The following is a 56749-nucleotide window of genomic DNA, read 5'->3' as shown; positions in this document are numbered from 1 at the left end:
CTTTTTGGAAGGGCCATTGGCGCAAGCCGCAACGTCGCAAACATTCATGCTGCCAGACAAAACTCGGTGATAAAGGGTCAAAAGTTTGGGGATTATCTAGAGGATGTGTTGGGTGTAAGGGAGTTTGAAAAATATTTCCAGGCCGGCATATTGATCATTGACATGAAAAGCCGCAAAGTAAGAGACCTCGTCTCGCTTGGGTTAGCTAAATTACAAGAAATAAAGCAACCGATTTTCTTTGATCAGTGCGTATTCAATAGCGTATTTTACGATGACGTATTTTATTTCTCGTCGGAGTGGAATCACGTATGGTATCTGCAAAATTATTCCTATTTGCGCCACACTCTCGCAGATCATACGTTCTTTGATTATGCGAAGAGCCGGCTTGATCCAAAAATTGTCCATTACGCTAGCAAAGACAAACCAACGAACAAGCTCGACTGGCGATTGAAGTGTCATTTTTGGAGCTATGCGGCGCGGTCACCTTATTTTTCAGAGTTGGTCGAACAAGTCGGCGATAGCTTTGGTTCGATTCCTACTCTCGTGGAACTTTTAAGTGAACCTAAACCACGAACCTTGGTTCATCTTCATGTTTATTATATTGACCAAATTTCTTATATGGTCGAAAAACTAAAAAATATTTCGGGAACAGAATGGGATTTAGTAATCACATCGAACTTCAAAGAGGAAGACTTCAAGAAGGCCTTTCACGGTCTGACGCCATCTGTGCAATTCATGGCCACAGAAAACAAAGGCTTCGACGCATTGCCGTTTTTGAAGGTATTGGAATCAAGAAACTTGTCTCAATATGACTTTGTCATGAAACTTCATACTAAAAACTTTCGCCCTGAGTCGGAGGCTAGTCTAGTTTACGGTCGCCCCGTGCCTGGATACAAGTGGAGAGACGACTTGGTCGATGCCTTGCTAATAAGTAGCTCAAAGTTTGAAGACAGCCTTTTGAGATTTGAGGCTGAGCCGGGACTGGGCATGTTAGCTTGCTCTGATTACGTTTTTACGACAGAAGAAAATCGAGAACAGAAAACTTATAATCTTAGACACTGGCTGAACATGTACGGGATTGAAGGCGGAACGCGCTACGTTGGGGGGACTATGTTTATCGCCCGAGCTTATCCCTTTGAAAGATTCAAGCGATTTCCTTCAAAGGACCTTGATTTCGCTGCTGGAGATAGCTCATCCGGCTCACACAAGAATCTCGCCCATGTTTTCGAGCGACTTTTTGGCATGGCAGTTGAGAATGAGCGCTTAGCAATAGGGGGAACTTGAGCAAGCAGTATCGAAGTGCGGTCTATTTTTGCGATGCTCAGTGCGCAGACAGAAATCAATCGGTGGATGGTCGACAAGGTTGGGCAGTCGCTTACTGGCAATACTCTCGTGCCTACGATGGGGCGGAGGATGCGGCGCGGTAGCCCGTTGTATTCGTCATTGACCGTATATTGCTTGTGGGTGAGCCATCCGATGCTGCCGAAAATCAGCACGGCAAGACCCACATCTCGTCCGTTAGGTTATCCCCTGCTGCTCGATGAGACCGACACTATTCGATGAGTGACGTCAACTTATGCGTTACGGCATGCACGGTCCAAAGGGTGTCTTCCCTATTGCTAAAGAGAGTTTCAATTTCGTTGCGCATCTTGACGAAGACCGTGACGCCACAACCGCCTTCATTTCTGAACACAATTTATAAGCGCCTCCTGATTGGTCGGTTATGTCATACCGAAATAATAACGAAAAATGCATAGTAAACTATTAACTGATTTGCATATATGCCAATTTTCGATTAATGTTGGATTAATTCCGAGCATCATCACGAAAGCTAGCATTTCCGCGTGTTGGATGCCAAATCATTTATCGCAAAGGAAATATTAATTCGATGGATCCCGAGGCACTCGCAATTATCCGCGCCGAAATACCCTCAACTGACATGAGTGAAGAATTAATAATAAAGCTGTTGTACACCACGCCCGGAATGTTGTCTGTGGAAGATCAACGATCGCGCGCTAGAATAGTTTCGGCACTCAAATACGACCCAGAAGCAAAGTGGAAATAGCGGTACAAGAGGGATTTGTTATTGTTGGAAAATACATGAATTTAAGTGAAAAAATTCAAGCCCGCCTTGATATTTTAGAGTGTGATTTGGGGGCAGGTAAGCATCTTGTAAGTGACGAAAACAAAACTGAAATGAACTATCTGGTAGGAAGCATTTCTAAGTTTTCCAGCATCTTATCGGATACCGAACGAGATTTTTTGAACGCTGCAAAATCTGCCATCGCTGATGATCTGCCATGGAAGTAATTCACACTTAACTTTTGCGGATTTTCTTATCGTGGTGCCTTGCAGGTGCGATGCAGTTACCGGAACAATTTCCATAAAGTGGCTGGAAATGTGCCACTACAGTGCCGGTTCGACTTGTGGCGTTAGTTTATCGCTTATGAATTGCGGCATGACGTGTTGCCTGATCAAAGCCCCCATTTTCGAAGCGAAGTATCAGCATTTAAAGGATTTTTGCGGATTCGCATGACGGTTTGCCGTGTCAGGTCGTTATCGCGGGCAATGATGCTTATGTTTGGCGCGTCGGCAGCAAGTGAAGTCAGCACTGCTTCAAGGGTTTTGCGGTCAAAGCCCGGTTTCTTACCGCGATATTTGTCGGCTTTGTTCGCCGAGTCCATAACGTGATCAATCCCTGCGCGACGGGCTTCACGCGCTGCAGTGGCTTCGGCAGCAGCGATACCAACCATGAACGCGAGGACGGCATCACGGGCGGCGATCTGCATGGGGTCTTTCAACACATGGTCGGGATGGAACACCATATTGTTAATTACTGTCTTTACGGTAACACCGCGTCGCAGAAAGGACTCTATGTTGGTCTTTACGTCCATGTAGTCCCGCCCGATCCGATTGACCCAACGTACTAGAAGCGTGTCACCGGGCTGGAGTAGATCAAACAGACGTTTTCCTTGGTCGCGATCTTTTAACTTGGTCGAGACGCCTGACACGCCATGATCTGTAATGACATGGGAGTCGTCGAATACAAATCCAGCATCGCGGGCTTGGGTGATCTGGTGCGCACTCGTTTGCTCAGATGTCGAGCAACGTACATACAGGACTGTTTTGGGCGTCGGTGTCACTGGCTTTCACGTCCGTTAGGTTACTGTACGATTAATACACTGTACGATTGGTAAAAGCTACCCTAAAGTACACCCGAACACGTCTATTTTCAGATGTATGCAGAATTATACTCTTGCGGACAGTTCGTGGTGCGATGCACGCATGCCGTGCCCACCATGAACACCATATTTGTTGACGTAAGCGCGGGCCTCGCACTAATTGAGTGATGCAATTAACAAGGTGAAACCATGCGATGTTTTTTGGCTCCTATTGTTCTGATCTTTTGGACTACAGCGGCTCACGCCGAGGCGCAGGTCTTGGGGCAAACTGCCGGGGCACTGATGGGAATGTCAGTGGCGTGTGGAGTTTCGCCAAGCGAAAATTGGACTCGATCAATAGTAAGCCTAATGAAAAGCAAGTCTACGTCAGATGCGGATTTTCAATCTGCTATGGCCGTCTTCGAAGATTATGGCAATCGCGCGATGCTCACACAAAGCACTGACCCCTCTATGACATGTGAGCAGGTAATCGCGATGATGAGGCAGTCCGAAGCGGCATTCTAAAAAATACTCACCATCTCACTATCAGCCACGCGTTAGCGGGCAGGGTCTTTCGGCTGGGGAAGTGAGCGACAGGGCATTTCCGGGCGTCAGCCGGAAGGCGATTGAGGTAGCCCTGACTAGAACAGGCGAGATAGTGAACTTTCGCGGGTCGCTGACGCGCGGTGGGACTTAAGGGGTCTGCATCGTGGCGCAGTGATCGGGACTAGGGCGCAGAATGAAGTGTCGAATGTCGCCAGTGCAGATGCCCCGCGCCCTCGTGGCTTGTTATCTTGCTTAGAGTCGGGCGGGAGGCACCCCCCGCCCAACATTTATATGGTTAACCTTTTCCTAGGTCCGATAGCACGTTGTGCCCTCTTCCTACCAAACATCGGTCGATGATGCGCGCCGGGCCATTGGCGGCAAGGTCGGTATCGGTCGCGGCGACACCTGCTGCTGCACCATACGCTGCCCCATAGCCACCATTGTGTCCGTACGAATTGCCAATTATCGCGCCACCAATGATTCCTACCAAAATGTTTGCCGCCATCTTGTCATTCTGTTCTTTGGTGTATTTTGCTTGGGCTGACGTGGCCAGGGTTCGGCATTCCGCAAGATCAGAAGAAAAGTGCTTATTGGGCCGATCAACTATCGGTTGGTAGGTTTGTAGGGGTTGTGCCGGGACGCAACCTGAAACTGCCGCAAAGAAAATAATCGCTATTACTTTATGGTTCACTGCATTTGGCCTTATATTGGGATCTGAGTAAGTTAGCATCGCCCCCGCCTAAATTACCGTTGTGGCGCAAATAGGTTGCTAGTGGTGACGTCACAGTGATTCAGGCCATAAACTCGTCAAACTGCCGCCATATTCGATTGGCCGCAACACGCGTCAAATGGATCAATCGGTAATCCCCCCCGAAAGTAGGGGGCCGGATAAGTAAAATTTTTCGGGCAAGATGCCTGAGAGGATTCGTCCGCGATCAGCTGGATAAAGATCGTCGAGGATGAGAAACGGCGGCTACCTTTCTCGGTAGATTTCTCGATAAGTCGATTGTTTCGTATTGCTGATTGTGTTTGGATTGATCTTATTGAATCCAGCCATGACCTTCTTTGCAATTCCCATATCTTATGAAATTGCTTTGGCGATGGCTTTGGCATTGTCGGCGGAAATCATGTTTTCGAAATTTTTAGTAATGGTTCGCACTATTGGTCTGGCGAAGTATTTGAAAAACCTATTGAAGTAATGATATAACCAAACACTTGATCGGAAATTGATCGGCTGCTATGATGGTTCCGGTGTATCCCAAAATGGAGTTATCCAAATGGCCGATAATGCAGGTTCGATATTACAAGAATGGTTGCAAGCTAATATTATTCTTCAACCTTTTTCTGGCGATGAAACTATTGATCAAGAGATTGAAAAGTTTCTTGCACATGCCCGTTCGATTCATGGTTTGAGTAAAATGGATTTTGACGATCTGTATATTGATTTGAATCAAAAGTTTGAAGCGTATTATCGCCATGTATTGAATGCGGGTCTGCATGATGGGCCGTGACTGTGTGGTGCTGAAATATGTCTGTGGATGAAAAGTTAAAATTTATTGATGATGCACTTAGAACATTGGGCTTCGCTATGGTTCGAGTGCAACAAATGGAGTTCGTTTTAGCGGGAATACTACTGTTCGCGGTGCCGAGTAAAGATGCACTAAAGTCCAGTCAGGTTGATAGAAAAATGGATAGTCTTAGGAATGACAATAGCCTTGGAAATCTGATGGCCATGCTGAAAGATAGGTCAGACATTGACTATAGCGTGCTTGTTATTATCGAGCGTATAGTTAAAAGCAGAAATATTTTGTGCCATAAAATCACTGACCTTGCTGACAGTTTAGATGATGCACTTATTGCATCTGTGGCAGTCTCGCAAAGTTTGATCAACGACTGTGATAACTTGGGCCGATTGCTAGCAGACTTACTGATCAACGTAGAACTTGAAAATCTATCGCAAACGCCGGATGCGAAGATTCGTGAATTTATTGGCGATGGTTTGATTGGGCAGGGGGTTAACTTCATTCGCGCAAGATATCCATTGAATTTAAAAAGAGGGAGATAGCATTGTCAAGATGGCGATTTCTGTCTAGCTGCCTTGGTAGGGTAGGTGACTACTACGGGATGGTGATCCTCTGCCATAACTGAATATGGCAGGCAGGTTTGATTTATGGTTGGGGATTCAAGTTATGGGAAGTTGGGTCTGTTGCCACCTTTATCCATTTCCAATTTTCGTATTTGTCGCCAGCCGTGATAATGTGAGTATATCGTTGAAGACTCGACCATGATCTATGGCCGGATACAGATGCGGCTTCGGGCAATGTTTTCCCCATTTCGAATAATCTCGAAACGCCTTCATGCCTCAAATCGTGAAAATGTAAATCCTTAATGTTGTGGAATTGACAAGCCCTAGTCCAGTTGGCGCTCATGGCGTAGGTTGAATGCGGAAAAATTCTTGGTGAAATTTTTGGCATACTGTCGATGATATCGCAGCATGGATCAGGCAACAGAACAGGCACATCATTGCCTATCTTATCGCCGGGATGTTTCATATCTCGTACCCAAATCCGTTTGTTTATTCTGTCATAATCGGCCCATTCGATACGTTCTATTTCTGCTTGTCGTCGGGTTGAAAATAACGCGAATATGGAAAGTAGGTGCATTGGGCAACCGTTTGCACGTGCGTTATATGCCAACTGGAAATGAGTTAGCAGGATATCCAATTCATCTAGAGTAGGCCGACGAGTCCGCTTTATGGCCTTTTTGGTAATACCCAATCTTGAACAAACTCGTTGGGCTGATTGCATTTCAGTTATGTCTAACGGAAAATCCCATGCATCCTTAGCAATGGCAAATACGGCCTGCAAATGGCTAACGTAATTCATTACAGTCGCGGCGCTGTTAAGTTTGGGCCGAAAATGCAATTCTTTAGCAAACGCTACGATGTCTTGGCTGGTTATTTGGTCGCATCGCATTTTCGATATGTCGTACTCGTTGCGGATTGTCTGCAAAACTTGGGTCTTGGTTCGCCCTATTTCCTTCATTTGTTCGGTGATGTATTTGTCAATCGCGTCGCCTAGAGTCTTGCCTTCGTTGCGTTGTTTGGTAAGTGGCTTACCTAGGGCTACAGTCGCATCAAGTTCGGCTTCCCGCTTTTTTTCCCAAGCCCGTGCTGCTGTTTCGGTACGGAAAGATCGGGTTTCTCGGTGTTTTTGCTTAGTCCTTGTTATCGTTAGCTTAAAAATAGGATTTCCCGCTTTGTCAGCTTCTTCCCGTAAACTTCCCATACCCGTGCAACTCCATGTGATTCCGTGCAACTTGGGTTGCACCATAGGCGGGAATGTAGGCAAATCAACCGAAATCGTGCAACTTTGCCAACGTTTCAAAGGTGATTGAATGAACGATAATGTAGTAAAGACAATGTCTTATGGTGCGCATCGGCTTTCGGTTGCGCCAATGATGGATTGGTCTGATCGACATTGCCGCGTGTTCCACCGCCAAATGACCAAGCGTGCGATGGTTTATACCGAGATGGTGACAGCGGCCGCCATCCTGCATGGACCGAAAAGCCGCCTGCTGGATTACAGTGCCGAGGAGCACCCGATTGCGCTGCAAATCGGCGGCTCTGATCCGCATGAGTTGGGCGCTGCCACAAGGATCGCCCGCGATTGGGGCTATGATGAGATCAACCTGAACGTCGGTTGCCCGTCAGATCGGGTGCAGTCGGGTTGTTTTGGTGCGGTGCTGATGGAGCGTCCCACACTGGTCGCGGATTGCGTGGCGGCGATGATGGCCGAGGCGAATGTGCCGGTGACGGTTAAGTGTCGCATTGGGGTGGACGAGCAAGACCCGGAAATCGTGCTGCCGGATTTCATTGAAAAAGTCTCAGCGGCGGGGGTGACGCATTTTATTGTGCACGCCCGCAAGGCTTGGTTGAAGGGGCTTTCACCGAAAGAAAATCGTGAAGTGCCGCCGCTGAATTACGATCTGGTTTTGCGGATGAAAGCGGCGTTTCCGCATTTGATGATTTGTATCAACGGCGGCATTACCTCGCTGGATCAGGCGAAAACCTTGCTGCAGCAGGGGCTTGATGGTGTGATGTTGGGGCGTGCCGCTTACCATGACCCGGCTTCGGTGCTGGTCGGGGCGGATGCGTTGTGGGGAGCGGACACCGGCGCTGATGCCTTCGGCGCGGTTGAGGCGATGCGGCCTTATATGCTCAATCACATCGCGCAAGGCGGGCGGTTGCATCAGATCACCCGGCATATGCTCGGGCTGTTCACCGGGCGGCCCGGCGCGCGGGGTTGGCGCCGGGTGCTGTCAGAACGCGCAAATAAACCCGGCGCGGGGCTGGATGTGCTCGACGCCGCTTTGGCCGAACTTCAGACCGCAGCCACCGCAGCCTGACGCGGGATCAGCCGCGACAACAGCAGCGCGATCACGCCGCACAAAGCAATCGCGCCCAGCATCGGTACCACGGTGCCATCCATGAACGGGCCGGTTAAAGCCACCAGCACTCCAGCCGCGACCATCTGCATCGTGCCGCCGAGGGATGCCGCCAGACCGGCATGCTCGCCTTGTTCCTCGAGCGCCAAAACCTGCGCGGTTGGCAGCACCAGCCCGAGGAACATATTGGCGATAAACAAGCCTGCCATGGTGACGTGAAGGTTGGCAAAACCGGCCAAGGCGAAGCAGAAAAGCGCGATGGTGGCGGTGCCAAATCCTGTAGTTGCCAGCACGATCATGCGTTTTGATCCGAGACGCTGGCTGATCGGCGCGGCGAACTGCGAGGCCGCGAAGAAGCCACAGGCATTTAGCGCGAAGGCCAGCGAGAATTGCGTTGGGCTGAGGCCGAATTGGCCGGTGTAGACGAAGGATGCCGAGGCGATGAACACGAAGAAGCTGGCGAAAGCAAAGCCTGCAAGGAAGGTCATGGCGAGAAAGCTGCGATCGGTGAACAGCACGGCGAGACCTTTGCGCATGGTGGCGAGGTCGAATGGCTGGCGGTTTTCCGGCGGCAAAGTCTCATCCACCATGAAATAGATCAGGAAGAAGCTGAGCGTCGCCGCCAGCAGCAGCGCCCAGAATACCAGCCGCCATGAGCCAAACGCCAGCAACGCCGAGCCTGACAGCGGTGCCAGCAGCGGCGAGATCGCGATGACGATCATGATGGTGGACATCATCCGGGTGGCGCTGGCTCCGGTAGCGAGATCGCGGATCATCGCGCGCAGAACCACCATGTTGGCAGCGCCGCCAATGCCTTGGATGAAGCGCCCGAAGATCAGCACCTCTACTGTAGGGGCAAGCGCGCAAATCACCGTGCCTACCATGAACAGGGCGAGGCCCGCATACATCGGCGGCTTGCGTCCGGCTTGATCGGCCCACGGACCGTAGATCAGTTGCGCGATACCGAAGGCGAGGAAATATGCCACAATCGTCCACTGCACCGCCTGCATCGAGGTGCCAAGATCGCTTTGGATCTTCGGCATCGCGGGCAGATACATATCAATCGCGAACGGACCGACAGCGGCAACGAGGCCCAGCACCAGCGAATAGCGCAGCAGGGATACGGATTTTGTCATGGCAACCTCGGTGATATGCAAGGCGCGATGGTTAGCGCGAATGTGGGCGAAGGGAAAGCTCTGAACGGCTGGTATGTGGCGGGGGGGCGGGCTATGTCTGATCTCGAGTTTCTGCTGCCAAGATAAGGAGCCGCCATGCCCGAAATTTCCGCGCTTTTGCCGATGGTGGCGTTACTGGTGGTAATCGGGGCGTTTGCCGGGGTGGTGGCGGGGTTGCTGGGGGTTGGCGGCGGTATCGTGTTGGTGCCTGCGTTCTTTTACGCCTTCAATCATCTCGGCTATGGCGGGCCGCAACTGATGCAGATTTGTGTGGCGACCTCGCTTGCGACGATTGTGGTGACTTCGCCGCGGTCGGTTGCTTCGCATCACAAGAAGGGTGCGGTGGATTGGCAGATGCTGCGCGATTGGGCGCCGTTTATCGTTGGCGGCGCTTTGGCGGGAACGTTGGTGGCCGCCTTGGTGAAATCGGTGGTGTTGCAGGTGGTGTTTGGAGTGTTGGCGGGTCTCGCTGGGCTTTACATGGCGTTTGGGAAACCGGGTTGGCGGCTGGGCGAGACATTGCAGGGGCAGCCTGCGCGCGCGATGATGGCTTCGGTGCTGGCGTTTTGCTCGGCGATGATGGGGATCGGGGGTGGCACGTTTGGGGTGCCGCTGATGAGCCTTTATGGCGTGCCGATCCACCGGGCAGTGGCTACGGCTGCGGGGTTGGGGGTGCTGATTGCGGTGCCTTCGGTGCTCGGGTTCCTGTTCGTGCCGATTGAGAATGCGCCGCCTTATACGTTAGGGGCGGTCAATCTGCCGGCGTTTCTGGTGGTGATTGGGTCCACCATGCTGACGACCCCTTGGGGGGTGAAACTGGCCCACGCGATGAATCCGAAGCCTTTGAAACGGGCATTTGCGGTGTTTATCATTCTGGTGGCGCTGAATATGTTGCGCAAGGTTTCGGGCTGGTAGAATTGGTGCCACGCGTGGCGCGAAGTTCGTTTATATGAAATCAATGGGTTGTGGGGTAGACTTAAGGGATTTTTAAGGTTTGGCCCTAAACCCGACGGCAAGCTTAGCGAGCGTAAAGCGCGCGCGGTTATTTGCGTCGCTTTGGCGGCACTGGCATTGCCAAGGTCATTTTGGTGGCGGTGGCGGGCAGGGTGTTGTTGATGGTGCCGGTCATTTTGGTGGGATCAGAGCCCGCGTAATAGGTTTCGGTCAGTTCGCCGTCGGCAGAAGGTTCCCATTGGATTGAGAGGCCGGGGCGGCCTTCGGTGAGGGCGACGGTGCCTTGCATCATGGCTCCGCGCACCGGTTGGGTCAGGATGTTGGCGGGGCGGGTGGTGGTGTAGAACACGACGTATTGATCTGAGACGTAATAGAAGTACGGCTCGCCGATGGTTTCGATCTGCCACCAGCCGACGGCCCAACTGGGCAGCGGATCACGCGCATCGTCGCCGCTGCATTGCCAGAAAATGATGCGGGGGACGCCGAAAATGCCGCGCTCTGACATGCCAGCGCCGTTCGAGCCGGGGGCACCGTTCTGGATGATATGCTCGCCATTCCAAAGCTCGGTGTGCAGCCCGTAGCCGTTGTCGCGGAAGGTAATGATGCCGGAACGCCCCGCGAGTTTGGCTTTGATCGCTTGAATATCGCCGTGCGCAGGGCCGCTGTAAACCGTGTCGCCGCGACCGTAGCGGTTGGTCAGATAGGTTTCCAATTCATCGACCGCGCCGAGATAATAGTTCTGCCCCAACTTTGCGCAGGGACGGCGGTAGCTGCGGGCTGGAACTTTATGCTCACCCCCCGCAAGGTTCAGCGTTTCAGAAATCTGAAAGCAGCAAGGAGTGTTGCGCGGGCCCGTGTTGCCCTTGTTCAGCGCATCCATATAGTCCGCGATGTGCTTGGGCAGCTTGTTGTAGGTGGGATAACCTGCGCGCAGGGTGGCAAAATCCAACGGAATCTGGCCGAGGGTAGGAATGGGCATACTAACCTCATATCGCTAAAACGGCTTTAAAAATTGAGGAAATGCTGCGCCATCGGCTGAGTCGTGTCAATCGCAGGGTTGGGAGTGCGCCCTGAGGGGGAGTGCGGGGTGCGGCGGTTGAACGCTCCGCGGGGCATATTTTTGCAAAGATGATGACCTAACGGCGGGGAGAGTGGGATAGAAAGTCCACGGCTGGCCCGAGATCCTTAACTTTCAGAGCTTGAGCCGTTCAGTCTTGCCATGCGGCCGCCGCGGCGTTTGGTTAGGGTCGAGGCGCGGGCGGGGAGTGCGGCGATGATCTCGCGGCGCTCGGCGGGGGTGAGACGGCCCCAGCTGGCGATTTCGTCGATGCTGCGGAAGCAGCCGACGCAGAGGCGGGCTTCGCGGTGGATGACGCAAAGTTTGACGCAGGGGCTTTCGATTTCCGCGCGTTTCCAGACTTCGTCCATTAGGCTTCATCCTGTTGCGAAACTTGCGCTTTAACCATGTAGGACAGCCGATCCAGCGCGCCTTGTAAGATATAACCTGCGGCGACTTGGTCAATGACTTCGCGGCGGCGTTTGCGCGAAGTATCGCCTTCAATCAGCGCGCGTTCGGCGGCGACGGTAGAGAGGCGTTCATCCCAAAAGGTGATCGGCAGGTCGGTCAGCTTGATCAGGTTGCGGGCAAAAGCGCGGGTGGATTGCACACGCGGGCCTTCGGAGCCGTCCATATTCAAGGGCAGGCCGAGGATGATGCCTGCGATATTGCGCTCGGATAAAACGGCCAACAGGGCGGTGGCGTCTTCGGTGAATTTTATGCGCCGGACGGTGTGGATTGGGGTGGCAACGCTTCGGCGCAGGTCGGAGACCGCGATGCCGATGGTTTTGTCGCCCAAGTCGAGGCCGCAGATGGCGCGGTTGGCGGGCAGGGCTGCGAGGAAGTCGGCGATTTCGGGCAGGATCATGGCGTTACTCCGGCATCGCTTGCGGCGGCTTCGATCTGGCCTAAGGCGGCAGTGTCGGATTTGAACACCTGAACCGCTTGCTCATATGCGGCCTTTGCGTCCTCTTTTTCGCCTAATTTCGCGAGGGAGGTCATCAGTTTGACCCAATCTTCGACTGGGCCGCCTTCGGTGGTCAGGCGGGCTTCAAGTTGATCGACCATGCCTTTGATCATGGCTTGACGGTCGGCGGCGGAGAGTGCGCCCGCGTTGGCTACATCTTCGGAGGTCGGGCCTTTCAGGGCGGGGAGTTGGTATTTGATGCCTGCCGCGTCCGCGGTGTCTTGTAGCATACCGCGGATCGGCGCGATCCAGGGCGCATCTGCCGGGCCTTCGCGCAGCAGCGGCTCCCATAAAGCAAAGGCGCGGTCGGGGCGGCCGATTTCGGCAAACATCAGGCCCGAGAAATAGCGGGCGAGCGGGTTGGTGGGGTCAAGCTTTAGCGCGCGGATCTGGTGTTGTTCAGCCTCGGGCGTGACAACGCCGTTCGCGGCAAAGATCATGGTTTGAGCAAGGCCCGCGTGATCCTCGGCGCTGGCTTTGTCACCGAGCAGGGTCAGCAAGTGTTGTTGCGCCATGCGGGCAGCGACATAGTTGCCGAGTTGCGCTTCATTTTTTGCCAGCAATGCAAGACCTTGCAGGTCGTCGGGCCGGGCTTGCACGGCGGCGCGGAGTTTGACCATCAGCTCGGTGAACTCGGCATCAGGCTGCGGTGCGGTGAGCGGTGGCGAGGCTGCGGCCTCGGCCTCAGCTTGGCTGGGGCGGGCAGCGTAGGCTTGATCGGCGAGGGCTAGACGGTCTGTTAGTGGCAGGTCGGCGTAGCCGGGGGTGCCTACGCGGTCATAGGTATAAAGGGCTGCGCAGGCTGCAAGCAGGATGGCTGCGGCGGCGGGCCAGATTTTGCCTTTGCCGCCAGAGATGGGTGCGGCTTGTTGGGCGCGGTCGGCATCGAGCAGGCGGCGCGAGACTTCGGTGCGCAGGCGTTCCGCTTCGGGGGCAGAGATGACCGCGCGGGCGAGGTCGCGGTCAACTTCGGACAGTTGATCGCGGTAGACTTTCAGGGCGGAGTCGTCGGTATGGGCATCGTTGCTGCGCAAGGATTGCAGCAGGATTGCCGCCACTCCTATAGAGAGCGCCACGACTGCCGCCCAAAAGATCCAATCTTGCATTATCCGCCCCTTGCCAGTCGCCCCGATGTAAGCGGTTTGCGCCTGCCACAAAAGGGGGCAATCGGTCGCAAAGCGCGTGACTGGTTCAAAACCGCCGCCCGTGTCGTAATTTTCCCGATTGTGCCGCTGCCGTCGCGGGATAAAAGCAGGGATCACGCGATAAGCGGGGTCAAGTTATGAGGGCCAGCCCATGAAACGCTATTCGGTTTTTGCCATCGCCAAAGAGGCGCTGAATTATCACCTGGGTTGGGAGAAGGCTTGGGCAGCGCCCGCGCCGAAAAAGCACTATGATGTGGTGATCGTTGGCGCTGGCGGGCATGGCTTGGCGACGGCTTACTACTTGGGCATGAACTTCGGCATCACCAATGTGGCGATCATCGAAAAGGGTTGGCTCGGCGGCGGCAATACCGGGCGGAATACTACGATTATTCGGTCAAACTACCTGCAAGACCCCTCGGCTGCGATCTACGAAAAGGCGCGCAGCCTTTATGAGACGATGTCGCAGGATTTGAACTACAACGTGATGTTCAGTCCGCGTGGGTTGCTGATGCTGGGGCAGACCCATCACGAGGTGCGCGGCTATCTGCGCACAGTTCATGCCAATAACATGCAGGGTGTCTCGACCGAGTGGATTTCGCCGCAGCGCGTTAAGGAACTGGTGCCGATCATCAATATCGACGGTCCGCGTTATCCGATCCTTGGCGCTTTGTATCAAGCGCGTGGTGGCACGGCGCGGCATGATGCAGTGGCGTGGGGCTATGCGCGGGCCTGTTCGGCGATGGGCATGGATATTATCCAGCAGTGCGAAGTTAAGGGCGTGACCTCTCAAGCCGGGGTTGTGACCGGGGTTGAAACGACCAAGGGTTATATAGGCTGTAATAAGCTCGGCGTGGTGGTGGCAGGTCATTCCGGTCAAGTTGCTGAAATGGCTGGGTTCCGGCTGCCGATTGAGGCTGTGGCTTTGCAGGCAATGGTGTCAGAGCCGATCAAGCCCTGCATGGATGTGGTGGTGATGGCCAACACCGTGCACGGCTATATGTCGCAATCTGATAAGGGTGAGATGGTGATCGGTGGCGGCACCGACGGGTTTAACAACTTCACCCAGCGCGGGAGTTTCCACCATATCGAGGAAACTCTGCGGGCGCTGATTGAGACGTTCCCGATGATCAGCCGCCTGAAGATGCTGCGGCAATGGGGCGGGATTGTTGACATGACCGGGGATCGCTCGCCGATCATTTCCAAGACGCCGCTGGGGAATTGCTTCATCAACTGCGGTTGGGGGACGGGCGGCTTCAAGGCCATTCCGGGCTCGGGTTGGGCAATGGCAGAGCTGATGGCGAAGGGCGAGCCGGGGGCTTTGGCGGAAGCCTTCAACATGTGGCGGTTCAAGGAAGGCCAGTTCATTGACGAGTCAGTGGCGGCCGGGGTCGCGCACTAATGCAGGTTTTTAAGGTGCAACTTTTTACCGCTTTTGGGAACCAAATCGTCTCTAGCCGCGTTGGGCCTGCATATTTGTTATGTAAGGAGACAGCGACATGGCTGACGAATATCGCACGCCGCCCCAACGCGACGTTAACATCAACAACTCCAAGCCTGCCAACAACCTGCCGCTTATCATCGGTGGGATCGTGGTGGTTATCGCTCTGGTCTTGTGGTTTGTTTTTGGCAACAGCACGCCGATGGGAACGGCCACTACCGACGGCTCGACTGAAAACGGCTCGACAAATTCGGGGTCCGTTGACACCTCGCCAGACGCTGGCGCTCCGGCTACGGTTGACACGGCACCGACTGCAACTGCTCCGGCAGACACCGGCTCGGCAACTGCGCCAACCGAAACTGCACCAACAGCGCCTGCTGATACTGCTCCGGCAACCACAACACCTGCCGCTCCCGCAACCAACCCGTAACTTTTCGGGCCTGCGGGCTATATCTCAGATCACACTTTTGGGCGGGCATCTTAGGGTGCCCGCCCTTTTGTCGTTTTCGCGGACTGTCGGGCCTGCGCTTTTTACGAAAAATTCGCCAAAAGGGATGACGCTATGCTGATTCTGGAATGTCCGTATTGCGGCGTCAAAGCCGAGGAAACTGAGCTTACGCCGGGATACGAGGCGCATTTGAAGCGGTTCGGGCCGGGGGCGTCGGACACCGAGTTCGAAGATTACATGTTCGCGCGGAAGAACCCCAAAGGCGTGCATTTTGAGCGTTGGCGGCATGTTTACGGCTGTGGCAAATGGTTTTTGGCGGCGCGGGATACGGCGACGCTAGAGGTGTTCGGCACCTATGCGGCGCAATCTTCGACGCCTCCTGCTGATCTGCAAGACAAGATTAAGGCCAAGCGGCCGGACTGGAATGGTTACAAATGAGCACCCGGTTATCCAAAGGCGGCCGTCTGATCGACCGCTCGGCTCCGCAAGAGTTTTCGTTTAACGGCAAGAGGTTGCGCGGGCTTTCGGGGGATACTCTGGCGGCGGCGCTGCTGGCGAATGACCAGATGTTGCTGGGCCGCAGTTTCAAATATCACCGCCCGCGTGGGCTGGTGGCGGCGGGGCCGGAAGAACCCAACGCAATCGTCGGTTTGGGTCGTGATGGTCGGTTTGAGCCGAACCAGCGCGTGACTACGACCGAGTTGTTCGACGGGCTGGAGGCGGCGAGCCAGAACCACTGGCCTTCGCTGGAGTTCGACGTGGGGGTGATTAACAACACCCTCGCAAGGTTTTTGCCGGGTGGGTTTTACTACAAAACCTTCATGTGGCCGCGGGCTGCGTGGAAGCATGTGTTTGAGCCGATCATTCGGCGCTCGGCTGGGCTTGGGAAAGCGCCGACCGCGCGGGATGCGGATCGTTATGAGTACACCTACAGCTTTTGCGATGTGCTGGTGATCGGTGGCGGCATTGCGGGTCTGCAAGCGGCGCTGGTGGCGGGGGCTTCGGGCGCTCGGGTGATGTTGCTGGAGCAGTCGGCGCATTGGGGCGGTCGCGCGCCTGTCGATGGCGAGGTGATTGAGGGTCAGCCTGCGGATGTTTGGATTAACTCCACCGTGCAAGCCCTTGCAGCGATGGACAATGTGACGATGCGGCTCCGCACGATGGGTGCCGGGGTTTATGACCACGGCTATGTGCTGGCGGAGGAAAAGATCTCCGATACGACGCCGGGTGATGGGCGGCCGAAGCATCGGTTGTGGCGTATTCGCGCTAGCCAGATCATCACGGCGACGGGGGCTATTGAGCGGCCATTGTCGTTTGCGGGCAATGATATTCCGGGCGTGATGCTGGCGGGGTCGGTGCGCGATTATGTGGTGAATTACGCGGTAAGCCCGGGTGATCGCACGGTTGTTGTCACCAACAATGATGATGCGTACCGGACGGCGATTGCGCTGAAGCAGGCGGGGCTGGCGGTGCCTTGTATTGTTGATGCTCGGGCTTCGGTGACGGGCGATCTGCCTGCGAAAGCGCGCGCGATGGGGATACGCATTGAGGCTGGTCGCGCGATTGCCAAGGTTAAGGGCGGCAAGCGAGTCTCGGGTGTGTCGCTTTGTGTGCAAGCTGGCGAAGGCGCTGTTTTGGAGGAAATTTCCTGCGATGCAGTGGCGATGTCGGGGGGGTGGTCTCCGGTGGTTCACTTGTGGAGCCATTGCGGCGGCAAGCTGATCTGGGACAAGACCCACGCGCATTTCCGGCCTGATGCGGCTCGTCCGCCGACTGGCGCGGATGGTTTGGCGATGGTGGTGCCGGTGGGTAATGCCAATGGTGCGATGACGGCGGCTGACGTGTTGGTCGATGCGGCCAAGGGTGGCCAAGCGGCGGCGATGGCTGCCGGGTTCACGGTGGAAGCTGTGGCTGCGGTGGCCGATGCGGTGTCTGAGGCGGATATGGAGGCCGTCTGGATCATGCCGCAGGGGGCTGGGCCTGCGTTGAAGGCTAAGATGTGGCTGGATTATCAGAACGATGTGAAGGTTTCTGACGTGCAACTGGCTGCGCGTGAGGGGTATTCCTCGGTTGAGCATACCAAGCGGTATACGACTTTGGGCATGGCTACAGATCAGGGTAAGTTGAGCAATATCAACGGGCTGGCGGTGTTAGCTGATGCGTTGCATGAAGAAATACCGCAGGTTGGCACCACGACGTTCCGGCCGCCTTACGCTCCGGTGACTTTGGGGGCTTTGGCTGGCGAGTCGCGGGGGGATATATTCCAACCTTTGCGCAAGACGCCGATGCACGCGTGGCATGAGAAAAACCACGCGTATTTTGAGCCGGTTGGGCTGTGGCGCAGGCCGTATACTTTCCCGCGTCCGGGTGAAAATCACGAGCAATCGGTGCATCGTGAGGTGTTGAATACGCGGAGTAATTTGGGGCTGCTCGATGCCTCTACCCTCGGTAAGATCATCGTCAAAGGTCCGGATGCGGGGAAGTTCCTGGACATGCTTTACACTGGCGTGATGAGCACTTTGCCGGTCGGCAAGTGCCGTTATGGGCTGATGTGTACCGAGCAGGGCTTTCTGTCGGACGACGGTGTTGTGGCGCGGATTGATGCGGATACCTGGCTTTGCCATACGACCTCGGGCGGCGCGGACCGTATTCATGCTTGGATGGAGGATTGGCTGCAATGTGAGTGGTGGGATTGGCAGGTATATACCGCCAATGTGACGGAACAACTGGCGCAGATCGCGGTTGTCGGGCCAAACGCTCGGAAATTGCTGGAGAAAATGGGCGGTATGGATGTGTCGAAAGAGACACTGCCGTTCATGCAATGGGCTGATGGCACGTTGGGTGGTTTCCCGGTGCGGATTTACCGGATCAGTTTCTCGGGCGAATTGTCTTACGAAGTAGCAGTTCCGGCGAGCATGGGGCTGGCGTTTTGGGAAGCCCTGCATACGGCTGGCGCTGAGTTTGGCGCGATGGGTTATGGCACCGAAGCACTGCATATCATGCGGGCCGAAAAGGGCTTTATCATGATCGGCGACGAGACGGACGGCACGATTATTCCGCAGGATTTGAACCTCGGCTGGGCGATCTCGAAGAAGAAGGCGGATTTCCTCGGCAAACGTGGGCAGGAGCGCAATTTCTTGGCAAGCCCTGACCGTTGGAAGCTGGCCGGGTTTGAGACTTTGGACGGCTCGGTTATTCAGGACGGCGCTTATATTCCGTCGGCTGGGAAGAATGCGAACGGGCAGGGCAACACGCAAGGCCGGGTGACCTCGACCTATCATTCGCCGACGTTAAAGCGCGGTATTGCGATGGGATTGATCAAGGGTGGCATGGATCGGCTGGGCGATGTGGTGGAGTTTACCACGATCACCGGCGGGGTTGTGAAGGCCAAAGTGGTCGATCCGGTATTTTATGACAAAGACGGGGAGAAGCAAAATGTCTAATGTGGTCAGTGCGTTGGGACAGGTTGCTTTCGACGGCTTTGCGAAGGTGCGTGAGATTGGCCCGGTTGGGATGATCTCATTGCGGGCGAAGTCTGATCTGCCGGGGTTGGCTGCGGCTATCCTGGCGGCGGTGGGTCTGGGCGTTCCGGGTCAGCGCCAGATTGAGATTGCGGGCGATAAGGCGGCTGGCTGGATGAGCCCGGACGAATATCTGCTGCTGCTGCCGTATGCGGAAACCAATGCGGCGCTGGCGGCGATTGCCGAGGCGCTGGCCGGTCAGCATCATCTTGCGGTGACTTTGTCGGATGCCCGCGCGGTGTTTCGTGTCGAAGGCGCAAAGGCCGATCAGGTTTTGGCCAAGCTTTCGCCAGTGGATTTCGCGACTTTGGGGCCGAAAGAGCTGCGCCGGACAAGGGCGGCTCAGGTGGCTGCGGCGTTCTGGAAAGACGGCGACGGTTATACGGTTGTCTGCTTCCGCTCGGTCGCGGGGTATATGATGGGTCTGCTGAGCCATTCCGCGACGAAGGGCAGTGAAGTTTATTGAGGAAAATCAGTAAATTAATGCCTTGACGTCGATACACCCGCTGCGCTCTGGTAGGCGCATGTATTATAGGGATCGGCCAGATGGCATTTCGTGGAATGGGTTTTGCTGTTGCGACAGCGATGGTAATGAGTGCGACGGCGGTTTTCGCCAAGCCGGTGGTATATGATTGCAAACCGGAGAAAGGTCGCAGGGATTCCGTTATTCAGCCCGAATATGTGATCTCGTACGATAAAGCCTCGGGTGAGGTGTTGGTCAATGATCCGATCATCATGGACACGGTAGGCAAACCAATTCAGGGCAAGTTGCAGTCGGAAAGCGACGTGCGCACGGTGTTCGACTGGCGGCTTAAATCGCTGAAAGGCCCAACCGACACGACTTCTTGGCAATTTCGCGCTCGGATCAAGGCAGATGGCAAGCTTTCGCTGTCGGTGACGCCCGTGGGCTATGATAACCAATTCTCCAGCGAGGGGCATTGCACTGTTCAAAAGTGAGGCTCGGCAATAAGGCGTGCAAGAAGTAGCAAATGCCAAGGCTTGCTCTTGACCTTCGCGGCGCAAAGCCACTTATAGAGCGTAACGCACATCTGAACAGGAGTTACTCCGATGGCATTTACCCTTCCCGATCTTCCCTATGCGCATGACGCGCTGGCGTCGCTTGGCATGTCTAAAGAGACGCTGGAATTCCACCACGACATTCACCACAAAGCCTATGTCGATAACGGCAACAAGCTGATTGCTGGCACCGAATGGGAATCCAAGTCTCTGGAAGATATCGTTAAAGGCACTTATGTGGCCGGTTCGGTGGCGCAGAGCGGCATCTTCAACAATGCGAGCCAGCATTGGAATCACACCCATTTCTGGGAGGTGATGGGGCCGGGCGAGTCGAAGGCTATGCCGGGAGCTTTGGAGACTGCGTTGAAGGAAAGCTTCTTCTCGATCGACAAGTTCAAAGAAGATTTCGCAGCGGCGGGCGCGGGTCAGTTTGGTTCGGGCTGGGCTTGGCTGGTGAAGGATACAGACGGCAGCTTGAAGATCACCAAGACCGAAAATGGCGTCAATCCGCTGTGCTTTGGTCAGACTGCATTGCTCGGCTGCGATGTTTGGGAACACTCCTACTACATCGACTTCCGCAACAAACGTCCGGCTTATCTGTCGAACTTCCTTGAGAAGTTGGTGAACTGGGAAGCGGTTGCGGCCAAGCTGTAACTGCCGACCGGCGATGCTCTCGCGTCGAGGATTTTTGAAGGGCCTGCTGGGGGGAACTCTGGCAGGCTTTTTCGTGGGCGGCTATGCAGTGGCTGAGGCGGCTTGGCAGTTGCGGGTGCAAAATTGGGCTGTGCAGCCGCCGGGGTGGCGGCGCGGTCAGCGCTTGCGGATTGCGATGGTCGCGGATTTGCACGCCTGCGGCTTTGGCATGGATGAGGGCCGCGTGGCGCAAGTGGTCGAGGTTGCCAATGCGCAAGGCGCTGACTTGATTGCACTGATGGGCGACTACCGCGCAACGCATAAGTTTCAGCGGCGCATTGTGCCGATTGATGTGGTGGCTCCGATCTTGGCGGGATTGCGGGCGCCGCTTGGGGTTTATGCAGTGACGGGCAACCATGATTGGTGGGACGATCCGCAAGCTTTGGCGCGCAAGGTTGGGCCTTGTCATACACAGCTGGCGTTGGAGGCTGCAGGGATTAAGGTTCTCGCCAATCGCGCGGTGAAGCTGGGGCAGGGTGACACGGCGTTTTGGCTGGGTGGCACCGAGAGCCAATCGTGTTTTCAGCGCAAAAATCGCCGCGATATCATCGGCATGTCAGATGTGCCGGGCGTGGTCGCGCAGATGAGTGGCTACGATCCGGCGATCTTGTTGGCGCATGAGCCTGATCAATTTGTCACCGTGCCGGACCGGGTGGCGCTGACGCTTTCGGGGCATACCCATGGCGGACAGGTACGGTTTGGGCCGTGGGCTCCGGTGGTGCCGTCGCGGTTCGGGCAGCGGTTTGATTATGGGCATTTCCGCGAGGGGATGCGCGATCTGGTGGTGTCGGGCGGCATTGGCTGCTCGGGTCTGCCAATTCGGTTTGGTGTGCCGCCAGAGATTACCGTGGTGGATTTGTCGTAGGCGAGAGGTTGCGAGCTAGGATAGTGCGGTGCGCAAGGCGTTTGTCAGCGCAGGCACGTCGGGAACTGCGGTAAAAAAGCCTTTCACCGATGGATCGGCAAAGCCCTCGGCCACGATGTGATCGAGCAGGGCGATCAGCGGGTTCCAGTAGCCCTCGGAGTTTAAAAGGTAGATCGGCTTGCGGTGAAGCCCGATTTGCGCCCAAGTCAGCACCTCAAAAAACTCATCCAAGCTACCCGCACCGCCGGGCAGCACCACGATGGCGTCAGAGTTGATGAACATCACCTTTTTGCGCTCGTGCATGTCTTCGGTAATCACCAGTTGCGACAGATCGTGTTTGCCACGCTCTGCTCCCATCAGATGCGTTGGGATCACGCCGAAGGTCGGTGCTCCGGCGGTCTGGGCGGCGCGGGCGACTTCGCCCATCAAACCGACATCTCCTGCGCCAAACACCAACCGCCATCCCTCGGCGGCGATGGCTGTGCCGAGCGCGCGGGCGACCGTCACATGGGCAGGATTGAGGCCGGGTCGCGCGCCACAGAAGACACAGATCGAACGAAGCGCACGGGCCATGGGCATATCTATCCGAAAAATGTTGCGTTGACGCCTGATATAGAGGTTCCATAGTAAATAATGAAGGGCCGCAAAACAGGCTTTGAACTTGCGGGGGGAAGCGATGGCTGGCGGGAATGCGTTGAGCGCGGGCGCGCGGATCGGGATTATGACGGCGGGGGCGGCTGTGGTGGCCGTGGCTGGATACTTCGGTTTCGCGCGGGGTCCGGAAGATGCTGTTCCAAAGGCCGTGCAGCCGGTTGCGGTGGTTGCGCCTGCTGCGAAGGTCGCAGGGGTTGAAAGTGCGCCTCTAAAAGCGATTGAGGGCGATGCACCTGTGGCGGCTGTAAAAGATGCAGCGCCCATCGACGCGGGAGCGGCCGATGCAACTGAAATGGCTGCACCGCTGGCGGAGGCTGCGCTTGCGGAAACGAATGCAGCCGATGCGTCTGCGCCAGATGCAGCCCCTGTTGAAGCGGTTGCAAGCGATGCGCCGACTGCGGCACCGTCTGATGCGGTATCGGCTGAAAATGCAGCACCGAATGCGGTTACTGACGCAGCCGCGCCGCCGAGCTTTGACGTGGTGCGGGTGGCACCTGACGGGGCTGCGACCGTGGCGGGGGCGGCTGCTCCGGGGGCTGCGGTGTCGTTGCAGGTAGACGGAGTTGAGATCGCCAAGGCTGTCGCGAACGGGCAGGGCAAATTTGCCGCGTTGTTTGAGGTGAGCCCCAGCCCGGTGGCACGCATGTTGTCGTTGCAGGCCGTTGGCCTAGACGGCGTTGCGCTAAACGGGGTTGAGACTGTGGCGCTGGCCCCGACGGACGTGCCGGAGCTTGGTTCTGCGACTGGATCTGCGGATATGTTGCAGGCTCCGGCGGCGGTGCTGATTGCGCCTGACGGGGTGAAGGTTTTGCAGCCTGCGGGCGATGTGCCTGCCGAGGTTGCAGCAAATGTCGCGGTTGAGACGATCAGCTATGCGCCCGATGGTGCGGTGATGTTGGGCGGACGTGCGCAAGGGTTGGCAGCGCTACGGGTGTATTTGGATGGCACGGCGGTGGCTGATGTTGCGGCGGGCTCGGATGGGGCTTGGGCTGCGACGTTGCAGGATGTGGCGGCGGGCATTTATACGTTGCGGGTCGATCAACTGGCACCGGACGGCAGCGTGACCTCACGGTTTGAAACTCCGTTCAAACGCGAAACGTTGGAGGCTTTGGCTGCGGCCTCGGGTGCGGCTGCCGAGCCTGCGGAGATGATCGCTGTGGCTCCGGCTGTTGGAGATGCGCCTGCGGAGGCTGAGGCTTCGGGGGCAGACGCTATGGATTTGGCCGATATTGCTGCGACAGATGTGGTGCCGATGATCGGACCAGCCGCTGATGTAAGCGAAGCTGCACCAAAGGCGGCTGACGCGGATGTGGCGAAGGCTGCGTTGGTGACGGTCACGGTGCAGCCGGGTTACACTCTGTGGGGGATCGCGCAGCAAAACTTTGGTAACGGCGTGATGTATGTTCAGGTGTTCGAGGCCAACCGCGACAAGATAAAGGATGCCGATCTGATCTATCCGGGCCAAGTCTTTACGATACCTAAGGCGGAGTAGTTAGGGCAGAATCCGCAGGGCGCACGTGGTTTTTCGCGTGCGGGCGCGGGCGATTAAACGCCACATCTGGAGTGACTTATCTTGGAGTTCGGTCTGATCGCGAAATCGCATCAGCCAATTTTCCAATGATCAGCATCGGCCCAGGTGGTACGCGCGAGAGCGACGCCGGTTGGATTGGTCTTGTTGGCCGTCGCTCGCTGACGTTTCCCTGCCCCATGTCATTGAACAACCCGAGCGTAGGGAATAAGTGGCTTTCGACAATGCGGGTTGGCGATCTGGCTGATCTGGGGACAAGGGACGCGAAGATGCGTAAGGCGACGATCAAGGCCACAAAGACCGCAGACAACGACGGCCACGCCGGGGGTTGGGCGACGATGAAGCGGGTGGCACCTTATCTTTGGCCAGCGGGTGAGACTGCGGTGAAGGTGCGGGTCGTGCTGGCTTTGCTGTTCCTGCTGGGGGCAAAGCTGATCTCTATCACCATGCCGTTCATGTATAAGCAGGCGGTGGATGCTTTGGTTGGGCGCACGCCGGATGCGGCGACTGTGCTCGGGCTTGGCGCGATTGGGCTGACGGTGGCTTACGGGCTGGCGCGGTTCGGCTCGGTGGCGTTTGGCGAGTTTCGCGATTGGGTGTTCGTGCGGGTCGGTCAACGGGCGTTGCGCAAGCTGGCGCTGGAGACGTTCACGCATATTCACCGGTTGTCGATGCGCTACCACATCACGCGCAAAACCGGGGGTCTGAGCCGGGTGATTGAGCGCGGGGTGAAGGGCGTCGATTTCCTGTTGCGCTTCATGTTGCTGTCTATCGGGCCGCTGATTTTGGAATTGTCGTTGGTGTCCATCATCTTCGCGCTGTATTTCGGCTGGCAGTATGCTGTGGTCGTGATGGTGACGATTGCGATCTATATCACCTACACGTTCATGGTCACCGAATGGCGGGTCGAGATTCGCCGTAAGATGAACGAGCAGGATACCGACGCCAATCAGAAGGCGATTGACAGCCTGCTCAACTTTGAAACCGTGAAATATTTCAACGCCGAGGCTTTGGAAGCGGCGCGTTATGATGCGGCGATGGCGGGTTATGAAGGCTTCGCGGTGCGCACCGGGCAAAGTCTGTCGGTGCTGAATATGGGGCAAAGCTTTATCATCACCACCGGGCTCATTTTGGTAATGGTGATGAGCGCTTATGGCGTGGAAGCCGGGCAGTTTACCGTCGGGGATTTTGTGATGGTCAACGCCTATATGGTGCAGATCACCATGCCTTTGGGGTTTCTCGGCACGGTTTACCGCGAGATCAGGCAGGCTTTGGTTGATATGGCGGCGATGTTTCATCTGCTCGGCCAGCCAGAGGAAGTTACTGATAAGGCGGGGGCTGCGGCGTTGCGCGTGACGGGCGGCGAGGTGGTGTTTGACGATGTGCGGTTTGCCTATGATCCGTCGCGGCCTATCCTGAAGGGGATCAGTTTTACGCTGAAACCGGGGCAAAGGTATGCGTTGGTCGGGCCTTCGGGCTCGGGGAAATCTACCATCGGGCGGCTGTTGTTCCGGTTTTATGATGTGACAGGCGGCAGTATTCGGATTGACGGGCAGGACTTGCGCGACATCACGCAGACGAGCCTGCACGGGCTGATCGGTGTGGTGCCGCAGGACACGGTTTTGTTCAATGATACCGTGCATTACAATATCGCTTATGGCCGCGCGGGTGCGACTGAGGCCGAGATTGTTGCAGCTGCGAAGGCGGCGAAGATCCACGATTTCATCATGTCACTGCCGGATGGCTATGCGACCACGGTGGGCGAGCGTGGCTTGAAACTGTCGGGTGGCGAGAAGCAGCGGGTCGGGATTGCGCGGACGTTGTTGAAAAACCCGCCGATCTTGGTGCTGGACGAGGCGACTTCGGCTTTGGACACACAGACCGAGATGAGCATTCAGGAAAGCCTGCGTGAGATGGGGCAGGGCCGCTCGGTCATTACCATTGCGCACAGGCTTTCGACCATTGCCGATGCTGACTGCATTCTGGTGCTGGAGGACGGCGTCGTGACGGAACGCGGCACCCATGACGAGCTGCTGGCGCGTGACGGTAAATATAGCGCGATGTGGGCGCGGCAATCGGCGGATGAAGAAGCGGCAGAGGCGGCTTGAGTATGGCTCTGCCCGTTTCTCGGGTAGGCTTTGGAGAGGTGTCGAGTGCCTCGGCTTCGATTTGGCCGGTCAGTGCTTGGGTTAAGCGGTCGCGGGGCTTGGCAAGTTGCGGGCTTTGCCTGTAAGACAGGCGGCAGCAACCTTGCGCGCGGGCGTGGGGCACGAAAGAGAGGCCAGCGTGAGCAATCCGGACAGCTTTATCAGTGAGGTCACCGACGAGGTGCGCCGCGACCGTCTGTTTGCGATGTTCCGCAAATATGGCTGGATCGGCGGGCTGCTGGTGATCGGCGTGGTGGGCGGTGCGGCCTATACCGAGTGGAGCAAGGCACGTGAAGCGGCGCGCGCGCAAAGCTTCGGCGATGCGATGCTGGATGCGGTTGACCTCGGCGCGCCGGAAGATCGCGCCGAAGCGATCGCAAGCGTGCCTGCGGATGAAGGTCAGGTGGCGCTGAAGCAGTTGATGCTGGCGACTGATGCGGGCAGCGACAAGGCGGCGGCGTTGAAGGCTTTGGATGTGCTGATCGCTGATCAGGCGCAGCCGCAGATTTACCGCGATCTCGCGACCTTGCGCCGGGTGATGCTGGTCGGCAAAGATCAACCCATTGCAGACCGTCGCGCGGCGCTCGAGTCGATTGCGGTGCCGGGGCGGGCGTTTCGGACTTTGGCCGCCGAGCAGTTGGCGTATCTGCTGGTTGAAGACGGCAAGACTGACGAGGCGATTGCAGCACTGGCCGCGCTGATGCAGGATCAGGATGCACCGCAAGGTATGCGGCAGCGCGCTGGACAGATGATTACGGCTTTGGGCGGCACTCCGCCCGAAACCGTGCCTGCGGCGGGTGCTGCGGCTGACCTCGGCGTGGATGCGGGTTAAGGCGGCCTGATGGGGTGCGCAAGCACCTGCGGCAAGACTGTGAAGAATGTGGGAGCCTCGGGCGTGATGAACAGCGGCAAGATCGGGATGGCGGGGCTGATGCTGTGCATCGGGCTGGCGGGATGCGAAAAAGACGTGATCCTGCAAGGGGAACGCTTCCCGGTGCGCACGCCGCTTGAGGATTCAATTGCGGTTGAAGGGCAGGCTGCGCCGGTAGCGCCCTCGGATCGGCCTGCGAATTTCTCGGTGCCGATCTCGCTGCCCGCGGCTTCGGCCAACGCGGAATGGAGCCATCGCGGTGGCAATGCCCGTCATGCGTCCGGCAACGGCGCGTTGTCGGCCAATCCGGCACGGGTGTTCAGCGTCAACATTGGCGCAGGCGACAGCAAACGCGCGCGTATCGCAGCCTCGCCAGTGGTGTCTGGCGGTCGGGTCTTCACAATGGACGCGGCAGAGCGGGTGTCGGCTGTCTCGACGGGCGGTGCGCCGCTGTGGACCGCCAGTATCGCGCCCGAGTCGGGTGAGGGCAGTTCCGTGGTTGGCGGCGGTTTGGCCGCACAGGGCAACCGGGTTTATGCGACCTCGGGCTACGGCGAGTTGGTGGCACTGGATGCCAGCACTGGCGGCATTGCGTGGCGGCAACGCTTTGACAGCCCGCTGACCGGCGCACCCACCGTTTCAGGCAATGTGGTTTATGCGATCGGCCGCGATGGCTCGGCTTTAGCGGTATCCGCCGATACCGGGCGTCAGGTCTGGCAACAGCCGGGTGCGCCGAATGCCAGCGGTATGGTCGGCTCGGCCTCGGTTGGCTTGGGCGACAATGAAGCGGTGTTGCCATTTGCCAGCGGCCAAATCTCGGCAGTGCAGGCGGCTTCGGGCGATCCGGTGTGGAACGCAGGCGTCTCTGGGCAACGGTTGGGGCGCAGTTATGCCGCTATGGGCGATGTGACGGGTGATCCGGTCATCGTCGGCAACACGGTTTATCTTGGTACGGCGGCTGGCCGCACGGTGGCGATTGATATGACCACGGGCGCGCGGATTTGGACGGCTAACGAGGGCGCGTTGAATCCGCCGCTGGTGGCTGGTGGTTCGGTGTTTGTGGTCAATGATGAGGCGCGTTTGGTGCGGCTTGATGCCGCCACCGGTCAGGTGATCTGGTCGGTTGAGATGCCATATTACGTCAAGGCCAAGCCGAAGAAGCGCCAAGCGATCTACGCGCATTACGGGCCAGTGCTGGCGGGTGGGCGGATTGTGGTGGCATCGTCCGATGGCAGCTTGCGCGGCTTTGATCCGACCAATGGCAACATGGTTTACAGCGTCGAGATACCCGGCGGTGCCGCCTCTGCCCCGGCTTTGGCGCAAGGATTGCTGTTCGTGGTGGGTGGAAACGGCCAACTTCACGCTTTCCGTTAAGCGCGCTCCCGTGTATGGGAGCAGCTTAGTTATAGCCGGACGCCTGAAATGAGCTTTACCCTTGCCATCGTCGGTCGCCCCAATGTGGGCAAATCGACACTTTTTAACCGCCTTGTCGGGCGCAAACTGGCGTTGGTCGATGACCAACCCGGTGTGACGCGCGATTTGCGTGAGGGTGACGCCAAGCTTTTAGACCTGCGCTTTACCGTGATCGACACGGCGGGCTTGGAAGAAATCACCGACGATTCTTTGCAAGGGCGGATGCGGCGGTTAACCGAGCGTGCGGTGGATATGGCCGATGTCAGCTTGTTCGTGATTGATGGCCGTATGGGCGTGACGCCTTCGGATGAAATTTTCGCCGACATCCTGCGCAAAAAAGGCGCGCGGGTGATCTTGGCGGTGAACAAGTCGGAAGGTAGCGCCGGCGATGCTGGGGCTATTGAGGGCTGGGCTTTGGGTCTGGGCGAGCCTTTGCGGATTTCTGCTGAGCACGGCGAGGGTATGGACGATCTTTACCGTATGCTGCTGCCGCTTCAGGGTGAATTCGCTGAACGTGAGGCCGAGAATACGCCTGACACCGAAGTTGATGTGTCAGAAGAAGAAGCTGAGCTGGAAGAAGACATCGAGGCTTTCCGCCCGACTGCGAAGAAACCGTTGCAGATCGCGGTGATCGGTCGCCCGAATGCTGGCAAATCAACGCTGATCAACAAGATTTTGGGCTATGATCGCCTGCTGACCGGGCCGGAGCCGGGGATCACCCGCGATGCGATCTCGGTCAAGGCCGACTGGATGGGCACTCCGATCAAGATATTCGACACCGCGGGGATGCGCAAACGCGCGCGGATTAACGAGAAGCTGGAAAAGCTGTCGGTGTCGGATGGTATCCGCGCGGTGCGCTTTGCCGAGGTCGTCGTGGTGTTGCTCGACGTTGATATTCCGTTTGAAGTGCAAGACTTGCGCATCGCCGACTTCGCCGAGACCGAAGGCCGTGCTGTAGTGATTGCGGTGAACAAATGGGATCTTGAGGACGAAAAGCAGGAGAAGCTGGCCGAACTGAAAGAGATGTTTGAGCGTCTGCTGCCGCAGTTGCGCGGCGCGCCGATGATTACCGTTTCGGGCAAAACCGGCCGGGGTCTGGACCGTTTGCACGACGCTATTCTCGCCGCTCATGCGGTATGGAACAAACGTATTCCGACCAACCGTTTGAACACTTGGCTCGGCGCGATGGTCGAATCCCATCCGCCACCCGCGCCGCAAGGCCGCCGCATCAAGCTGCGCTATATGACGCAAGTGAAGCAGCGCCCACCGGGATTCATCGTGATGTGCAGCCACCCGGATGATCTGGCCGACAGCTATCGCCGTTATTTGGTCAACGGCTTGCGCGAGCATTTCGCGATGCCGGGAACGCCGATCAGGATCACCTTTCGGTCGCAGGCGGATAAAAACCCGTTCCGCAATCCGAAGTTCCACACGCCAAGTCGCTTGCGGAAGCACAAGGACAAGAACACCGGGCAGTAGTTTTGCTGCGAAGATCAGAAAAGCCGCTGCTCCGATAAGGGCCAGCGGCTTTGGTGTTTTTGGTGGTCTTACGCTAGGTAGTGGAAAACCTCTCCAGTTCGCTCAAAAACACAAGTCTATCCCCGCGGGGAATATGATTGCGTCATTTGGCCATTGGCCGACGCAGTTGAGCGAGTGTAACCAGCGCCATGATCGTTGCTCCGGCAAGCGCTGCGTAGGCGACAGTTGGGTTCACGCCCCAGTTTTCTACGACAATCCCGATGATCGCCCAGACAATCGTCGCGCCGTAGATCGGCAGGTTTGGGCGCATATTCTGGATGGTAACGGCGATGATCAGCACAGTCGCCAACATTGTCAGCGCCGCGGTGGCGTCTGGCAAAATGCCATAGCCTGCCAAGATAACGCCAGTTGACACAGCCGAGGCCGCCGTCAGCCAGCCCGCGTAAATCGCCAGTGGTGCGGACAACAGCCAGCGGTCTTGTACGGGGTCGGCGATGACATAGGCATAGATCGCCAAGCCTGCCATTGCGATGATCGCCACAGCCGCCGGGATCGGCGAGGCGGCAGCGATTGCCAGCCAGACCGTGCCCAACACCACCGAAAGTGTCAGCGGCACTGCGGGATTTAGGAACGCGCGAACACCCCTGCGCTTGATCAGACCGAACGCGGCATGAGCGATCAGCCACAGGTAAATCAGCCCCCAGATCGCAAAGGCGTAGCCCGCAGGTTGCACGCTCGGATTTTCAATCTGAACCGGAAACTTCGCCGGATCATAGCCTTGGAATGACGGCGTGAAGGTAGGTGCCACCGCAAAAGCAAGCGTGGCGAGAAGCAGGGCGGGCTGGATGACGCGTTTCATAGTAGGGATACGCCTCGCCCCGATTTTCAGTTCATTCTAAAACGCCCGATGCTGCTATTTTTGTCTTCCCGCCAAGATAGTGGTGCAAAACTGCTGGTAACTCCACTGATCCATCCGCCTGCTGACCGTTCTCCAACACCGCGATCAGGCAGCGGCCCACGGCGAGGCCGGACCCGTTTAGGGTGGCGACAAACTCCGGCTTGCCACCGGGCACCTTGAAGCGGGCGTTCATCCGGCGGCCTTGGAATTGGCCGCAGGTGGAAACCGAACTGATTTCGCGGTATTTGTTTTGGCCGGGCAGCCAGGCTTCTAAGTCGTGGGTTTTTTGGCTGCCAAAGCCCATATCGCCGGTGCAGAGCACGATGGTGCGGTAGGGGATTTCAAGTTTCTCAAGGATGGCTTGGGCGCAGTTGGTCATGCGTTCATGCTCGGCGAGGGCTGCGTCTGGGGTGCAGATGGTGACCATCTCAACCTTCTCAAACTGGTGCTGGCGTAGCATCCCGCTGGTATCCTTGCCGGCAGAACCTGCTTCGGAGCGGAAACATTGGGTATGGGCGGTCATGCGGATCGGCAGGGCGGATTCATCCAGCAGATCGCCCGCGACGGTGTTGGTCAGGGTGACTTCCGAGGTTGGGATCAGCCACCAGCCGTTTGTGGTCTGGTAGCTGTCTTCAGCGAATTTTGGCAGCTGGTTGGTGCCGTACATCGCGTCTTCTTTGACGAGAACGGGCGTCCAAGTTTCAAGCAGGCCGTGTTCCTCGATATGGGTGTCGAGCATGAACTGGGCCAGGGCGCGGTGGACTCGTATCACGGCGCCTTTCAGGACGACGAAGCGAGCGCCGGAGAGTTTGGCAGCGGTCTCGAAATCCATGCCGGGTTTGACGCCTGCGATCTCGAAGTGTTCGCGTGGGATGAAGTCGAAATTGCGCGGGCTGCCCCAGCGGCGGATTTCTACGTTGCCGGATTCGTCGGGGCCATCGGGGACTTCATCTAGGGGCAGGTTCGGGATGGTCAGCAGAAGGTCGCGGAGTTGGCGGTCGAGTTGATCGGCCTCCAGCGTCATCGCGGCGGTTTCGGATTTCTTCTCGGCGACGAGGCCGCGCAGGCGGTTAAACTCGGCATCATCGCCGCGGGCTTTGGCAGCGCCTGCTTCTTTCGAGGCAGCGTTTTGCGCGGCGGTGGCGGTTTCGGACGCGAGGATTTTGGCGCGCCGCGCGCTGTCGAGGGTGAGGATTTCTGTTGAGATGCCGGTAAGGCCACGGCGTGCGAGGGCCGCTTCAAAGGCGCTTGGGTTCTCGCGGATGGCGCGGATATCGTGCATGGCTGGCCTCTTGCTATCAGAATGGCCGAGTTATGCCCGATTTGGTCGCGAAGGGGAAGGGAGGCTTGTCCGCGTGTGGACGGGGGTTGGAGACGTGTAATCTCAAAGGCTTGCGGACGGTGTTGAGGACTTGTTAACGAATTTGCGCCGCTCGGACCCAGATAAATCGCCTTGTTTCGTGCCGGTGTGGTTAGGCTTGGTTCGTGAACGCATAGTTGCCACAACAAGCCCTAGGCGCTACCGGCGGAATGCACTAAGCCCAACCGGCAAGGATGAGGGATCAGGTGGCTGCGAGTGAAGTGAAGGCGGGCTACAGGCGATCGGTGGACCTTGCGCGGTTTGTCGCGGCTTTTGGCATTGTGTGGGACCATGCGCGCGCGCCCTATGCCGATGTTGGCTATACGGCACTGGCGCTGTTTTTGGTGCTGACATCGTATCTGGCGATTGGCTCGTTTGAGCGCTCTGATGGCAAGCGGTTTTGGTTGTCGCGGGCGCAGCGGATTGCGTTGCCGTGGCTGTTTTGGTGCGCGTTTTACTGGGTGGTCTATCAAGTGGTGTCGGATGAGCCGTTCCATCTGCTAACGGACCCGTGGACGCTGCTGATCGGGCCGTCGATCCATCTGTGGTTTTTGCCGTTCGTGATGGTTTTTCTGGTCACAATTCCGTGGGTGTCGCGCTTTATTGACCGGCCTGCACGGATGTATGTCGCGGCGGTGCTGCTGGTGCTGGTCTCGGTGCCGCTTGGGCTGTTGCACGCAAAATTGGCCCCTGCGGCATGGTTCATCAATCCTTACACCTTTCCGCAGCCGTTGCCGCAATGGTTTTTCTCGCTGCCTTTGTTCTGGTTTGGCGCAGTGTTGGCGGTGGCCAAAAGGATGCAGCTGGTCTGGCCGGTAATCGCTGCGGCGGCGGTGGTCAGCGCCGTTCTGTATTCGCAAGCGCCGGATTTCGCCTCGCTGCAAATGCTGCTGGTGGCGGTGATTTTTGAGTTGATCTGGCGGGTGAATATCAAGGCAAGCTGGCCCACTTGGCTGGCTGGCTATGCGTTCGGGATTTATCTCTTGCACCCCGCCACGATGCTGGTGGCGTTCAAGCTGTTCTCTGAGACGGTTGATCGCAGTTTTGCCGCGCTGTTTGCGTTTGGGTTGGCTTGGCTGCTGACGGCTGCGTTGCAGCGGGTGCCGGGGGTCAATCGGTTTTTGTGATGTAGCGCGGGTGACGCTGGCGGATTGAGGGTTTCACACCCTCAAACTCCCGTGGGATATTTAGGAGTAGATGAAAAATTTTAGGTAAAGTTTAGAGAATATTCAAGACGGGGGCTGCAAGTAGGCTGTGCTGCGCTTAGGTCGGCGTTGGCTTGCCTATCCGCAGCAGCGGCGATAGGGTGCCCGCCGACAAATCAGGGGAAATCCCCTAAAGAGAGGACTTCCATGTTCGTGACCCCCGTTTTCGCCCAAACCACTGGTGCTGCTGGTGCAGGCTCGGCTTTTGCCTCGTTCCTGCCTTTGGTGCTGATTTTTGCCATCATGTATTTTCTGCTGATCCGTCCGCAGCAAAAGAAGATGAAAGACCTTAAAGGCATGGTTGAAAGCTTGCGACGTGGCGATCAGGTGCTGACGCAAGGCGGCATCATCGGCAAAGTGGTCAAGGTCGGCGAAGATGGCATTCTTGAGGTCGAGATTGCCGAGGGCGTCAAAGTGAAAATGCCGCGTCACACCATTGCGCAGGTGATGAACAAGACCGAACCCGCGAAAGCTGTTTGAGGTTCGCTTCGACTGCTAACGCGTGGCCCGCTTTTAACTCGAGACAAATATCATGCTCTATTCGCCGCTGTGGAAGCGCCTATTGATCCTCGCGCTTTGCGCTTGGGGCATTGCCGCCTCGCTTCCCAATCTGTTCTACTCTGATGTTGAGGCGCATAACGATGCGGTCAAGGCGATTGACGCCGCAGCGGGGATGGCCACACCCGAGCAAACCGCGGAACTCGCGCGCTGGCCGGAGTTTCTGCCCAATGCGGTGGTGAACCTAGGGCTTGATTTGCGCGGTGGTGCGCATTTGTTGGCCGAGGTTCAGGTCGCGGATGTTTACGCCCAACGCATCGACAGCCTGTGGCCGGAAGTCCGCGACGCGTTGCGCGATGTGCGCGATCAGGTGGGTTCGGTGCGCCGGATGCCTTCGGTGCCGGGCGTGCTGCGGGTCTCGGTTGGCAATGCGGACGGGCTGGCGGTGGCGGTGGCCAAGGTGCAGGCACTCGCGTCTCCAGTGGTCAGTTTGACCGGGGTGGGCCAGAAAGATCTGGAAGTCACCACCGAAGGCCAAGAGATTGTGGTGCAACTGTCAGAACCCGAGCGGGTGGCGACGGATACCCGCACCATGCAGCAAAGCCTTGAGATCATTCGCCGCAGGGTGGATGCGGTCGGCACGCGCGAGCCCACCATTCAGCGGCAGGGCTCGGATCGGATTTTGATTCAGGTGCCGGGTTTGGGCTCGGCTGCGGAATTGAAGGCTATTATCGGCACCACGGCGAAGCTGACGTTTAACACTGTGGTGGGGCGGACGACCAATCCTGCCGCCGATCCGGGGCCACGCAATTCGCTGCTGGCCTCGTCGGATGAGAAGGACGTGTATTACATTGTCGCCGATGAGCCGGTGGTTTCGGGCGAGGAATTGACCGATGCGCAGCCGTCGTTCGACCAAAACTCGCGACCAGCGGTGAGCTTCAAGTTCAACGTCTCGGGTGCGCGGAAGTTTGGCGAATATACCTCGGCCAATATCGGTCAGCCGTTTGCGATTGTGCTGGATGACAAGGTGATCTCGGCGCCGACAATCCAAAGCGCCATTCAGGGCGGTTCGGGGATTATCACCGGCAATTTCACGCTGGAAGAATCGACCAATTTGGCGGTGCTTTTGCGGGCAGGGGCGTTGCCTGCTAAGATGAACTTCCTGGAAGAGCGCACCATCGGGCCAGAATTGGGCCAAGACAGCATTGATGCGGGTAAAGTGGCGGTGATTATCGGCATGGTGGCGGTGTCGCTGTTTATGCTCGCGTCTTATGGGTTGTTCGGATTGTTCGCCAATATCGCGCTGGTGATCAACATTGTGATGATTTTCGCGGTGCTATCGACGATTGGCGGCACGCTGACGCTGCCGGGGATCGCCGGGATCGTGCTGACCATCGGTATGGCGGTGGATGCCAACGTGCTGGTGTTTGAGCGTATCCGCGAGGAATTGCGCATCCACAAAACCACGGCGCGGGCGATTGAGATCGGATATGAGCGGGCGATGTCGGCGATTGTCGATGCCAACCTGACGGCGATGATTACCGCCGCCGTGCTGTTTTTCCTCGGTGCCGGGCCGGTGCGTGGCTTTGCGGTGACGATGGGGATCGGGATTGTCACCTCGGTGTTCACCGCTTTGTGGGTGACGCGGTTTATCATCGAATTGTGGTTCAACTGGCGCAAGCCAACCGAAATCGTGGTGTAAGGAGATACCTCATGGCTTGGCGTTTGCGACTTGCACCCGAGAAGACCAACTTCGACTTTTTCCGGCATCAATGGCTGACCTTTGGCGGCTCTGTGCTGCTGATGCTGCTGGCGTTCGTGTTTTGGGGCACCGAGGGGCTGAATTACGGCATCGACTTTAAGGGGGGCACCACGTTGCGCACCGATTCGTCGCAGCCGATTGATGTGGGGGCTTACCGCGCGGCGGTGGAGAGCCAGCCGGTCGGCGATGTGGTGATTACCGAAGTGTTCGATCCGTCGTTCCGCGCCGATCAGCATGTGGCGATGATTCGGATATCTTCGGCGGAGGCGGATCAGGCGGTGAGCGAGGACGCGCTGACGGCGGTGAAGACGGCGCTGGTAAAGCTGGACCCGGCGATCAAGTTTGTCTCGGAAGAAACCGTCGGGCCGAAGGTTTCGGGCGAGTTGGTTTATACCTCGATTTTGGCGATGACGGTGACTTCCATTGGCATCATGCTCTATATCTGGATGCGGTTTGAGTGGCAGTTTGCCTTGGGTGGCGTGTTGGCACTGCTGCATGACGTGTTCATCACGGTGGGGATTTTCGCGCTGTTTCAGATCAAGTTCGATCTGACCATCGTGGCGGCACTGCTGACCATCTTGGGCTATTCGATCAACGATACCGTGGTGGTGTTTGACCGATTGCGCGAGAACTTGGTTAAATACAAGACGATGCCGCTGAAGGACGTGATGAACCTGTCGGTGAATGAAACCTTAAGCCGGACGCTGATGACCTCGATCACCACGCTGATTGCGGTGGGGTCGATGATGGTGTTTGGCGGCGATGTGATAAGGGGCTTCTCGTTTGCGATCTTCATGGGGGTTTTGCTGGGGACGTATTCCTCGGTTTATGTCGCCAAGAACATCGTGCTGATGATTGGTCTCGACCGCAGCGAAAAGCCGAAGAATGGCAAGCCGTCGGACCATGAGTTCGCGAATATCGACGCTTGAATGTTGCGTGTCGCCTTAGGGCGGCACGTTTGGCCACCTTGTTGAAAGGCTGTTGCGATGCGCCTGACCGAGATCACTTACGGATCAGCTTTGGCGATTGAAAGCTACGGGCCGGGGTTTTTCCGGGTCGGCACCCATGTGTTGCGTGGCACCTATTTGGTGACGCCGTGGGATGCCGGGGCTTGGGGCGGCTTTGAGGATTTGGCGGCACCACTGTCACTGGTCGGCAAAATCGACGTTTTGTTGCTGGGGCTGGGGGCGGAGGTTTCCGTTGTTCCGAAAGCTTTTCGGCTAGCACTGGAGGAGCAGGGCATTGGGGTGGAGCCGATGAACACGCCCGCCGCCTGCCGGACTTATAACGTGCTGTTGGGCGAGGGTCGCCGGATCGCAGCGGCCCTGTTTCCGGTTTAGATCACCACAAAGCGTGAACCTGTGGGGCAATGAGGCGCGTGTAAATCTCACGGGCTTTTTCCATTGTGGCGGGCGGCAGCGGCGGCAAAGCATCGGCTTTCGCATTGGCTTGCGCCTGCGCCGGAGATTTAGCGCCGGGGATTACGACGGTTACGGCGTCTTCCATCAAAATCCAGCGCAGCGCAAACTCGGCCATCGCCGCACCTTGCGGCACCAACGGGCGGAGTTCTTCGACAGCTTGCAGCGCGATGTCGTAGGGCACGCCCGAGAAGGTTTCACCCTTGTCGAACGCAGCGCCTTCGCGGTTAAAGCTGCGGTGATCGTCGGCGGCAAATTGGCTTTGCGCGTTCATTTTGCCGGTAAGCAAGCCAGAAGCCAGCGGCACCCGCACGATCACTGCGACGTTTTGCGCTTTGGCGGCTTTGAAGAATTGCTCGGCGGGGCGTTGGCGGAACAGGTTGTAGATGATCTGCACGGACACCACGCCGGGGTTTTTGATCGCCGTCATAGCCTCGTCAATGGTTTCGACCGAGACACCATAGGCCGCGATTTTGCCTTTGGCTTTGATCGCATCAAGGGCTTCGAACATCGCCGGGTTGGAATAAACCGCGGTCGGTGGGCAGTGCAGTTGCACGAGGTCGAGGCAATCCAGCCCTAGGTTTTGCAAGCTGCGGTCGATGAAAGCCTCAATCGCCGGACCGGTGTAGGCTTCGGCGGTGTGCGGGTCTAAGCGGCGTCCGGCTTTGGTGGCGACGAAGGGGCGCTCGCCTGTGCGTTCGGCTAAAACTTCGCGGATGATGCGCTCGGAGCGGCCATCGCCGTAAACATCGGCGGTGTCGATGAAAGTGACGCCCGCATCAAGGCTGGCGTGCAGGGCGGCTTTGGCGTCGGTGAGCGAAACCTCGCCCCAAGTGCCGCCGATGGCCCAAGCGCCGAAGCCGAGCCGTGTGGTGGTTTTGCCGGTGCGGCCAAATGTGGTGGTGGTTAGGGTCATGGGAGCCTCCTGTTCGGTGGGGACTATAGCGTTGAGGCGGCGAAAGACCATGCTGTCACAGGGCCTTTTCGCAACGTGCACGATGCGTTAGGGGTTGGGCATGGCTTTGCATGTAAGCGATCTTGCGGTGGCCCGGAGTGGGTTGGCTGTGCTGGAAGGCGTGTCGTTTCGGCTGTTGCCGGGGCGCGCTTTGGTGCTGCGCGGGCCAAATGGCGTGGGTAAAACCACGTTGCTGCGCTGCTTGGCGGGGTTGCAGCCCGCGTTGGCGGGGTCTGTGACGGTAGCGCCGGAGGCAGTGGCCTATGCCGCCCATGCTGATGGGATAAAAGCGGTGCTGACGGTAGCCGAGAATCTCGCATTTTGGGCGGCGGCGCATGGCACTGGATCGGTGGCGGCGGCACTGGAAGCGATGGATTTGCTGGCGCTGGCGGATAGGCGGGCGGCGCATCTGTCGGCGGGGCAAAAGCGGCGGTTGGGGTTGGCGCGGTTGCTGGTGACGGGGCGGAGGATTTGGTTGATGGACGAGCCGACGGTATCGCTGGATGCGGGCTCGGTGGCGTTGTTCGCAAGAGTGGTGGCGCGGCATCTGGAGGGTGGCGGCTCGGCGCTGATTGCCAGCCACATTGATCTCGGGATAGAGGCCGAGGTGCTGGATTTGACACCGTTCAAAGCCCGTAGCCCTGCGGCTGGCGGGCGTATGGGTGCGTTTGACGAGGCGTTTGAATGATCGCTTTGTTGATCCGGGATTTGCGGCTGGCGGTGCGGGCGGGCGGCGGCTTTGGCCTCGGGCTGGCATTTTTCCTGCTGGTGGCGGTGATCGTGCCGCTGGGGGTGGGGCCGGAGCCTGTGGTTTTAGCGCGGATTGCGCCGGGGATTTTGTGGGTCGGCGCGCTGCTGGCATGTTTGCTGTCGCTCGACCGGATTTTCGCGCTGGATTATGAGGATGGCTCGCTGGACTTGCTTGCGACCTCGCCGATGCCATTGGAGGCTGTGGTGGCGGTGAAATCGCTGGCGCATTGGCTGGTGACCGGGCTGCCGCTGGTGCTGGCCTCACCGGTGCTGGGGCTGCTGTTGAACTTGGATGCGGCGGGGTATCGCTGGCTGGTGTTGAGTTTGGCGCTGGGGACGCCTGCGCTGTCGGTGATCGGGGCGTTTGGCGCGGCGCTGACGGTGGGGGTGAAGCGCGGCGGGCTGTTGATGAGCCTGCTGGTGCTGCCTTTGTACATGCCGACGTTGATTTTTGGTGCCGAAGTTGTGAAGCGCGGCGGGGCGGGTTTGGCGGTAGGCACGCCCTTGGCACTGCTGGCGGCGATTACGGCGGGGGCGGTGGCGCTGCTGCCGTTCGCCTCGGCTGCGGCAATCCGCGTCAACCTGCGCTGAGTTTGACGTGCTAAGACGGGTGCTGAGATGGGGATGACAATGTCGATCTGGGAATATGCGAACCCGAAGCGGTTCATGCAGGCGTCGGGTGCGCTGTTGCCGTGGGTGACTGGGGCGGCGCTGATTTGTCTGGTAACAGGGCTGGTCTGGGGGGTGTTTTTCACGCCGGATGCGGATAAGTTTGGCTCTACGGTGAAGATCATTTACCTGCATGTGCCAGCGGCGATGATGGCGATTTCGGCTTGGATGATGATGCTGGTGGCGTCGCTGATCTGGCTGATCCGGCGGCATCACGTCTCGGCTTTGTCGGCAAAAGCGGCGGCTCCGGTGGGGTTGACGTTCACACTGATTGGGCTGGTGACCGGGGCGATCTGGGGGCAGCCGATGTGGGGGACTTGGTGGGCGTGGGATCCTCGGCTGACTTCGTTTTTGATTTTGGCGTTGTTTTATTTGGGTTATATCGCGCTGTGGGAGGCTGTCGAAGACCCCGATACGGCGGCTGATCTGACGAGCGTGCTTTGCATCGTGGGGTCGGTGTTCGCGTTTCTGTCGCGCTATGCGGTGCTGTTTTGGAACCAAGGGCTGCATCAGGGCGCGAGCCTGTCGCTGGACCGCGAGGAGCATGTGGCGGACGTTTATTCCTCACCGCTCTATGTCTGCATCGCGGGGTTTGTGCTGTTGTTCGTGACGCTGGTTTTGCTGCGGACGCGGACGGAAATCAGGGCGCGGCGGGTGGCGGCGCTGCTGGCGCGGGAGCGGTTGGCATGATGGAACTTGGTAAATATGCGGTGGCGGTGATCGGGTCTTATGCGGCGTCGATTGCGTTGATCGTGGTGCTGGTGGCGCTGTCGTTATGGAAATCGGCGCGGGTGAAGCGGGCATTGGCTGAGGTTGAAGCGCGGGCAGATGCGGCTAAGGTGGAGAAGTCGAATGGGTAAGTGGTTGATGTATCTGCCGCCGCTGTTGTTCGCGGGGCTGGCGGTAATGTTTTATGTGGGGATGCAGCGGAGTGACCCAGAGAACCTGCCGTCGGTGTTCATCAACAAGCAGGCTCCGGCTTTGAACGCGGGGGTGTTGCCGGGGTTTCCGGCGCTGACCGACGCTGATCTGCGCGACGGCAAGGTGACGGTGGTGAATTTCTGGGCGAGTTGGTGTCCGCCGTGTCGGGCTGAGAATGGCACGTTGAAGGCGCTCGCGGCCGAGGGTATTCATGTGGTGGGTGTCAATATGATGGACCGTGCCGATGATGCGGCGGCGTTTTTGGCGGATGATGGCAACCCGTTTGCGGCGATTGCGTTTGATCCGAAGGGCAAGACGCGGCTGGATTGGGGGGTGACGGCGCCGCCCGAGACGTTCATTTTGCGCGGTGATGGCTCGGTTGCTTACAAGTTTATCGGGCCGATGGTGGGGGATGATTATTTGCAACGCTTCCGGCCAGAATTGGAAAAGGCTTTGGCAGAATGAAGCTACAATTGGGATGGCTTATAGGTTTGAGCTTGCTGGCCGGACCCGTGTTGGCCAAACCCGGCACGCCCGGGCCGTCTTATTTTGCCGGAAGTTATGAGCGGGTCGGTCGCACTGGCGGCGCTGCGGCGCTGCAAAATGACCGTGTGACGATTGCGGCGGACGGGCAGGGCGTGGTGATTGCGGCTTGTTCAGGTGTGCCGGTGCGCATGAGCTTTGGCCCGGCGTTTGAGATCGTCAATCTTATGACCGGCAGCCAAGCGGGTGTGGTGGTGGAGTGTCTGTTCTACAACAACGGCTACAATCGCCCGATTTTGACGTGCCGTGCTGAAGATGGCGGGGCGTTCACGCTGTGGCCATTGTCTACGAGTGCGATTGCCTGCAGCGGCTGATCGCAGACAGATCAGATCAACCCAAACACGACCATCGCGACCAGTGCGAGAATACATAGCTCACCCATCGGCAGGGCTTGGATGAACTGAGCGGAAACCGCTGCAGGACGAGGTTTTGGTGGCGCAAGCGGCGCAAAGCGTTGTGGCATTGAAAACACCTTATGTTCTCATACACATTGCCACTGAGAACCTAACAAGAACATAAGCCGACCGCCGCTGGCAGCATCTGATTTTGCAACAAACTGTTTCGGTTTAGCTGGCAGTACGTAGGTGCTGCGTTTGACCTAAGTAAAAATCGCGTAAATGACAGCCACCCAAATCGCCGTACCGATAGCAATGCAGGGCAAGATCCACCAACTGGTCTTGCCCCGCTGCCTATCGTCGGGTTTAGGCACGGGTGTAATTTCGGCTCTCGATGACAGGTCGGGTTTCCTTGACTGCACTTGCTACGATGGATTTCGCGATGTGACCGGCGAGGAATTTCCGCGCGGGCGGCATTACGTTGTGAGCGCTCTCGTCACAAAGCGCGGGAAATAGCGACATGATTTCAAGCCGGTCACTGGCAGATACCCCTGACATCGCCATCGGTCCGACAAAGAACGATTCGGTAGGGGTGCCTTCAGAAATCAGCAGTTCGTGTGCATCGAGCAGCAGGTGCACGTAGGTGACTGGAGTGCCATCATCCACAATCGACACGCCGTCAACGCTTAGCAGATGCTTCGCTGCTACCAGCACCTCACGTTCACCCGAAATGCGGCGGGCCATTTCCGAGCGGATCAGACAGCGATGCTGTGGTGACACCGTCAGTGGGCGCACTGGCAGATCGTTGCCCAAAGCGCCCGCTTCAATGCGTATCGGGCGCAACTGCGGCGAAAGCTCTAACTGGCGGGGAGACAAGCGACGGCGACCGATCCAGCGGATTGGCCGAAAGCCGTTATCGACCGTCAACACCAGATCGCCAACCCGCAAATCCTCGACAGCGACCTCACCCGAGCGTGTCAGGATCATCGTGCCAGCGGTGAAGCACGGCACGAAAGGCACCGCACCACCTGCGGTAATCGTAGTGGTCAGCAGGGCGTTATTTTGCACATACTGCAGTGGATTGGCCAGAATGCCGTTTACCAAACCTTGCAAGAGAGGAGGAATGCCGGAGCTGAGCTGAGTTACCAATTGCGTCACAAGCCCGTCTAGTAGGACTGCGGGATCGGTCTCTGAGCCATCGTCATTGTAGAAATGGAGCACCTGGACACCGTCGACAGTCAGCAAAGCGGTGTTGACCGGTGTGCTCAGTTGCAGATCTGCTAAGGGAATGCCAAGAAGTTCGACCTTGATGCCGAAATAAGTCACGCCGGTGCCGACCAGCGTTGCCGGATCGCCGCCAATCGTCGCGGACTCGCCTGCGTTCCAAGCTCCATTGTTCGGAGTAGAATCGTCGAATGTGACTTCCGCAGAAGTGGAAGTGTTAAAATTCGAATAGTTGACGACTTGGGTCGCACCCAAGGTCAGGGCAGCACCTTGGTTTTCATACAGTTCAATGTCTCTGATACGATCGGGCATAACCACTCCATAACATGCGAAATATCGCCTTAAGGTAGACTGAGTCCTCAACACTCCGCATAAAATATACCCTGCAAAAGAAAAATCACAACCACAGATAGAGCGATCATAAAGCCATGTAATATGTTTAAAATGTGTTCCAATTTTATTGTCATGTGTCCGAAGAGCGATGTCTTAAATAATAACACCATGGTGCTCTGATATAATACCACATCTTTTCAATAGGTTAATATAGCTAGGCTGCGAACCGACGCTTTTGGATTTTCGCTGTAGTCAGCGTTTAGAATAAGTTTCCGATTGTTTCCAATAAGGCAACAATGTGTTTCTGTTTCGGAAACAATACCTTTCGGTTCAGCCCATAAATGCAACAAGCACCCATAAAGGGTGCTTGTTTTGACACAATTCAAAGATGAGTTTCGATGTTAGCGCGAGGCGAGGTCGCGCAGCACGTAGTGCAGAACACCGCCGTGTTCGACGTATTCAATCTCAATCTCGGTGTCGATGCGGCACTTGATCTCGATCACTTTCACTGTGCCATCGGCATAGGTGATGGTGCAGGGCACAGTGGACAGCGGCTTTAGATCGCCGGCGAGGCCGTCGATGCTGACGGTTTCGTCGCCTTTCAACCCGAGGGTTTTGCGGTTGTCCTTGCCAGTGAACTCAAACGGGATCACGCCCATGCCGACAAGGTTGGAGCGGTGGATACGCTCGAAGCTTTCGGCGATGACAGCTTTGACACCGAGAAGTGCGGTGCCTTTGGCGGCCCAGTCGCGCGACGAGCCTGCGCCGTATTCGATGCCGCCGAAGATTACCAAGGGGGTGCCTTGCGCTTGGTAGGCCATCGACGCGTCGAAGATCGAGGTTTGCACGCCGTCCGGGCCTTTGGTGTAGCCGCCTTCGACGCCATCCAGCATCTCATTCTTGATGCGGATGTTGGCGAAGGTGCCACGCATCATCACTTCGTGGTTGCCACGACGTGCGCCATACGAGTTGAACTCGGATACCGGAACTTGCCGTTCGGTCAGATACTTACCGGCGGGAGTGAGGGTCTTGAACGACCCAGCAGGCGAGATGTGGTCGGTAGTGATCATATCGCCGAGCAAAGCCAGAACGCGGGCGTTTTCAATGTTGCTGATCACGCCGGGCGTTTTTGCCATGCCACGGAAATACGGTGGGTTTTGGATATAGGTCGAAGACGCGGGCCAGTCGTAGGTCTCGGAATCGGTGACCTTGACGGCCTGCCATTTCTCATCACCCTTGAACACGTCGGCATATTTCTTCTGGAACGCGGCGCGGGTGACAGTGGCCTCGACAAGGTCTGAAATTTCCTTGTTGGTCGGCCAAACGTCTTTCAGATAGACCGGGCCATCGGTGCCCATGCCCAAAGGTTCGGTGGTGATGTCGATGTTCATATCGCCTGCGAGGGCGTAAGCCACGACCAAGGGCGGGCTGGCCAGATAGTTGGCGCGCACGTCGGGGCTGATACGACCCTCAAAGTTGCGGTTGCCGGAAAGGACTGCGGTGGCGACCAGATCGCCTTCGGTGATCGCCGCCGAAATCGCAGCGTCCAGCGGGCCGGAGTTGCCGATACAAGTGGTGCAGCCATAGCCGACAAGGTTGAAACCAATCGCGTCAAGGTCTTCTTGCAAGCCTGCGGCGTTGAGATATTCGCTAACGACTTGGCTGCCGGGGGCGAGCGAGGTTTTCACCCAAGGCTTTGACTTCAGACCCAACGCGCGGGCTTTACGGGCGACAAGGCCAGCGCCGATCATTACGGATGGATTCGACGTGTTGGTGCAGGAGGTGATCGAGGCGATCACCACTTTGCCAGATGACATGGTAAAATCATGGTCTTTGACAGCGACTTCGGTGCCCATCGGCCGCTTGAAAGAGCCAGCCATCTCGGTGGTGAACGAGGCTTTCGCATCGGTCAGCGGCACGTAGTCTTGCGGGCGTTTCGGGCCGGAAATCGCCGGAACGATGGTGCCCATATCCAGTGAAAGCGTGCTGGTGTAGATCGGATCATAGTTCGCGTCGCGCCACATGCCGTTGGCTTTGGCATAAGCCTCGACCAAGGCAATGCGGCCCTCGTCGCGGCCAGTGTTGCGCAGGTAGCGGATGGTCTCGCCGTCGATCGGGAAGAAACCGCAGGTAGCGCCATATTCTGGCGCCATGTTGGCAATGGTGGCGCGGTCGGCTAGGGGCAGGCGGTCCAGACCGTCACCGTAGAACTCGACAAACTTGCTTACCACGCCATGTTTGCGCAGCATTTGCACGACTTTCAGCACCAGATCGGTGGCGGTGGTGCCTTCAATCATCTCGCCTGTCAGTTTGAAGCCGACGACTTCCGGGATCAGCATGGAGACTGGTTGACCGAGCATCGCAGCCTCAGCCTCAATACCGCCAACGCCCCAACCCAGCACTGCGAGGCCGTTGACCATGGTGGTGTGGCTGTCGGTGCCAACGAGGGTATCGGGGTAGGCGACCATGTTGCCGTCTTGGTCGGTATCGCTCCAAACCGTTTGGGCGAGATATTCGAGGTTTACTTGGTGGCAAATCCCGGTTCCCGGAGGCACAACGCGGAAGTTGTTGAAGGCGTTCTGGCCCCATTTCAGGAAAACATAACGCTCCATATTGCGTTCATATTCGCGGTCCACGTTGGCTTGGAAGGCGCGCGGGGTGCCGAATTCGTCAATCATCACCGAGTGGTCGATGACCAGATCGACCGGAGCCAAGGGGTTGATGCGCTGCGCATCGCCGCCCAAGCCCTTGATGCCGTCACGCATCGCGGCCAAATCAACCACGGCAGGCACGCCAGTAAAATCCTGCATCAGCACACGGGCGGGGCGGTAGGCGATCTCGCGTGGGTTTTTACCTGCGAGTTTGCCCCAATCCGAAAACGCCTTGATGTCGTCAACCGAGACAGTCTTGCCATCTTCAAAGCGCAGCATATTTTCCAGCACCACTTTCAGCGCGGCGGGCAATCTGCTGAATTGGCCCAAACCAGCGGCTTCGGCGGCGGGGATCGAGTAATACGAAACGGTTTGTCCGCCTGCGGTTAAAGTTTTGCGGGTTTTGCTGCTGTCGTGTCCAACGGTGACGGTCATGTGGCCTCCTGCGGTTGACGGATTGCTTTGGCTTTGCCCTAAGGGCGCGATTGGTGCAAGGGAATCATCTTTTTCTACGGCAGATTGTATACAATGGTATGCCGTTATTCCAGTGTCGAAATCGGCGGCTAGGGGTATCCATGGAACCTGTCTGTGAATATCATATGATGGTGCCTCGCAAAACCTTGATTGGCGGGGCTGCCTTCGCATCATGTAGAACAAAAAACGGCACAGAGATCGGAAAACGACCATGATGCGACTGATTTTCAGTACGTTTGGGGCTGTGGCGCTTTGCGCTTCGGTGGGGATGCCGAAGACGGCGCTGGCGGAGTCACAGCAAGGCTCGGAGCAGGGTGTGGTTGTCGAACTTTACACCTCGCAAGGTTGTGTGTCTTGCCCGCCTGCAGATGAGTTGATGGCGAAACTTGCGACGACGCCGGGAGTGATCGGCTTGTCGTTGCATGTCGATTACTGGGATTATATCGGCTGGACCGATACTTTCGGGCAGCCTGCCTTTACCGATCGGCAGAAAGCTTATGCCAAAGCGGCGGGCGAAAAAATGATCTATACGCCGCAGATGATCGTCGCGGGTGGTGCTCGGGTGGCGGGCAATCAGCCCGAGGAAGTGGCAAAGGCTCTGGCAGCTGTAAAGCCCAGCCCGGTGGTCTTAAACCTAACCCGGCAGGGCGATGATCTGCTGATTTCGGCCAGTGCGGCACAGGCTTTACCGGGGACGGTTTCGGTGCATCTTGTGCATTATACCGATCAGGCATTGGTGGATATTGACCGCGGCGAGAATGCCGGGCTGAAGGTCGCGTATCATAATATTGTGACGTCGTGGCAGACGCTTGGCACTTGGGCTGGCGCGGAGCCGTTGAAGATGCAGGCTCCTGCGGGCGAGGGGCCGGTAGTGGTCCTATTGCAGGCGGGACCGGGTCCGGGGCAAGTGATCGCGGCAGCACGTTTGAAGTGACCGTAGAACAGCGATGGCAGCTGCAAGGCTGATCTGACGGCTTTGGCGGGCGGTTAACGCCATACCGCCAAGGCTTATCGGACGTGGCGGCGAAGCCAAAAATGGATTGTTCCGTGCAAGCTTGTGACTGCTGATTTCAGCGCCAGCGGCGGTGTATCCAGAACCATTGGCCGGGATTGGCTTTCACGCGAGCCTCAAGGCTGCGGGTCAGTTCGGTGGTCATCTGCAGCGGTGTGCTGTGCGGAATGGGGGCTTCGAGATCGACGGTGAAGCTTACGCCATCGGCTTGGCGGGTGGCGTAGAACGGAATCAGATCGGCCTTATAGCGGAGCGCCAATTCGGCGGCTGAAAGTGCGGTGCGCGCAGGCTCGCCCAGAAATTCGATCTGATCGCGGCCCGCACGCTGATCAAACAGCAACACCAGCAGACCGCCAGCTTTCAGATGTTTCACAAAACCTGTGGTGCCAGCACGGCCTTGCGGAAAGATCGGGCCGCCAAACGCCTGCATGGTCTGCACGTAATGCGCATTGAAGTAGCTGTTTGACATCGGGCGGTATAACCCGCCGATGGTATAGCCGCGCGCCACCAGACAGGCGCGGGCGGCCTCATAGTTGCCGAAATGACCCGAGACGAGGATCACCGCGCGGCCCTCTGCTTGGGCTTTCGCCAAAGCCTCCACTCCGGGGCCATGCGGGACAATGTGGGACTGACGGGCGAGAAAGTCCGCCGTCGAGTAATTCTCAATCAGCGTTCGTCCAGCGTTATCAAGCGATTGCGAGGCGATGCTGCGGCGTTGGCTGAGCGACATTTCCGGCCAGATGCGCTTTAAGTTCAGCTCGGCCCGCCGGCGGTACCCGGCAATCCAGCCAATCGGGCCGCGCAGAATTGCCCCCAGCAGCGGTACGCGCCAACGATATGGCAGCAGTAAGCCGACACGGATCAGCCCACGCACCACAAGGTTTTGCGCGAAATCGAGCGGCTGAAACGGGGTGTCAGACATGATTTACCGCCGGATGGTTTCGCGGTGCCAGACATAAAGCCCCGAACCCGCGATCACAAGCGCGCCGATGATTGTCCACTGATCCGGGTACTCGCCATAAAGCACGATGCCGAACACCGTGGCAAACACGATACCAAGATAGGAAAACGGCGCAATAGCCGACGCTTCGGCCATCGAAAACGCCCGGATCAGGCAGAATTGCGCCGCCGTGCCAAGGCAGCCAAGCACCATGAAGCGCGGCAGATCCTGCAGCGCAATCGGCTGCCAGACAAAACTGACCGCAATACTGGTCGCCACAGCACCAAACAAAGCCGCATGCAACATGGACGTTGCGGGGCCTTCCTTTTGACCAACAAGCCGGGTCAATAGCGCCGAGGCCGCGTAGCAAACAGCACAAGCCAGCGGTAGCAGGGCAGCCGGCGTGAACAAGCCCGCACCGGGGCGAATGATGATCAGCGCGCCGACCATCGCCACCGCAACTCCCGCGATACGACGCGGCCCGAGCTTTTCGCCCAAGAACAGGGCGGCACCGAGCGTGATCAACAGCGGGCTCATGTCGGCAAGTGCTGTGGCTTCGGCGAGGCCGATATAACCGAGGCTCAGGAAAAACAGCGCTGTCGTGGCGAGTTGAAAGCTGGAGCGAGCCAAGTGCAGCCAAGGGTAGGGCGTGCGCAGGGTGGGGCCTACGCGTTTGGGGCCAAGGATGATGGCCACCAGCACAACTTGGCCGATAAAGCGCGCCCATACCACTTGTGCTGTGGGATAGCTGTGTAGCAAACCCTTGGCGACGGCGTCCATCGTGCTGAACATTGCCACCCCCAGCATCAGCATCAGAATACCCGTGCGGGTGGCGGCGGCGGTCGGCAGGATTTTGGCTTTCAACATGGCCGCGACCCTAAGGCTGGCCTTGGCGCGCGACAAGGGGCGGCTTGCGCGGCTGTGCCCAATTCTTGAGCGGAGGGCACACCGCTCTTGTGCGGAGGGCACACCGCCACGGGCTGAAGGCGAGGATTGCGAAAGGTGCTGCGGTTATTCTTCTTCGTCCTGCACCAGAACCAACTCTCCGGCGGCCTCAAGCTGACGCACAGCCGCGATGATCTGGTTCATTGCATCCTCGGCGTCTTTTTCTTTCACCCGGCCGCGCGTCTCCATCTCCTCGCGCAGCCCTTGGGCCATGCGTTGGGACATGTTTGACAGTATGAAATCCGCGGTAAGTTGCCAGTCGGGGTTGTCGGCGCTGGCGGTCAAGGCGGTGATCAGTTGCGGCTGATCGACGATGCGGATCAGTTTAGGGATATCGCGGCCAAGCACGCGTTGCGGCAGATGCACGAAGGTGAAAATTGCCTTTCGCACCTGCTGCGCAAAGCCCGCGTCGGTTTCATCCAACCCCTTTAGCACATCCTCGCGTGTCAAGGCGGGCGAGATATTGAGGATCGCCCCGACGCGTTCAACTGGATTGCTATGAAAGGCACGCGGCGGTTGCGATTCGAGTTGGCTTGCAAGTGAGACACCGATCCGACGCACTGTAGCAGGCTCTACGTTGCCGGTTTGCGACACCGCATAGGCGATGCGGCGGGCTTTCTCTCCGGGCAATTTCCCGAGCAATTCGGCGGATTTAGCCACCGGCAGTTTGGAGAGCATCACCGCGCCGACCTCTATGCTTTCATCTTCAAACACCGGCAGCAAAGTCGCAATCGGCATCGCCGTCAGGCGTTCCCACGGATCAGACGAGGCTGAATTAGCCGCCATCCGGCGCAAGCGGCTGGCGGCGTTGGCTGAGATATGGCCGTCCATCATAGCCAAAGCGGCCTCGATGCCGCCCGGAAAAGACAGACCGACTTGTTCCAGTTCGCCGACGAATTCTTCGATCACCGCGGCCAAAGTTCGGCGATCCACCAGGCGCATCAGGGCGATTTGCTCGGCCAAAGCCGCCTGCATTTGGTCGGGCAGTTTGGCGAGCGGCAGGCTGCCACCATCGGCCAGCAAAAACTGCACAATGATCGCGGCCTTTTCGCGTGGGCTAGGCGCTCGGATCGGTTTGGGGGCAGCCACCACCCGCTGCACCGGAGTAATTCGCGCCAGAACTGCTGGTTCGCCTGCCATATCTATCCCCTGATCCGTTCTGGTTCAGGGGCAGAATGACCGCTTCAGGTTAAGACGGCTTTAAGCGCCGAACACCCGCTTGAAAATCGTATCGACATGCTTGGTGTGATAGCCAATGTCGAACTTTTCCTCGATCTGAGCGGGCGTCAAAGCGGCGGTGACTTCGGGATCGGCGAGCAGTTCGGTCTTGAAATCCGCACCATGCTCCCAAACTTTCATCGCGTTGCGCTGCACCAGTCGGTAACTGTCTTCACGGCTGACCCCGGCTTGGGTGAGCGCGAGCAATACGCGCTGGCTCATCACCAGACCGCGGAACTTGTTCATGTTGCGCAGCATGTTTTCCGGGTAGATCACCAGCTTTTCAACCAGCCCCGCCAAACGGTGCAGCGCGAAATCGAGGGTGATGGTGGTATCGGGGCCAATGGCGCGCTCTACGCTGGAATGGCTGATGTCACGCTCGTGCCAGAGGGCTACGTTTTCCAGCGCAGGGATCACCGACATGCGGACCAGACGGGCGAGGCCGGTGAGGTTTTCCGAAAGCACGGGATTGCGTTTGTGCGGCATGGCAGAACTGCCTTTTTGGCCGGGAGAGAAAAACTCCTCGGCTTCCAGCACTTCGGTGCGCTGCATGTGGCGGATTTCTATGGCGATGTTTTCGATGCTAGAGGCGGTTACAGCCAGCACGGCGAAGTACATTGCGTGGCGGTCGCGGGGGATGACTTGGGTGGAAATCGGTTCGGGGGTGAGGCCAAGTTGGGCGCAGACGTGTTCTTCGACGGACGGATCGATGTTGGCGAAGGTGCCGACGGCGCCAGAGATGGCCCCGGTGGCGATCTCGGCGCGGGCGGCGATCAGGCGGGTGCGGTTGCGGGACATCTCGGCGTAAAAACGCGCGAAGGTCAGGCCCATCGTGGTCGGCTCGGCGTGGATACCGTGGCTGCGACCGATGCGGACGGAGTTTTTATGCTCAAACGCGCGGGCTTTCAGGGCGGCGAGCACGCGGTCGAGGCCGGTCAGAAGCAGGTCGGTGGCGCGGACGAGTTGAAGGTTGAAGGTGGTGTCGAGCACGTCGGAGGAGGTCATGCCTTGGTGGACGAAGCGGGCTTCCTCAGGTCCGATATGTTCGGCGAGATGGGTGAGGAAGGCGATCACGTCGTGTTTGGTGACGGCTTCGATCTCATCAATTCTTGCTACGTCAAAGGTGACGTCGCGGGCTTTCCAGACGGCGGCGGCGCTTTCTTTTGGGATCACCCCGATGGCGGCCAAGGCGTCGCAGGCGTGGGCTTCGATTTCAAACCAGATGCGGAATTTGGTTTCGGGCGACCAGAGGGCGACCATCTCGGGGCGGGAATAGCGTGGGATCATCGGGGCCTCGGATATATATGAGCTTGGGCGGCATTATAGGGATAAGGCGCTTTAGACCGAGAGGGGGGAAAGGGCAAGTGTGGCGGGGCTCGCCACGCATGGCGCGGGGTGCTGGTTGTAAGATATCAATGGGTTAGGTGGGGGTGGTTCAGGATTTGTTAACCACGATCGGCATGGCGGGTAGCCAGTGTGGGAGCCTCCGGCGGGGATATTTGTGCCATTGTGAAATTGCAGGGCGACTATGATTTCACATTGGTCTAAATATCCCCGCCGGAGGCTTCGACCTTGTGGGCAAGTGCACGGTTCAGTTCCCGAGCAGACGCGGGTCGAACGGGTATTTCGTCAGGTTCTCAAACCCAGTTTCGGTGATTAGCACTTGATCTTCGAGTTTGATCGAGAAATCGCCGCCTTCGGGGGATACCAGAGCCTCGACGCAGAGGGTCATGCCGGGTTCCAAGGCTGTCTCAAACGCGCCATCTACGTGGGCGTCGGGATAGGGCACGAAGGGCCATTCATCGCAGAGGCCGACGCCGTGCATTTTGCAGGAGTATTTTTGGCGCTGGTATTGGTCGCTTAAGGTGTGGCCGCCGTGGGTGAGTTCGCGGATGGTGACGCCGGGTTTCAGCATCGCCATATTCTCGCGGATATGGTCCATCGCGTGGCTCATTGCCAAGATCATATCGGGGCGGGGGGCTTTGTCGCCGATCCACCAAGTGCGGGAAATGTCGATGCAAATGCCGTAACAGCCGATCAGATCGGTGTCAAACGCGACGATTTCGTTGTTTTGCACGATGCGCGGGCCACATTCCTGGAACCACGGATTTGTGCGCTTGCCCGATGCCAGCAGGCGGGTTTCGATCCATTCGCCACCGCGGCGGATGTTGCCTTTGTGGAGTTCGGCCCAGATGTCGTCTTCCGACATGTTTCCCAAGGGAACGCCCGCGCGGGTGGCGGCTTCCATCTCGGCAATCGCCGTTTCGCAGGCGTGATGCGCGCATTTCATCGCGAGGATATCGTCGGGGCCTTTGATGGCGCGGGTGCGCTCGGTAACTTCTTCGCCCTCCATCACCTCAAAGCCCGCACGTTCCAGCGCGCGCAAGCCGTTGATCATGATTTTATCGACGGCAAGGCGGCGATTTGTGCCTGCATGGGCGCGCATCACCTCGTTGACTTGCGCGGCGAAGCTGGTGGCATCGTCGGCGACTTTATCGCCGCAGACGTTGTAGAAGAACGACGCACCCGAGCGGAGTTCTTTCACCAAGGGGTTGAAATCGACGAGGAACGGCGCCTGTTTGTATTCCCACATCACCATATGACCGTCGGCGCAGATCAGGCAGGCGCGGAACGGGTTGTGCGAGTTCCAAAGCTGCATGTTGGTGGTGTCGGTGGCGTAGCGGATGTTGAGCGGGTCGAACATCAGGATGCCGCCGTAGTCGCGGGCGTTGAGGCTGGCCACGAGGCGTTTCCAGCGGTATTCGCGCATGTCTTGCAGGTTGGGCAGTTGCAGACCTGCCTTTTTCCATTCGCCAAACGCCAGTTGGGTGGGGCCAATTTCCACCCGGTCATTATCATTCGGGGTGCCGTCACCCAAGCGGTCGCCGCGTTCAGGATCAATTTTGCGGCGGGTTTCGGCGTAGCTCATGGGCTTGGCTCCGGTGGGGCGAGTTGCTGTGGTGAAGGTGGCAGGTGGCGGGGGTTGGGCATTGCTGGCCGCGACGGGGTGTGTCGCAAATGGCCTCAGGGCTTGCGTTTATCGGCAGCGGGCGGGTAGTTTTCGGTATGGTTATTTTGAACAAGCACTTGCCGCTGCGTCCCTGGCTTGATCCGCGCAATACGCGGTTGCCGGGGATACAGCCGATCAGCGATGACAGTTGGATTGCAACTTGCGACGCCTACGGCGCGCAGATGGCCGAGCGGGAACGGTTGATCGCGGACTGCCCGGAGTTGGTACATGCTCTGCCCGAAGCGGCGATGCCTGCGGCGTTGGAATTATACGATCGGGTGTTGGAAAAGCTGCGATTCATGCCGGGGTTTGAGGTTGGCACGGGTTCGGTTCGGCGGCCGGATGGGGTTTCGGTGCGCTTGGACCGCTCGGCTCCGCTGCTGACTTTGGGGCGGTTGGTGCAGGAAGATTTGTGCCTGATGCAGCGGGTGGGCTCCGAACATGCGCTTACGGCGGCGATCTTGTGCTTTCCGGCGAGCTGGACTTTGGCGGAGAAGCTGGGGCGCTCGATGCTGGGGATCCATATTCCGGTGGAGAGTTACACAGAAGATCTGGCTCGGCGGGTGCAGCGGTTGTTTGATGCAATCAGGCCCGAGCAACCGCTGTGGCGGATGAACTTTCACATCTACGAAAGTGGTGAGTTGTTTCATCCGCGGTCGGAGAGTTATCGCCATCCGACGGCCCGGCAGGGCGCGTTTATGCGGGCCGAGCGGCAATGTTTGCTGCGGCTGCCGGTGACGGATGCGGTTTTGTTCAGCATTCACAGCTATCAGGTGCCGCTGGAGAGTTTGTCGGTCGAGGATCACGCCGCACTGTCGGATTTGGGCGTAATGCAGAAGGCGCATTGAGGCGGTTCGGGTTTTCCGGGGCCGCTTTTTAGGGCAGCGTGGAAATCCGATTCTGATTGGTTTGAACCGCTTAGCGATGTTAGCCTAGTGCTGCGAGGGGGCCTTGCAGCAGCGTTGAGGCGATCCCGGTCGCGACCAATGCAGCCGAGGTCAGCCGCATATTCTCGCCACGCAGCACCGAATAGGTCAGCATGGCCGCCCCGACCGGCAGTGCCACGATGATCAGCGTGGCGTTCATTGTGTGGGCGGCGAGGCGCATCTGTGGTGAGATCAGATGCGGCGGTGGCGGCTCTACCTCGGGATAAAGTGCGGTGCGCAGCCGGGCAAGCTCGGGGTTTTTCGGCAGCGGAAGATCGGGGCGGTCGTTGCTTGGATCAAAGCCATGGGTTTGGGCGGGATGATTGCCGTCATCGAGCAGGGTGAACACCGGATGATCCGGCTCGGCGCGCTGGCTGGATTTCGGTTGCGAGAATGCCAGCGAGTCGATCACCTCGGCGGTCACTGGGTGCTGCCATTCATGCCAATACACCGCATCAGGATTAAGCCGCGCCTGCACGCGCTCCACCAGTTTCGAGCACAAAGCCTCGTGGCGCACCGGCGCATGTCGGCGACGTGGCGAGGCGTTCAGGCGGGGTGGCAGATGCGATGGCCCGACCGACAGGGTGAGCGAGGCCGCAACACCGGGGCGGGGATCGTCGCAAGTCGCCAGAACAATGCGGGTGCCGGGCATATCGAAGCTGGCGAGATCTTCGCAATCCCAGATCAGCTGGCGGTCTTTGTCGTGCAGGCGCGCCAGAACTGCGTCCAGATCAGCCACCAGCCGGGCAAAGTTCAGTTGCGGCGCGTTTACGAACAACAACTCGGCAATCGTACTAAACTGGATGTCGGTGTGAGCGTTCATGGCGTGGCCTTCCCTCAGTGATACGATGACTGTGCCCACAGATTGCGCCTGCATCTGGAAGGTATTGTGGCGTTAACAAGTTATTAACCTAGAGTTGAGTGCTGTTTTCGCCACAATTGGTTTGCGCAGGCAGTGGCGGGGTGTGCAGTCACTGCATGAACCGCGCAGGCAAATGCGAAAGACCGCCCGAGTGGGGCGGCCTTTGCGGTCGATCAGTCTGCGTTTGGCCAATCTGCGGTTAAGCAGTCTAAGTTCAGCCAGTCTGCGTTTAGCCAGTCTGCGTTTAGCAGGAGTAGTACATTTGATACTCAATCGGGTGCGGCGTGTGTTCGTAGGCGTAAACCTCTTCCCACTTCAGACCCATATAGGCTTCCAGCATTGGACGGGTGAACACGTCGCCAGCCAGCAGGAAATCCATATCCTTGTCGAGTTCTTCCAAGGCTTCACGCAACGATCCGCAAACGGTTGGGATCACGGCGAGTTCTTCGGGTGGCAGATCATAGAGATCTTTGTCCGAAGCCGGGCCCGGGTCGATTTTGTTGCGGATGCCGTCAAGGCCAGCCATCAGCAGGCCCGCGAAGGCGAGATAGGGGTTCGCTGCCGGATCGGGGAAGCGGGCCTCGACACGTTTGGCTTTCGGCGATTCGGTCCACGGAATACGGACCGCACCAGAGCGGTTGCGGGCGGAATATGCCAGCAGAACCGGAGCTTCAAAGCCGGGGATCAGGCGTTTGTAGCTGTTGGTCGATGGGTTGGTCAGCGCGTTCAGGGCTTTGGCATGTTTGATGATGCCGCCGATGAAATACAGAGCTTCTTGGGAAAGGTCCGCGTATTTGTCGCCTGCGAACAATGGCTTGCCGTCTTTCCAGATCGACATGTTGACGTGCATCCCCGAGCCGTTATCGCCCTTCATAGGCTTTGGCATGAAGGTGACGGTCTTGCCATAAGCATGTGCGACGTTGTGGATCACATACTTATATTTCTGGATGTTGTCGGCTTGCTCGACCAGACCACCGAAGATCATGCCGAGTTCGTGCTGACAGGTCGCAACCTCGTGGTGGTGCTTGTCAACGCGGATGCCGATGCGCTTCATGGTGGACAGCATCTCACCGCGCAGGTCTTGCGCTTCATCGACTGGGTTCACCGGGAAATAGCCGCCCTTGTGGCCCGCACGGTGGCCGTAGTTGCCGCCTTCGGTCACGGTGTCGGTGTTCCAAGCGGCTGCTTCGGCGTCGATTTCATAGGAAACCTTGCGCGGAGTGACCGAATAGCGCACGTCGTCGAAGATGAAGAATTCAGCTTCGGGACCGAAATAGGCGGTCTCACCGATGCCCGACGATTTCATGAAAGCTTCGGCTTTCTTGGCGATCTGGCGCGGGCAACGATCATAAGCCTCATTCGTATCCGGCTCTACCACGTCGCAATGGATGCAAAGGGTTTTCTCGGCATAGAACGGGTCGATGTAGATCGAGGTCGCGTCCGGCATCAGTTTCATGTCGGATTGATCAATCGACTTCCAGCCAGCAATCGACGAGCCGTCAAACATGAAGCCTTCTTCGAAGAAGTCTTCATCCACAAGGTCGGTGACCAAGGTGACGTGCTGAAGTTTGCCTTTGGGATCGGTGAAGCGGATATCGAGATACTCGATTTCCTCGTCCTTGATCAGTTTCAGAGCTTTCGCAACTGCGCTCATCATGCTGCCTTTCGGGGTTTCAGGTTAAGATTTTGGTTTCGGATGGCAGGCGAGCCTGCTGTATTTCGGAATGCGTTGGCTTGGAAGCCGAGCTTAAATAGCGTCGTCGCCAGTTTCGCCGGTGCGGATTCGGATGGCCTGCTCGACATGACTTACGAAGATTTTGCCATCACCGATTTTATCGGTGCGCGCCGCTGCGATGATCGCGGCGATGGCGATATCAACCATATCATCGGTCAGCACGACTTCGATTTTCACCTTCGGCAAGAAATCGACAACATATTCCGCGCCGCGATAGAGTTCGGTGTGGCCCTTCTGACGGCCAAAGCCTTTGACTTCGGTAACAGACAAGCCCTGAATGCCGGCTTCCTGTAGGGCTTCCTTCACTTCGTCCAGCTTGAACGGTTTGATGATTGCCTCGATTTTTTTCACGGCCTGCTCCCCAAGTCTCGCTACACGTAAAATGACGGTCTATGCGGTAGTGATCACTTCCCTGCGGTGGCTTCAATTCTGTAGGAATATTGCGGACGGGGTTGGGGCGGGAAAATTGCGGCTTTGATTAAATAATAGGCGATATGCGTGATGTGTGGGCGATCGGTGAACGAAAAGGTTATCGAATGAGCGAATTGCTAACAGCGGCGCAGATGAAGGCGATTGAGGC

Annotated in this window: 55 protein-coding genes (1 of these 55 cut by a window edge); 32 read left to right on the top strand and 23 right to left on the bottom strand. The window is 57.7% G+C overall.

Annotated features, from left to right (window positions below; translation table 11 throughout):
* Window positions 1–1284, top strand: partial view of a glycosyltransferase gene (locus JWS10_RS16390; RefSeq protein WP_299508911.1) — the end only. It extends 1863 nt beyond the left edge of the window; only the last 1284 of its 3147 coding nucleotides appear in the window; its start codon lies off the left edge, out of view; its stop codon occupies window positions 1282–1284.
* Between the two features lie 771 nt (window positions 1285–2055).
* Complete coding sequence (locus JWS10_RS16385) at window positions 2056–2310, top strand: hypothetical protein (RefSeq protein WP_299508910.1); 255 nt, start codon at window positions 2056–2058, stop codon at window positions 2308–2310.
* Between the two features lie 164 nt (window positions 2311–2474).
* On the opposite strand, the gene JWS10_RS16380 is transcribed toward JWS10_RS16385, so the two are convergent.
* A complete protein-coding gene (locus JWS10_RS16380; protein ID WP_299508909.1) occupies window positions 2475–3143 on the bottom strand; it encodes a recombinase family protein in 669 nt (222 codons plus the stop codon).
* A gap of 859 nt (window positions 3144–4002) precedes the next feature.
* Window positions 4003–4437, bottom strand: coding sequence for a glycine zipper family protein (locus JWS10_RS16375; protein WP_299508908.1), 435 nt, complete (start codon window positions 4435–4437; stop codon window positions 4003–4005).
* Window positions 4438–4984: 547 nt separating this feature from the next.
* On the opposite strand from JWS10_RS16375, the gene JWS10_RS16370 reads away from it, so the two are divergent.
* Together JWS10_RS16370 and JWS10_RS16365 are read left to right on the top strand one after the other, a co-directional pair.
* Entirely contained in the window at window positions 4985–5218 is a 234-nt protein-coding gene (locus tag JWS10_RS16370; protein ID WP_299508907.1) for a hypothetical protein, read from the top strand.
* A gap of 17 nt (window positions 5219–5235) precedes the next feature.
* A complete protein-coding gene (locus JWS10_RS16365) occupies window positions 5236–5772 on the top strand; it encodes a hypothetical protein (RefSeq protein WP_299508906.1) in 537 nt (178 codons plus the stop codon).
* Between the two features lie 103 nt (window positions 5773–5875).
* Here JWS10_RS16365 and JWS10_RS16360 read toward each other — a convergent pair whose 3' ends face one another.
* Window positions 5876–6994, bottom strand: coding sequence for a site-specific integrase (locus JWS10_RS16360; RefSeq protein ID WP_299508905.1), 1119 nt, complete (start codon window positions 6992–6994; stop codon window positions 5876–5878).
* A 109-nt stretch (window positions 6995–7103) separates the two neighbouring features.
* Here JWS10_RS16360 and dusA point away from each other — a divergent pair, with 109 nt between their 5' ends.
* Entirely contained in the window at window positions 7104–8114 is a 1011-nt protein-coding gene (dusA, locus tag JWS10_RS16355; protein ID WP_299508904.1) for a tRNA dihydrouridine(20/20a) synthase DusA, read from the top strand.
* Here dusA and JWS10_RS16350 read toward each other — a convergent pair.
* Window positions 8090–9289: a multidrug effflux MFS transporter gene (locus tag JWS10_RS16350; protein WP_299508903.1), complete on the bottom strand. Its 1200-nt coding sequence runs from the start codon at window positions 9287–9289 to the stop codon at window positions 8090–8092. The genes dusA and JWS10_RS16350 overlap by 25 nt on opposite strands.
* 135 nt (window positions 9290–9424) lie before the next feature.
* Here JWS10_RS16350 and JWS10_RS16345 point away from each other — a divergent pair, with 135 nt between their 5' ends.
* Entirely contained in the window at window positions 9425–10243 is an 819-nt protein-coding gene (locus tag JWS10_RS16345; RefSeq protein ID WP_299508902.1) for a sulfite exporter TauE/SafE family protein, read from the top strand.
* Between the two features lie 127 nt (window positions 10244–10370).
* Here the strand turns inward: JWS10_RS16345 and JWS10_RS16340 are convergent, their stop codons facing one another.
* The 4 genes from JWS10_RS16340 to ccmI all read right to left on the bottom strand — a co-directional run bounded on the left by JWS10_RS16340 (window position 10371) and on the right by ccmI (window position 13412).
* Window positions 10371–11261, bottom strand: a complete 891-nt coding sequence (locus tag JWS10_RS16340; protein WP_299508901.1) for a T6SS effector amidase Tae4 family protein — start codon at window positions 11259–11261, stop codon at window positions 10371–10373.
* 206 nt (window positions 11262–11467) lie between these two features.
* Window positions 11468–11710: a DUF1289 domain-containing protein gene (locus tag JWS10_RS16335; protein WP_299508900.1), complete on the bottom strand. Its 243-nt coding sequence runs from the start codon at window positions 11708–11710 to the stop codon at window positions 11468–11470.
* Window positions 11710–12207, bottom strand: a complete 498-nt coding sequence (ruvX, locus tag JWS10_RS16330; RefSeq protein WP_299479284.1) for a Holliday junction resolvase RuvX — start codon at window positions 12205–12207, stop codon at window positions 11710–11712. Before ruvX ends, JWS10_RS16335 begins: the two co-directional genes overlap by 1 nt.
* Window positions 12204–13412 carry a c-type cytochrome biogenesis protein CcmI gene (ccmI, locus tag JWS10_RS16325; RefSeq protein ID WP_299508899.1) on the bottom strand — a complete coding sequence of 403 codons (1209 nt, stop codon included), beginning with the start codon at window positions 13410–13412 and terminating at the stop codon, window positions 12204–12206. Before ccmI ends, ruvX begins: the two co-directional genes overlap by 4 nt.
* Before the next feature lie 190 nt (window positions 13413–13602).
* Here ccmI and JWS10_RS16320 point away from each other — a divergent pair, with 190 nt between their 5' ends.
* The 8 genes from JWS10_RS16320 (at window position 13603) to JWS10_RS16285 (ending at window position 21433) form a co-directional block, all read left to right on the top strand.
* A complete protein-coding gene (locus JWS10_RS16320) occupies window positions 13603–14850 on the top strand; it encodes a sarcosine oxidase subunit beta family protein (protein WP_299508898.1) in 1248 nt (415 codons plus the stop codon).
* A gap of 97 nt (window positions 14851–14947) precedes the next feature.
* Window positions 14948–15319 (top strand): hypothetical protein, encoded by a 372-nt coding sequence (locus JWS10_RS16315; RefSeq protein WP_299479276.1) that lies wholly within the window; start codon window positions 14948–14950, stop codon window positions 15317–15319.
* 132 nt (window positions 15320–15451) lie between these two features.
* Window positions 15452–15775 carry a sarcosine oxidase subunit delta gene (locus JWS10_RS16310; protein WP_299508897.1) on the top strand — a complete coding sequence of 108 codons (324 nt, stop codon included), beginning with the start codon at window positions 15452–15454 and terminating at the stop codon, window positions 15773–15775.
* Entirely contained in the window at window positions 15772–18780 is a 3009-nt protein-coding gene (locus JWS10_RS16305; protein ID WP_299508896.1) for a sarcosine oxidase subunit alpha family protein, read from the top strand. The genes JWS10_RS16310 and JWS10_RS16305 overlap by 4 nt, the downstream gene beginning before the upstream one ends.
* Window positions 18773–19324: a sarcosine oxidase subunit gamma gene (locus JWS10_RS16300; protein WP_299508895.1), complete on the top strand. Its 552-nt coding sequence runs from the start codon at window positions 18773–18775 to the stop codon at window positions 19322–19324. Before JWS10_RS16305 ends, JWS10_RS16300 begins: the two co-directional genes overlap by 8 nt.
* A gap of 80 nt (window positions 19325–19404) precedes the next feature.
* Complete coding sequence (locus JWS10_RS16295) at window positions 19405–19815, top strand: hypothetical protein (RefSeq protein ID WP_299508894.1); 411 nt, start codon at window positions 19405–19407, stop codon at window positions 19813–19815.
* 111 nt (window positions 19816–19926) lie between these two features.
* A complete protein-coding gene (locus JWS10_RS16290; protein WP_299480357.1) occupies window positions 19927–20529 on the top strand; it encodes a superoxide dismutase in 603 nt (200 codons plus the stop codon).
* 13 nt (window positions 20530–20542) lie between these two features.
* Window positions 20543–21433 (top strand): metallophosphoesterase, encoded by an 891-nt coding sequence (locus JWS10_RS16285; RefSeq protein WP_299508893.1) that lies wholly within the window; start codon window positions 20543–20545, stop codon window positions 21431–21433.
* Between the two features lie 15 nt (window positions 21434–21448).
* Here the strand turns inward: JWS10_RS16285 and JWS10_RS16280 are convergent, their stop codons facing one another.
* On the bottom strand, window positions 21449–22012 hold the full coding sequence (locus JWS10_RS16280) for a TIGR00730 family Rossman fold protein (RefSeq protein ID WP_299480362.1): 564 nt from the start codon (window positions 22010–22012) through the stop codon (window positions 21449–21451).
* Window positions 22013–22109: 97 nt separating this feature from the next.
* Between JWS10_RS16280 and JWS10_RS16275 the strand changes: the two genes are divergently transcribed.
* The 5 genes from JWS10_RS16275 (at window position 22110) to der (ending at window position 29525) form a co-directional block, all read left to right on the top strand.
* Window positions 22110–23579, top strand: a complete 1470-nt coding sequence (locus JWS10_RS16275; protein WP_299508892.1) for a LysM peptidoglycan-binding domain-containing protein — start codon at window positions 22110–22112, stop codon at window positions 23577–23579.
* Window positions 23580–23884: 305 nt separating this feature from the next.
* Window positions 23885–25723, top strand: coding sequence for an ABC transporter ATP-binding protein/permease (locus JWS10_RS16270; protein ID WP_299508891.1), 1839 nt, complete (start codon window positions 23885–23887; stop codon window positions 25721–25723).
* A gap of 178 nt (window positions 25724–25901) precedes the next feature.
* Window positions 25902–26594, top strand: a complete 693-nt coding sequence (locus JWS10_RS16265) for a hypothetical protein (protein WP_299479925.1) — start codon at window positions 25902–25904, stop codon at window positions 26592–26594.
* Between the two features lie 9 nt (window positions 26595–26603).
* Window positions 26604–28007, top strand: a complete 1404-nt coding sequence (locus tag JWS10_RS16260) for a PQQ-binding-like beta-propeller repeat protein (protein ID WP_299508890.1) — start codon at window positions 26604–26606, stop codon at window positions 28005–28007.
* Between the two features lie 48 nt (window positions 28008–28055).
* Window positions 28056–29525, top strand: a complete 1470-nt coding sequence (gene der / locus JWS10_RS16255) for a ribosome biogenesis GTPase Der (RefSeq protein WP_299508889.1) — start codon at window positions 28056–28058, stop codon at window positions 29523–29525.
* Window positions 29526–29667: 142 nt separating this feature from the next.
* On the opposite strand, the gene JWS10_RS16250 is transcribed toward der, so the two are convergent.
* Window positions 29668–30384, bottom strand: coding sequence for a tryptophan-rich sensory protein (locus JWS10_RS16250; RefSeq protein WP_299508888.1), 717 nt, complete (start codon window positions 30382–30384; stop codon window positions 29668–29670).
* 31 nt (window positions 30385–30415) lie between these two features.
* Window positions 30416–31705: a serine--tRNA ligase gene (gene serS / locus JWS10_RS16245; RefSeq protein ID WP_299508887.1), complete on the bottom strand. Its 1290-nt coding sequence runs from the start codon at window positions 31703–31705 to the stop codon at window positions 30416–30418.
* 284 nt (window positions 31706–31989) lie between these two features.
* Between serS and JWS10_RS16240 the strand changes: the two genes are divergently transcribed.
* The 5 genes from JWS10_RS16240 to JWS10_RS16220 all read left to right on the top strand — a co-directional run bounded on the left by JWS10_RS16240 (window position 31990) and on the right by JWS10_RS16220 (window position 36588).
* Window positions 31990–32910 (top strand): acyltransferase family protein, encoded by a 921-nt coding sequence (locus JWS10_RS16240; protein ID WP_299508886.1) that lies wholly within the window; start codon window positions 31990–31992, stop codon window positions 32908–32910.
* A gap of 225 nt (window positions 32911–33135) precedes the next feature.
* Window positions 33136–33468, top strand: a complete 333-nt coding sequence (yajC, locus tag JWS10_RS16235; protein WP_299508885.1) for a preprotein translocase subunit YajC — start codon at window positions 33136–33138, stop codon at window positions 33466–33468.
* Window positions 33469–33520: 52 nt separating this feature from the next.
* Window positions 33521–35188: a protein translocase subunit SecD gene (gene secD, locus JWS10_RS16230; protein WP_299508884.1), complete on the top strand. Its 1668-nt coding sequence runs from the start codon at window positions 33521–33523 to the stop codon at window positions 35186–35188.
* An 11-nt stretch (window positions 35189–35199) separates the two neighbouring features.
* Window positions 35200–36177, top strand: a complete 978-nt coding sequence (gene secF / locus JWS10_RS16225; RefSeq protein WP_299508883.1) for a protein translocase subunit SecF — start codon at window positions 35200–35202, stop codon at window positions 36175–36177.
* 57 nt (window positions 36178–36234) lie between these two features.
* Window positions 36235–36588, top strand: coding sequence for an Mth938-like domain-containing protein (locus JWS10_RS16220; protein WP_299508882.1), 354 nt, complete (start codon window positions 36235–36237; stop codon window positions 36586–36588).
* Between the two features lies 1 nt (window position 36589).
* Here the strand turns inward: JWS10_RS16220 and JWS10_RS16215 are convergent, their stop codons facing one another.
* Window positions 36590–37582: an aldo/keto reductase gene (locus JWS10_RS16215; protein ID WP_299508881.1), complete on the bottom strand. Its 993-nt coding sequence runs from the start codon at window positions 37580–37582 to the stop codon at window positions 36590–36592.
* A 100-nt stretch (window positions 37583–37682) separates the two neighbouring features.
* On the opposite strand from JWS10_RS16215, the gene ccmA reads away from it, so the two are divergent.
* Genes ccmA through JWS10_RS16185 form a run of 6 tightly spaced genes read left to right on the top strand, consistent with a single transcriptional unit; the run spans window position 37683 to window position 40818 of the window.
* Window positions 37683–38309, top strand: a complete 627-nt coding sequence (gene ccmA, locus JWS10_RS16210; RefSeq protein WP_299508880.1) for a heme ABC exporter ATP-binding protein CcmA — start codon at window positions 37683–37685, stop codon at window positions 38307–38309.
* On the top strand, window positions 38306–38962 hold the full coding sequence (gene ccmB, locus JWS10_RS16205) for a heme exporter protein CcmB (protein ID WP_299508879.1): 657 nt from the start codon (window positions 38306–38308) through the stop codon (window positions 38960–38962). The genes ccmA and ccmB overlap by 4 nt, the downstream gene beginning before the upstream one ends.
* Before the next feature lie 39 nt (window positions 38963–39001).
* On the top strand, window positions 39002–39730 hold the full coding sequence (locus JWS10_RS16200; protein ID WP_299508930.1) for a heme ABC transporter permease: 729 nt from the start codon (window positions 39002–39004) through the stop codon (window positions 39728–39730).
* On the top strand, window positions 39727–39900 hold the full coding sequence (gene ccmD / locus JWS10_RS16195; RefSeq protein ID WP_299508878.1) for a heme exporter protein CcmD: 174 nt from the start codon (window positions 39727–39729) through the stop codon (window positions 39898–39900). The genes JWS10_RS16200 and ccmD overlap by 4 nt, the downstream gene beginning before the upstream one ends.
* Window positions 39893–40426 (top strand): DsbE family thiol:disulfide interchange protein, encoded by a 534-nt coding sequence (locus JWS10_RS16190; RefSeq protein ID WP_299508877.1) that lies wholly within the window; start codon window positions 39893–39895, stop codon window positions 40424–40426. The genes ccmD and JWS10_RS16190 overlap by 8 nt, the downstream gene beginning before the upstream one ends.
* A complete protein-coding gene (locus JWS10_RS16185; protein ID WP_299508876.1) occupies window positions 40423–40818 on the top strand; it encodes a hypothetical protein in 396 nt (131 codons plus the stop codon). Before JWS10_RS16190 ends, JWS10_RS16185 begins: the two co-directional genes overlap by 4 nt.
* Before the next feature lie 11 nt (window positions 40819–40829).
* Here JWS10_RS16185 and JWS10_RS16180 read toward each other — a convergent pair whose 3' ends face one another.
* From JWS10_RS16180 to acnA, 3 genes are all read right to left on the bottom strand, one after another.
* Entirely contained in the window at window positions 40830–40967 is a 138-nt protein-coding gene (locus tag JWS10_RS16180) for a hypothetical protein (protein ID WP_299508875.1), read from the bottom strand.
* Window positions 40968–41205: 238 nt separating this feature from the next.
* Window positions 41206–42375 carry a Hint domain-containing protein gene (locus JWS10_RS16175; RefSeq protein WP_299508874.1) on the bottom strand — a complete coding sequence of 390 codons (1170 nt, stop codon included), beginning with the start codon at window positions 42373–42375 and terminating at the stop codon, window positions 41206–41208.
* 422 nt (window positions 42376–42797) lie between these two features.
* Window positions 42798–45482, bottom strand: coding sequence for an aconitate hydratase AcnA (gene acnA, locus JWS10_RS16170; RefSeq protein ID WP_299508873.1), 2685 nt, complete (start codon window positions 45480–45482; stop codon window positions 42798–42800).
* A 250-nt stretch (window positions 45483–45732) separates the two neighbouring features.
* Here acnA and JWS10_RS16165 point away from each other — a divergent pair, with 250 nt between their 5' ends.
* Window positions 45733–46455 carry a thioredoxin family protein gene (locus JWS10_RS16165; RefSeq protein WP_299508872.1) on the top strand — a complete coding sequence of 241 codons (723 nt, stop codon included), beginning with the start codon at window positions 45733–45735 and terminating at the stop codon, window positions 46453–46455.
* Window positions 46456–46591: 136 nt separating this feature from the next.
* Here JWS10_RS16165 and JWS10_RS16160 read toward each other — a convergent pair whose 3' ends face one another.
* The 5 genes from JWS10_RS16160 to dddP form a co-directional block, all read right to left on the bottom strand.
* On the bottom strand, window positions 46592–47455 hold the full coding sequence (locus JWS10_RS16160; RefSeq protein WP_299508871.1) for a lysophospholipid acyltransferase family protein: 864 nt from the start codon (window positions 47453–47455) through the stop codon (window positions 46592–46594).
* A 3-nt stretch (window positions 47456–47458) separates the two neighbouring features.
* Window positions 47459–48340, bottom strand: coding sequence for a DMT family transporter (locus tag JWS10_RS16155; RefSeq protein WP_299508870.1), 882 nt, complete (start codon window positions 48338–48340; stop codon window positions 47459–47461).
* A gap of 144 nt (window positions 48341–48484) precedes the next feature.
* The gene (locus JWS10_RS16150; protein WP_299508869.1) at window positions 48485–49558 is read right to left on the bottom strand and encodes a FliG C-terminal domain-containing protein; all 1074 of its coding nucleotides are present in this window, start codon (window positions 49556–49558) and stop codon (window positions 48485–48487) included.
* Window positions 49559–49618: 60 nt separating this feature from the next.
* A complete protein-coding gene (gene purB / locus JWS10_RS16145; protein WP_299508868.1) occupies window positions 49619–50923 on the bottom strand; it encodes an adenylosuccinate lyase in 1305 nt (434 codons plus the stop codon).
* A 304-nt stretch (window positions 50924–51227) separates the two neighbouring features.
* A complete protein-coding gene (gene dddP, locus JWS10_RS16140) occupies window positions 51228–52565 on the bottom strand; it encodes a dimethylsulfonioproprionate lyase DddP (protein ID WP_299508867.1) in 1338 nt (445 codons plus the stop codon).
* 89 nt (window positions 52566–52654) lie between these two features.
* Here dddP and JWS10_RS16135 point away from each other — a divergent pair, with 89 nt between their 5' ends.
* Window positions 52655–53494: a DUF3445 domain-containing protein gene (locus tag JWS10_RS16135; protein WP_299508866.1), complete on the top strand. Its 840-nt coding sequence runs from the start codon at window positions 52655–52657 to the stop codon at window positions 53492–53494.
* A 79-nt stretch (window positions 53495–53573) separates the two neighbouring features.
* On the opposite strand, the gene JWS10_RS16130 is transcribed toward JWS10_RS16135, so the two are convergent.
* The 3 genes from JWS10_RS16130 to JWS10_RS16120 all read right to left on the bottom strand — a co-directional run bounded on the left by JWS10_RS16130 (window position 53574) and on the right by JWS10_RS16120 (window position 56520).
* Window positions 53574–54395 (bottom strand): hypothetical protein, encoded by an 822-nt coding sequence (locus JWS10_RS16130; RefSeq protein WP_299508865.1) that lies wholly within the window; start codon window positions 54393–54395, stop codon window positions 53574–53576.
* 283 nt (window positions 54396–54678) lie between these two features.
* Window positions 54679–56088: a type I glutamate--ammonia ligase gene (gene glnA / locus JWS10_RS16125; RefSeq protein ID WP_299478561.1), complete on the bottom strand. Its 1410-nt coding sequence runs from the start codon at window positions 56086–56088 to the stop codon at window positions 54679–54681.
* Window positions 56089–56181: 93 nt separating this feature from the next.
* Window positions 56182–56520 carry a P-II family nitrogen regulator gene (locus tag JWS10_RS16120; protein WP_299478563.1) on the bottom strand — a complete coding sequence of 113 codons (339 nt, stop codon included), beginning with the start codon at window positions 56518–56520 and terminating at the stop codon, window positions 56182–56184.
* Window positions 56521–56749: the final 229 nt, after the last annotated feature.

The sequence above is a fragment of the Cypionkella sp. genome, assembly GCF_028290025.1.
Taxonomy (GTDB): domain Bacteria; phylum Pseudomonadota; class Alphaproteobacteria; order Rhodobacterales; family Rhodobacteraceae; genus Cypionkella.
Note: the sequence above shows the minus strand (reverse complement) of the source record. Positions and strands in the feature narration are given on the sequence as shown.

Excerpts from the sequence above, each read along its gene's own strand:
- JWS10_RS16375 (WP_299508908.1), bottom strand. The coding sequence starts at position 4,437 with ATGCTAACTTACTCAGATCCCAATATAAGGCCAAATGCAGTGAACCAT.
- JWS10_RS16370 (WP_299508907.1), top strand. The coding sequence starts at position 4,985 with ATGGCCGATAATGCAGGTTCGATATTACAAGAATGGTTGCAAGCTAAT.
- JWS10_RS16365 (WP_299508906.1), top strand. The coding sequence starts at position 5,236 with ATGTCTGTGGATGAAAAGTTAAAATTTATTGATGATGCACTTAGAACA.
- JWS10_RS16360 (WP_299508905.1), bottom strand. The coding sequence starts at position 6,994 with ATGGGAAGTTTACGGGAAGAAGCTGACAAAGCGGGAAATCCTATTTTT.
- dusA (WP_299508904.1), top strand. The coding sequence starts at position 7,104 with ATGAACGATAATGTAGTAAAGACAATGTCTTATGGTGCGCATCGGCTT.
- JWS10_RS16350 (WP_299508903.1), bottom strand. The coding sequence starts at position 9,289 with ATGACAAAATCCGTATCCCTGCTGCGCTATTCGCTGGTGCTGGGCCTC.
- JWS10_RS16345 (WP_299508902.1), top strand. The coding sequence starts at position 9,425 with ATGCCCGAAATTTCCGCGCTTTTGCCGATGGTGGCGTTACTGGTGGTA.
- JWS10_RS16340 (WP_299508901.1), bottom strand. The coding sequence starts at position 11,261 with ATGCCCATTCCTACCCTCGGCCAGATTCCGTTGGATTTTGCCACCCTG.
- JWS10_RS16335 (WP_299508900.1), bottom strand. The coding sequence starts at position 11,710 with ATGGACGAAGTCTGGAAACGCGCGGAAATCGAAAGCCCCTGCGTCAAA.
- ruvX (WP_299479284.1), bottom strand. The coding sequence starts at position 12,207 with ATGATCCTGCCCGAAATCGCCGACTTCCTCGCAGCCCTGCCCGCCAAC.
- ccmI (WP_299508899.1), bottom strand. The coding sequence starts at position 13,412 with ATGCAAGATTGGATCTTTTGGGCGGCAGTCGTGGCGCTCTCTATAGGA.
- JWS10_RS16320 (WP_299508898.1), top strand. The coding sequence starts at position 13,603 with ATGAAACGCTATTCGGTTTTTGCCATCGCCAAAGAGGCGCTGAATTAT.
- JWS10_RS16315 (WP_299479276.1), top strand. The coding sequence starts at position 14,948 with ATGGCTGACGAATATCGCACGCCGCCCCAACGCGACGTTAACATCAAC.
- JWS10_RS16310 (WP_299508897.1), top strand. The coding sequence starts at position 15,452 with ATGCTGATTCTGGAATGTCCGTATTGCGGCGTCAAAGCCGAGGAAACT.
- JWS10_RS16305 (WP_299508896.1), top strand. The coding sequence starts at position 15,772 with ATGAGCACCCGGTTATCCAAAGGCGGCCGTCTGATCGACCGCTCGGCT.
- JWS10_RS16300 (WP_299508895.1), top strand. The coding sequence starts at position 18,773 with ATGTCTAATGTGGTCAGTGCGTTGGGACAGGTTGCTTTCGACGGCTTT.
- JWS10_RS16295 (WP_299508894.1), top strand. The coding sequence starts at position 19,405 with ATGGCATTTCGTGGAATGGGTTTTGCTGTTGCGACAGCGATGGTAATG.
- JWS10_RS16290 (WP_299480357.1), top strand. The coding sequence starts at position 19,927 with ATGGCATTTACCCTTCCCGATCTTCCCTATGCGCATGACGCGCTGGCG.
- JWS10_RS16285 (WP_299508893.1), top strand. The coding sequence starts at position 20,543 with ATGCTCTCGCGTCGAGGATTTTTGAAGGGCCTGCTGGGGGGAACTCTG.
- JWS10_RS16280 (WP_299480362.1), bottom strand. The coding sequence starts at position 22,012 with ATGCCCATGGCCCGTGCGCTTCGTTCGATCTGTGTCTTCTGTGGCGCG.
- JWS10_RS16275 (WP_299508892.1), top strand. The coding sequence starts at position 22,110 with ATGGCTGGCGGGAATGCGTTGAGCGCGGGCGCGCGGATCGGGATTATG.
- JWS10_RS16270 (WP_299508891.1), top strand. The coding sequence starts at position 23,885 with ATGCGTAAGGCGACGATCAAGGCCACAAAGACCGCAGACAACGACGGC.
- JWS10_RS16260 (WP_299508890.1), top strand. The coding sequence starts at position 26,604 with ATGGGGTGCGCAAGCACCTGCGGCAAGACTGTGAAGAATGTGGGAGCC.
- der (WP_299508889.1), top strand. The coding sequence starts at position 28,056 with ATGAGCTTTACCCTTGCCATCGTCGGTCGCCCCAATGTGGGCAAATCG.
- JWS10_RS16250 (WP_299508888.1), bottom strand. The coding sequence starts at position 30,384 with ATGAAACGCGTCATCCAGCCCGCCCTGCTTCTCGCCACGCTTGCTTTT.
- serS (WP_299508887.1), bottom strand. The coding sequence starts at position 31,705 with ATGCACGATATCCGCGCCATCCGCGAGAACCCAAGCGCCTTTGAAGCG.
- yajC (WP_299508885.1), top strand. The coding sequence starts at position 33,136 with ATGTTCGTGACCCCCGTTTTCGCCCAAACCACTGGTGCTGCTGGTGCA.
- secD (WP_299508884.1), top strand. The coding sequence starts at position 33,521 with ATGCTCTATTCGCCGCTGTGGAAGCGCCTATTGATCCTCGCGCTTTGC.
- secF (WP_299508883.1), top strand. The coding sequence starts at position 35,200 with ATGGCTTGGCGTTTGCGACTTGCACCCGAGAAGACCAACTTCGACTTT.
- JWS10_RS16220 (WP_299508882.1), top strand. The coding sequence starts at position 36,235 with ATGCGCCTGACCGAGATCACTTACGGATCAGCTTTGGCGATTGAAAGC.
- JWS10_RS16215 (WP_299508881.1), bottom strand. The coding sequence starts at position 37,582 with ATGACCCTAACCACCACCACATTTGGCCGCACCGGCAAAACCACCACA.
- ccmA (WP_299508880.1), top strand. The coding sequence starts at position 37,683 with ATGGCTTTGCATGTAAGCGATCTTGCGGTGGCCCGGAGTGGGTTGGCT.
- ccmB (WP_299508879.1), top strand. The coding sequence starts at position 38,306 with ATGATCGCTTTGTTGATCCGGGATTTGCGGCTGGCGGTGCGGGCGGGC.
- JWS10_RS16200 (WP_299508930.1), top strand. The coding sequence starts at position 39,002 with ATGTCGATCTGGGAATATGCGAACCCGAAGCGGTTCATGCAGGCGTCG.
- ccmD (WP_299508878.1), top strand. The coding sequence starts at position 39,727 with ATGATGGAACTTGGTAAATATGCGGTGGCGGTGATCGGGTCTTATGCG.
- JWS10_RS16190 (WP_299508877.1), top strand. The coding sequence starts at position 39,893 with ATGGGTAAGTGGTTGATGTATCTGCCGCCGCTGTTGTTCGCGGGGCTG.
- JWS10_RS16185 (WP_299508876.1), top strand. The coding sequence starts at position 40,423 with ATGAAGCTACAATTGGGATGGCTTATAGGTTTGAGCTTGCTGGCCGGA.
- JWS10_RS16180 (WP_299508875.1), bottom strand. The coding sequence starts at position 40,967 with ATGCCACAACGCTTTGCGCCGCTTGCGCCACCAAAACCTCGTCCTGCA.
- JWS10_RS16175 (WP_299508874.1), bottom strand. The coding sequence starts at position 42,375 with ATGCCCGATCGTATCAGAGACATTGAACTGTATGAAAACCAAGGTGCT.
- acnA (WP_299508873.1), bottom strand. The coding sequence starts at position 45,482 with ATGACCGTCACCGTTGGACACGACAGCAGCAAAACCCGCAAAACTTTA.
- JWS10_RS16165 (WP_299508872.1), top strand. The coding sequence starts at position 45,733 with ATGATGCGACTGATTTTCAGTACGTTTGGGGCTGTGGCGCTTTGCGCT.
- JWS10_RS16160 (WP_299508871.1), bottom strand. The coding sequence starts at position 47,455 with ATGTCTGACACCCCGTTTCAGCCGCTCGATTTCGCGCAAAACCTTGTG.
- JWS10_RS16155 (WP_299508870.1), bottom strand. The coding sequence starts at position 48,340 with ATGTTGAAAGCCAAAATCCTGCCGACCGCCGCCGCCACCCGCACGGGT.
- JWS10_RS16150 (WP_299508869.1), bottom strand. The coding sequence starts at position 49,558 with ATGGCAGGCGAACCAGCAGTTCTGGCGCGAATTACTCCGGTGCAGCGG.
- purB (WP_299508868.1), bottom strand. The coding sequence starts at position 50,923 with ATGATCCCACGCTATTCCCGCCCCGAGATGGTCGCCCTCTGGTCGCCC.
- dddP (WP_299508867.1), bottom strand. The coding sequence starts at position 52,565 with ATGAGCTACGCCGAAACCCGCCGCAAAATTGATCCTGAACGCGGCGAC.
- JWS10_RS16135 (WP_299508866.1), top strand. The coding sequence starts at position 52,655 with ATGGCCTCAGGGCTTGCGTTTATCGGCAGCGGGCGGGTAGTTTTCGGT.
- JWS10_RS16130 (WP_299508865.1), bottom strand. The coding sequence starts at position 54,395 with ATGAACGCTCACACCGACATCCAGTTTAGTACGATTGCCGAGTTGTTG.
- glnA (WP_299478561.1), bottom strand. The coding sequence starts at position 56,088 with ATGAGCGCAGTTGCGAAAGCTCTGAAACTGATCAAGGACGAGGAAATC.